The organism is Fulvivirga sedimenti (assembly GCF_020328055.1).
Genome location: NZ_JAIXNE010000001.1, coordinates 1,150,699 through 1,208,369 on the forward strand (window position 1 = coordinate 1,150,699; position 57,671 = coordinate 1,208,369).

Here is a 57,671-nt window from a genome sequence, read left to right on the forward strand (position 1 = left end):
TAGGGTTTGAATTATAGCCAGGGGGTAAATGCTCCAGGTATCCATTGATCGGATACCTATTAATGCTCACGATATTGTGGTGCTTGATGTCTGCATTGCTGTATAACTGAGCTTGTGCACTAAAGACAACAACACATAACAACAAAACACTCAATAGTACATTCTTCATTCTTACCTGTAATTTTATGGTTGGATAATTATTCAGCTCTTGGATCACCCTAAATATCTGAAGCTCACCCTCACTGAACGGTGCAAAACTGTACTATTGAAATGACAAAAGATTTACTTTATATGCAGGATGAAAATAGATTCGATGAATTGCAGAATATCACTATAAATGGTGAGGGCATTAGATGTGATAACATATTTTAAGATGAATTGAATATCAGTCCGTTAGAATGCGGTTACCAGGGTTCAATAACCATATTTGGACTTCCAAAGGTTCCGCAATCGTTTGCGGATTTCTTCTTCCCGTGGATTATTGCCGGGATCGTATAATTTGGAGCCCCTGATCTCACCCGGCAGGAACTCCATTTCCGCAAAATTTCCACTGAAATCATGGGCATATTTATAGCCTTGTCCATATCCCTGATCTTTCATGAGCCGAGTGGGAGCGTTCCGTATAGACATGGGAACATCCAGGTCACCCGTTTCCCGCACCACCGACCTGGCCTTTTTTATTGCCAGGTAACTGGCATTACTTTTCGGCGAAGTGGCCAGGTAAACAGCGCACTGTGACAATATGATCTCAGCTTCCGGATAACCGATCATCGTGACCGCCTGAAAAGTACTGGTAGCGATCACCAGGGCGGTCGGATTGGCCATCCCAATATCTTCTGATGCCAGGATCAGCATCCGTCGGGCAATAAATTTTACATCTTCCCCGCCCTCTATCATCCGGGCCATATAATACAGTGCCGCATTCGGATCACTGCCGCGCAATGATTTGATAAATGCCGAAATAATATCATAGTGCTGCTCACCACTCTTGTCGTAGATGGCAACCCGCTGCTGAGCCACCGATTTCACCAGCTCATTCGTAATAATGACTTCCTGATCCTGTGTATTCTGAATAACGAGTTCCAGCAAATTGAGCAACTTCCGCGCATCTCCCCCACTGATATTCAGTAATGCCTGGGTTTCTTCAAGAGTCACCGACCGTTCACTTAATTTCTGATCCCGTTTTAATGCCTGATCGATTAATTTAAGGAGATCTTCTTCCTGCAGTGATTTCAGAACGTACACCTGACACCTGCTCAGAAGTGCCGCATTTACTTCGAATGATGGGTTCTCAGTAGTCGCTCCAATCAGCGTGATGGTGCCTTTCTCAACCGCCCCCAGTAATGCATCCTGCTGTGATTTATTGAAACGGTGAATCTCATCGATAAACAAAATAGCATGTTGCTGTCGCCGTGCTTTATCGATTACCTCACGAACATCCTTTACACCTGCATTGATGGCACTTAACGTATAAAAGGGAGTCTTCAATTCATTGGCAATGATGTTTGCCATTGTCGTTTTACCTACACCCGGGGGGCCCCATAGGATCATGGAAGGTATCGATCCTGCCCGCAATGCACGATTCAGAATACTCCCTTCCCCGGTAAGATGCTCCTGACCGATCAGTTCATCCAGCCGTGAAGGCCTGATTCTTTCTGCTAATGGCTGGACTGATTCAAACATGGGATACAATAAAATTCACTCATTCAAAGGTACGATATCCGTCGAAAATAAATAGCTTTGACCATGTCGCGCATGCTCTGGGTACACCTCGCTCTTCTTTTCGTAACGTTACTGTACGGGGCAAATTATACCATTGCAAAGTACGCGCTTCCCGAATATCTCAAGCCGCTGGCTTTTATCTCGGTCCGACTTCTGTCTGGCACTATACTCTTTTGGGCCATCGATTCTCTGCAGCCAAGGGAAGCGATCTCCCGAAAAGACCACTGGCTGCTTTTTCGCTGCGGGCTTTTTGGCGCCGCATTAAATCAACTCCTGTTTTTTGAAGGGCTTAGCCGCACCACTCCCATCCATGGGTCCATCATGATGACTATGTCACCCATCGCAGTCATCCTGATTGCATCCCTGCTGGGAAGAGAATTTCTCACGCGCCGGAAAGTCATCGGAACCATCGTCGGCTTTACCGGTGCCGTCCTCCTGCTCACGCGCCATGGCATCTCCCTGGACGAAGGCACCTTCACAGGCGATCTGCTGATTCTGCTGAACGGCACTTCATATGCCATCTATTTGATCCTGGTGAAACCGCTTACCCACAGGTACCGTCCGTTTACCGTATTGAAATGGCTTTTTCTCTACGGCACACTGATTGCAGTTCCTTTTGGGATACCACAACTGGCTGAAGTATCCTGGTCAACACTTCCCCTCTCAGCCTGGCTGAGTGTTGCTTACGTGGTTTTTGCTACCACTTTTACCGTTTACCTGCTCAATGCCTGGGCCCTCCAGTATGTAAATTCGTCTATCGTTGGAATCTACATTTATCTTCAGCCCGTTTTTGCAACAATTGTGGCATTATCACTCGGTCAGGATCACCTGGAAATCCAGACAGTCCTGTTTGCTTCTATCATCATGATGGGCGTATATTTAGTGAGTAAACAGAAAAGATAATGGGAAAATTACTCTGGCTGATAGGAATTATTTGCGCCGTATGGGTCATCTACGATGTATGGACAAAAAATCAAAGGCTTTCAGAAACCAATAAAATTCTCTGGACAATTTTCGCGTTGATTTTCAACATCGTCGCCGCAATTATTTACTACGTAGTTCATAAGAGCAACACCGAGCGCTGATCAGAAATCTTTCAACTGCTTCAATGCCCGGTCAATATCGTCGTCATTTATTTCCAGACTCGTAACAAGCCTGATCAGCTGACCGCCAAAGTGAACTGCCTGTACACCGCGATCGGTAAGCACCTGTAAGTACTTCTTCGGATCAAGATCTTCATGGATCTCAAAGATCACTATATTGGTTTCTACTGGCAGCACCTCCCTGATATACCCGTAATTTTTCAGGCTCTCACCCAGACGCATTGCCCTCTGATGATCTTCTTTCAGCCGGTCAATATGATGATCAAGGGCATATAACCCTGCCGCAGCGAGATATCCCGCCTGCCGCATTCCACCCCCGAATACTTTCCGCATCCGACGTGCTTTCCGAATCAAATCTTCCGAAGAGATGAGAACAGAGCCTACCGGGGCCCCAAGACCTTTGGACAAACACAATGAGATCGTGTCAAAATATTGTCCGTATTCCACAGGATCTTCGCCCCTGGCAATGATCGCATTGAATAGCCTTGCTCCGTCCAGGTGCATTTTTAGTCCGCGACTTCTTGCTGCCAGTGAGATTTCCCTGATCTGGTTGATAGAGTAGCAGGCCCCACCCCCTTTGTTTACTGTATTTTCAAGCGCAACAATGGAGGTCTTCGGGTAATGCACATCATCAGGGTTGATCGATGTAAGAACGTCCTGTACGGTTAATATTCCCCGCGGGGCATCAATCAGACGAAACGACAGTCCACTGTTTCCGGCTATTCCGCCGCCTTCATAAAGGTAAATGTGAGAGCCCTTGTAGCAAATAACCTCCTCATAGGGATTAGAAAGAATATTGATCCCAATTTGGTTGGTCATAGTTCCCGACGGACAGAAAAGTGCCTTTTCCATCCCGAATATCCGGGCACAACGTTCTTCCAGTGCATTCACGGTGGGGTCTTCTCCAAAGACATCATCCCCAACCTTTGCTTCAAACATAGCGGCCAGCATTCCTTTAGTAGGACGTGTAACCGTATCGCTTCTTAAATCGATCATGCAGTGATATTAGAAAAATTAACTTTCACGAAGTTCGGTGATCCCAGCTTCCTTCCTGATTTGATTCACAGTCGCCTCTCCTTCTGTAACAATTTCTTCCAGTCCGAGTGCACGTGCGGCCGCGATCCGGCCAATCAGGAACTTCACCCGGAGGGGAGCGCGCTTTAAGCCGGCTTCATACATAGCAAGAGCCTCTTCATATCGCTCATTTTCCATCAGCCACCCGGCATAGATTTCATGACCGGGCTTTTGAATATGCGGCGGACCGTAGCTATAACTCATAGACACCTCGGTTTTCACAATTGCCTTCATTCGCTCCTCAACGGATTCTTCCCCTGTAAGCCATGCATGAAGGGCATGAAGCTGATTCTCCATTAACTGACTTTGACGGATATCATATTCTGAAGCATTTTCCCGGGTGAGGCCCGAGCAAACAGTGATTTCTGAAGTTGAGATTAATACTTTTTCATTTTCATAATCTGCCCTGATTTTTTCGGCAGCAGCAGCAACTCCTTCAGCATCCTTATTGAGAAAGGCCCGGTAGCCATCCTGGAAATTGTATTGCGACCTGACAGAAATATTCAGATCACCGATGTCAAGCGGCTGTTCATACAATTCGTCAGAAGGATTGTCTGTTTCCGCCAGGTAGGTCCCCCGAAGAAACACGACATGTTGTCTCGCACGGGTGCTGGGAGTTTCGGCGGCATAGCCATACATATTTCCAAGCATATTCCTTGCTTCTTCCACACGCCCCTGCTGCAGGTATCCATACTGCAGCCAATGATACGCGTGATATCCGCGGGCATCATTATTCAATGATTTTCTTTTCATTCGGCTGAGGCTGGCATGATAGGAATCCTCATTTGATGCAACTACTTTTTCCCACAAGCCCATAGCGACATAGATATGCGAAGGCATATGAAGCGCATGTGATGCTTCCGGAGCAACCCGGGCATATTGATCTGCGGCCTCAAGGGCCATTGACGCATGATCAGGATCGTCATAGGAATGAATCAGGTAATGCAGCGCTCCCGGGTGTTGGGCATTTTCAGCAAGAATCCCCTTAACAATCTTCGCCCCCATTTCATACTGCTCATCATCACGGCCTTCAGGAACACTGCCAAGTATCGACAGGGCATAAAATGCGGAAACTTCCCCATTATCAGGAAACCGTTCACTCAGTATTTCCATATGCTCCCTGTATTCCATGTCACGTTCTTGTTTGGGTTTCTCCGGAGCGTACAATGCCTGTATAGCGCCAATGAATCCTTCTTCAAGCGGTCTGTCCGTCTTACCCAATTGCTCAGCCGGAGTTTTCCCCAGCTTTTGCAGTGCAGCAACACCGGCCTCGTAATCTTGCTCACCCCATAACCCGTGGTTGTAAGTCATCGCTTCACCCCAGACGGCCATTACCATATCAGGATCGGCCTCCTGTGCCTTCAAAAAGGCTTCCCGGGCATCTGCATATTCAAAGCTGTGGAGCAGCAACATTCCTCGGTCAAAATGCGGACGTGCCTCGGAATTACCCTCAAAACGTTCGCTCAATACACCAAGACCATCCACTTCTTCCGATGAAGGTGTCGGTTTATTGCATGCAGTGATGCAAATACAAATAAATAGCAGCAGGCAGGGTATTCTCATTTCAGGATAAATTTAAGGTCAATTTACTCAGATTTCAATCTATTCCCAATTCAGGAATCAGCTGCGCATGTAGCTCAGTAAAATGTCTTTGAACTGATCCGGCGCAAAGGAATCACTTTTGGTCATATCACCGATAAATATTGCTTTATCCAGATTGTCCTCAGGAATCCGTCCATGTGACCCGCGTATCATGGACGGGTTCAGGGGAATCACATTCATCAGCGTTCGGAAACCGATTTTTTTACCCAGTACTTTTAAAAGCACCCGTGGCATAACCAGGGCCTTTTCAGGATCCATAAACATCTCGGCCGGATCATATCCGGGCTTTTTATGGATATCTACTGTCCTTGCAAAATCAGGTGCCTTCTTGTCATCCAGCCAGTAATAATACGTAAACCAGCTGTCCTTGTCGGCAACAATAACAAGATCCCCGGAACGATCATGATCAAGATGAAATGCAGATTGCTGCTTTTTATCAAGAACCTGCTCAACACCCTCCACACCTTCAAGAATCGTACGAATCGCCCCGAGATCTGAGGGGTCTTTAATGTAAACATGAGCAATCTGATGATCGGCCAGTGCAAATGCCCTGCTGGCTCCGGCATCAAGCAATTCTGTACCGCGTTCTTCGCGCACCGAAATATATCCGGCTTTACGCAAAACACGGTTCACATCAACCGGCCTTGATACATTGGTAATTCCATATTCTGAAATAATCTGAACAGACCTGCCTTTAGATTCCAGCCAGGGTATAAAATCTGAAAGCAAGCTATCCAGTTCCCTGATTTCCCTGAATGATCTCTGATCACTATTTCCGAATTTTTGCAGACAATAATCAAGGTGCGGAAGATAGACTAGTGTAAGATCCGGATCCTTCTCCTCCACAACGTATTTGGTGGCTTCCGCGATCCACTTGCTGGATTTAATGGATGCAGTAGGGCCCCAAAAGTGAAAAAGGGGAAATGTTCCGAGCCTGGACTGAAGCTCATCGCGCAGGGATGCCGGGTGTGAATAGCAGTCGGACTGTTTCCTTCCGTCTGCAAGGTATTGGGGCCTGGGTGTAACCGAATAATCAGCCGTCGAGTACATGTTATACCACCAGAACATATTGGCCACCGTAAATGACGGATCCTTCTCGCGGGCCTCATCCCAGATCTTTGGCGCCTGTACAAGCTTATTGGATTGCCTCCACAGTTTCACCTCACACTCGTCCTTAAAATACCAGCCATTTCCAACAATGCCGTGTTTCTGGGGATACTCCCCTGTAAGATAGGTGGACTGTACCGAACAGGTCACTGCGGGCAATACGGTTTCGATGAATCCTGTTGTTCGCCCGCGGCTCCATTCATTCAGAAACGGCGTATTTTCACCCAGGATTCTTCCCGACAGTCCCACAGCATTTATGACGACCGTTTTTTTCATTTTATTGAATCTGATTTATCACCCACTCCATCTCCCGGGCTATGGACCCGTCAATCTCCACCTGCATATCCTCCGGCAACACGTTCCAGGTATAGGTTTCAATCTCCAGGTGATTGGTAAAAGGTTCGTCTTTCCATTTTTTAAGCACGCGGATGATTTCATCCTGCGTAGATTCCAGCAGACCATAGTTTGAAAGAAATACCGGAACATGAAAATGCGTTCGTACCTCCTCCAGTGCAGGTCGGGCAATCAGCAGCTTATTGAGATCGCGGTATCGGATAATCAGCTCACCGGCTCGTCCAACCGCCTGATGCAGGTAGGTAGGTTCGTCAAAATCAGCCAACGCATAGTATATATCTCCATCACCGGATAAATTTCCCTTGAGGGCAGCGCTGATCTGCATTTTACCGATGACGATACCCTCCGACTGCATCCTTTCAATCACCGAAACCCCGTCTTCAAATTCTACTGCGAAGTGGCATACATCATAGCAAAGTGTGAAATGTCGCCGGATGATCGTTTCCGCATTTGTGTAGCCCCTCTTTTTTATTTCTTCAGCCCCGTCGGGAAGCAAGATGTCATTGAAGAAATGAACGAATTCATCGGTTGTCTCCATCATTCCATCGGGCTCCGGCTCCATATCGATATGAATGTATTTGCCGGTTTCATTCTCGATTTCATGCAGCCTGACCAACACGTCGACCAGCGGCTTTACCGATGCCCTTAGTGCATCTTCATAATTCTCATGCCAAAATCGATATGAAATGGGTGAGGTTGAAATTCCTCCGTCCATGCCCTCGGGCAACAGTTGACTCAGGATTTCGGCAAGCTGTATGGTATATGCTATGCGTTCCCGAGTGAACCAGTCAGGCTTATGCACATCTTCCTTCACGCGGCTGTTATGAAAGCTTCCATAGGGAAACCCGTTCATCGTGAATACATAAAGATTTTCCTTTCTCAGCCATTCCGAAAAATCCGATAAATGATCATTCATCAACAATTCATCAGCGGCCTGTGCAGAAAGCCGAAGCCCGATTCCGAATTGTTCATGGGTAGTCTGATCCCGCACAGAGGGCACATGAGTTTTCAGCGCATGAAAGGTTTCATCCCAGGATTCTCCGGGATGAATATTTGTACAGTAACTCAGATGGGACCCCTTGATTTTCATTTCAGCTCCGGTTCTTGAGTTTCTTTATGGATCGATCATATGCATCGTGGTCAACTTCGTGAACGTCAACCGCCTTTCCAACGTCTTCAATTAAAGTGATCGTTAACACTCCTCCAAGGTGTTCCTGGAATTCAACAAGTCCGTGCATAATCTCAGGATTCATGCCGTTCTCATCGCCAAGATCAGTATGATAAACAGCAAAGCCCAGTGATGAGATCAACCGAACAATACGGTCGGTAAGGGCTTGTGAAAGCATCCCGATCTCACCGGCATAGCAAACATCGAGCGCAATCCCCATAGCCACGGCCTCACCATGACGCACAGTATAATCGGTCACGTGTTCAAGCTTGTGCGCTGCCCAGTGCCCGAAGTCAAGCGGTCTTGATGAACCCGATTCAAAGGGATCTCCCTGACCAGAAATATGCTCGACATGAAGCTCTGCACACCGGTAGATCAGTTCCTCCATCACATCCGCATTTCGTGCATTCAGCGCATGCACATTTTCTTCAATCCATTCGAAGAAATCCGGATCCTTCAGCAAGGATACCTTGATTGCTTCTGAAATTCCAGATCGCCAGTCGCGGTCATTCAATGTTTCCAGGAAGGTCACATCGTTAATCACAACATTTGGCGGAGCGAATGTTCCGATGAAATTCTTCTTTCCAAAGTAATTGATTCCGTTTTTCACGCCTACACCGGAATCATTCTGAGATAGAACGGTCGTTGGAATTCTGATATGCCGTACCCCTCTGTGGGCAATCGCTGCTGCGAAACCAGCCATGTCCAGTACAGCTCCTCCACCAATGGCAATCACATACGAATGACGGTCGATATGCTGTTCGTTCACGAGCTTCAATACTGCTTCAACACCCTCCCATGAATTCTTCACTGCCTCACCACCCTGCACTTCAATGCATGCTGCGGTAAAACTGCCCTTGAAATATCGATCTATTCTGGATCTCAGATCAGGTTGTGCCTGCGCCAGACCGCCATCAATGACAACCGCGAGGCGGGATGCCCCTTCACTTTCCAACAGCTTTCTGAGAAAGTCATTCGACTCTTCAAACAGATCACGCTTGAAATAAACGTTGTACCTGAACGGTACTTCAAAGCGCTGCTTAATAAATATTTCCTTCACTATATTTTTCAGGTTACCGCAAATTTACGGGCTAAAACTACCGAAACGGGCAGTAAAAACAATATAACAACTGCGAAGTCGATTTTTCCAGCCAGCAGGGCATAGGAAGCATCCAGCACGATCAGCGACATCACACCCGTTTTAACCGCATTCTTAATGTTTTCCGGTGTATTGATGCGCCAGGCTCTGAACTTGGTGGAAAGCACCATAAATGCCCACAAAGAAACAAGAATTAACGGATACCAGGGATGAACAGCTTTTGTGAATGCGCTGTATACCAATAATCCAATGACCGATAAATCCAGCAGCATAGCAACGATAATTGCACTGCGATTCTCACCCCGGTTTTCTTCCCTGCTTGTGAGGGTAACTGAGAAAATAAAGACCAATGGAATGATGCCAAGCCAGGCATATTCAAAAAGGGCAGATTCAAGTATACTCATACCCAACAGCAGATTTGCACTTCGGGCAATACCCATGAAGAATGGGCCCATAAATGCATTATGTTTCATCCATCGGTCATACAGTAAGGCAGCCGCAATTATGATGAACGCTAATCCGAATGATTGACTCCCCACCGCCAGGGCCGAGAGAAGTGCGATGATAAACAGTGCTAAACCGAAGGAAACAGCCGCGGCACCTGAAATTTTTCCTGACGGGATTGGTCTTTCCGGTCGTTCTTCTGCATCAATGTACCGGTCGAAATAGTCATTAAAGACAATACCACCCGCGTAGAGACAGGCGGTTGCCAGAAGCAAAAGTAATGCTGGCGTAACGTCGATTTCTGATATTGACGACGCCAGGGCCAGTCCGGCCAGCACATCAGCAACAGAAGTGACCACATTGGCAGGCCGGATCAGAACCAGGTAAGGACGGATTGACCGAAACAAGTGCTTCCTAGTTTTCGATGATGTTTTTGGAATCAGTTTGGGCAGGTTGCTGTCCGCGAAGTACACTGTTTCCGTCGAACAGTTTCGACTGATCGATTTCAAAACCAGATGCCCAGTCAGACTCTTTCATATTACCGCTTTTTCCATATATATCAAGCGCATTCCTGTAACAGGTCTTATAAATATCTTCCTCGGCGATCCCGCGGATCTTCATCAGATTCGCCGTCTTCGGTACTGCCAGCGGGTCGCTTACACCCCAGTCGGCAGAACTGTCTACAATGATTCGTTCAGAACCGTACTGTTCAACAATCTTAACCATTCGTTCATTCCCCATCTTTGTCTTGGGATAAATGGTAAAGCCGGCCCAAAATCCACGATCCAGCACATCCTGTACCGTTTCTTCGTTGTTGTGATCGATGACCACCATCGATGGATCGATGCCGTGTTCAAGAATCACTTCCATGCTTCGGATCGTTCCCCGCTTCTTGTCACGATGAGGTGTATGAACCATCACCGGGAGATCCACTTTTTTTGCCAGTTCCAGCTGTTCACGAAAAAAACGGTCCTCTTCAGGGGTTTGATCATCATATCCAATTTCTCCAACTGCAACTACATTTTCCTTGAGTACGAAAAGCGGAAGAATCTCCATGACCTGCTCTGCAAGAGCTACATTATTGGCCTCCTTCGAATTCAATCCAATCGTGCAGTAATGACGGATCCCGAATTGCGAGGCCCTGAACTGCTCCCATCCCACCAGGCTGCTGAAATAGTCCTTGAAAGATCCTACTTCCGTGCGCGGTTGCCCCAGCCAGAATGCCGGTTCAATAATGGCAACTATTCCCGCTTTCCTCATTGCTTCATAATCATCGGTCGTGCGCGATGTCATATGAATATGCGGATCTATATAATTCATGCGTTCTTTAATATTAAGTATCCTAATTCATTCCAGTTTTCAGGCATATTTTTCAGTGAGTGCCCTACCAGCAGTTCCCGGCAATCATCCCGGTCGCAATCACCCAGCGCCAGTATTCCGGCTGCCTGTTCCAGGGGATCTGAACTTGCCAGCACCTTTTTCAAATCTTCAATCACTCCGTCATCCATATAACCTTTCGCCAGGCGCCATAGTTCAGGAGTTACCTTCCGGCCTGCGGCCCATCGCTCATGTGCAAAATCCTGTGCGATTCTCCGAAGTTCCTCATTCACCCGGTTGTCAAGACCCTGTATGCGGTATAGCGGCCTTTGCATAAAAATGGCCTTCAATACCATTTGATTCCACTGGCCGTCATTAAAGTATTCTGCAGGAAACGGATTATCAAGTGCAATCGCATCATAAACCCGGGTCATATTTGTTCTGATTCCCTCGGCACCGCGTTTCGTAAATCTTCCAGCATCGGGCAACAGGTATAGCGACCGGTATAAAACTTCCAGTTCACCGATATCCCCTGTAGAAAATAAATTGTCAAGCACTGCGACCTGCTCACCTGTGGGAATATTCAAAATGAGCGCCAGGCGGGCTAAGGCCTGACTGTCCCACCATTCAGGCTGAAGGCCGGGATAGATGGTGGACCATTGAGCCAGTTGATCATCACTGTAGGCGACAGGACGCTGCTGTATCTTCCGGTGAACCAGATTAAAGGACAGGTAGAAATCGGCCTTATTGAATTCATTATTCAGCTGTTTTTCCAGCCATGAAAATTCTGTGAGGTTTTCCGAAGCAACATGTGAAAAGAATTCGCGCGCATCCATACCGGGAGTTCTTGATTGTGATCAAAGATAACGAAGGTATCTCCGTTCACAAAGATGAAATCCGTATTAACACTGTGGATTATGTAAACGGTAAACTACGCACCTGCACCATATTGAATGGGTAGTTTACGTATTCGGTTTCCCGTAAGATCAAAAATAGCATTAGCCAGCGACGGAGCTAAGGTCGGAAGACCAGACTCACCTGCCCCATCCGGTGAGGCATTGCTTGACAGGATATGGGTTTCGATCTCCGGTATCTGATCGATCCTTGGCAGTGGATATGTATGAAAATTATTCTCTTCGACCGCACCGTTTTTAATGGTCAATCCATTATAAAATGCGCCCAATCCCATGATAACAGATCCCTCTGTTTGTGCTTTTACAGTATCCGGGTTTATACATACGCCAAGATCCAGTACGGTAGTTATCTTTATCGGGATGATCTTCCCATCCCGTTTCGTCACTTTCGTGATCATGGCAAAATAGGCACCCGATCGTTCCACCGTTGCCAGTCCACGGCCAATTCCCGGTTCTGGCTGCCCAAACCAGTCGGTCCTTTTACCTATCTCTTCCAACACTCTGCGATACCTGGGATGATTAAGCATCTCAAGCCGAAAGGTTAGGGGATCCTTGCCTGCAACTCTTGACAGCTCATCAATAAAACATTCATGAGCAAACGGATTTGTTGAGTGATAGACTGCCCGCCAGTAGGATATAGGAATATGGCGTTTTTTCAGAACCCCCTTCACAGAAAAGTTTGGAATGGTGTATTCGGTATTGATTCCTCCCATAAGCTGCCTTCCGGCCGTCATATCTTTCCCTGTCTGATTTCTGATTTCCTGGGCAATTACCTTGTGCTCGAATGCCAGTATCTTTCCTCCCGGCTCCATGACTGCTTTACAAATATTCACACTGCATGCCCTGAACGGACCCTGAGTCTGATCGTCCTCCCGTGTCCAGATAACCTTAACAGGTTTGCCGGATTTTTTCGAGAGATCTGCAGCTTCTTCCACCACATCGGTCATAGACCTGCGACCAAACCCACCTCCCATAAAGGTGTAATTGATCTTTACCTTTGCCGGATCAATGCCATAGGTCTGTGCGATGAACGACTTGACACCGTTCGGATTTTGGGTTGAGCCCCAGAATTCGGCGCGATCCGCCTGAATGTGAACCGTCGCGTTCATGGGTTCCATCGGAACATGCGCCTGGTACGGGGTTTCGTAGGATGCTTCGATGATTTGATCAGAATTCCTGAAAATCTCTGCTGTATTGCCACGCCCAAACAGCTCATCCCCATTGCCTTCAGCAGATTCATACGAATCAGCAACAATATCCGCTCCTGAAATAGTGTCCAGTCCCTGGTTATCCCACTCTACCTTCAGCACTTTCCTTCCTTTCAGTGCCGCCCAGTAATTGTCTGCCAGCACTGCCACACCCTCGCGCGTTTGTCCGTAAACATTCCTGGAAGTTGGTATCACATGACGTACGCCCGGTACTTTCAATACTTCGGAATCATTGAAGCCCATTACCTTTCCCAGGAATACAGGCGATCGCTCTACGCTTGCATACAGCATACCCGGTACATTCACATCCAGACCGTACTGTGCCTGTCCGTTTACTTTCCCCGGGATGTCCTGTCGGGAAATGGGCTGACCAATAATTTTAAAATCTGCGGGGTCTTTGAGCGGAGGATTTTTTGGAGGAGTAATTTTAGCAGCATCTGCGATCAGTTCACCATAGGTTAACGATTTACCGCCCGGCCCGAATATCTTTCCGTTTTCTGCCTTACAGGAATCGGAATTGGTATTGAAGCGTTTGGCAGCGGCCGACTTCAGCATCTCACGAGCTGATGCGCCCATAATCCGTAACGTATCATATTCGGTCTGAATGCTGCGGCTGCCAACCACCATCTGGCTGCCATAGAGATCGGAGTCGGCTTCGGACTGCCGGATTTCCACCGAATGAATATCCACTTCAAGTTCCTCTGCCAGGATCATGGGTATCGACTGATACGTTCCCTGGCCCATTTCAGGTCGGTGATTAAAGAGGACAATTTTATTATCGCTGCTGATCGCGATGAATTGATTAAGGTTAACCGAGCCGGGATCCTGTATAAGTGATGCCATCAGCCCATTTTCGGCAGTTGATCCCAGGACGAAGAAGAGGCCTGTGAGGGATGATTGTTTAAGAAATGTACGGCGTGAAAGAGATTCCATGATGTTAAGATTTTGAGGCTCGTTTGATCGCATTCTTTATCCTCGGATAGGTGCCGCAACGGCATAGTATTGGTCGCATCTGTGTTTCTATTTCTTCATCGGAAGGATTCGGATTTTTATCCAGCAGTGCGATAGCATTCATGATCTGTCCCGACTGGCAATAACCGCATTGGGGCACCTGTTCCTGAATCCAGGCTTGTTGCACACGGTGATCATTTTCTTTTGAGATCCCTTCAATTGTTACGATATCCTTGTCGGCAGCGGCGGAAACCGGAATCAGGCAGGAACGAACGGGTTCCCCGTTCATAAATACGGTACAGGCTCCGCACTGGCCGATTCCGCAACTGAACTTGGTACCGGTTAACCCGGCAAAATCACGAATCGCCCAAAGCAATGGCATATCTGAATCCAGATCATAGACTGCTGAGCTGCCATTGATAGTCAACTTTATTTCTGGCATTTCTGGGAAAGTTTAGTGGCTGTTTAATTTACAGATTTACAGGCGTTAAAACAATGGGTAGCAGGGAATGGGGAATTGGAAAACAAATCATTCAGCTTCGGAATCAAAACCTGTTCCATTTCAAAGAATTCATTTTAAAATAATCGCTGAAATTCTTGCGGCGAAATTCGATTATTTTACCGAAGAAGAACGATCGTATATTCTTTCCCAGCTGAATTTTGAATAACTTATAGGTCTAAGTCTTAACAATGGACCGCAGAGAATTCACATTCGGAATTACCCGGTTCTTCAGCGCATATCTGTTGCTGGACGCCGCCAGCCTGACGAGGTCTTTTTCGGCATCAGTACACCAGGATATGGAGCGATGGGCAAGGCAACTTGAAGAAATCTGTTCCGATCTCAAACTGGAGTATATTCCGCAGTACCTGTGGCAGGAAAAGATCGGTGAACTCTTCGAAGCCGTACCACTGGAAGATCTTCTCAACTTTATCGACTTCGAAAACCTGAGGAAGGGATTCAGCTTTCCTGATCTGGGGGTTGCAACCCGGATGGTGAAATTTCCGGCCATTGAAGGACTTGAACGGACAACTTTTGTGAAAAAGATATTCGGACTACGGAAAGATCGGGCGATCATCCCGCATGGTCACAGCAATATGGTTTCCAGCCACCTGATCCTTGACGGAAAATTTCGGCTACGGCAATACGATAAAATTGCGGAGGAAAACGCTTCACTTCTCATAACGCCTACGCTCGACATTCAGACCATCGCAGGAAACCACTCATCCATATCCGATGCCCATAATAATATTCACTGGTTTATTGCAGAATCAGACAATGCCTTCACATTCGATGTGATCGTACTTGACCTCAACGAGCAATCCTATGATATTCATAATCTGGATATGGAAAAGGCAGTGAAGAATGGCAATGGAGAACTGCGGGTACCTGTTCTTGATGTGGAATCAGCATTAAAAAAGTATGGAAAGAACCACCACGGATAATTCGACCCGATTACTTAACCTAATCTGGATTTTCGTCGGACTAAAACTCCTGATGCACCTTGCTGCGATCTGGCTTGAAGGATATGGCGTTTTCAGGGATGAACTGTACTATTTTGCCTGTGCAGACCACCTTGCAACCGGATATGTGGATCAACCACCGTTGTCGATCTGGATCCTAAGCGCATTTACCGCCATTTTTGGTGATCACTGGCAAGTAGTACGAATAATTCCGGCGGTATTTGGAGGGCTAACCATGCTTGTTCTGTTAAAATGGGTTCGTTTGCTGGGAGGCTCATTACTCGCCATAGCCGTAGCTGGTACCGCATTCATGTTCGCTCCTATCAATATAGGATTCGCTTCTGTTTTTTCCATGAACAGCATAGATCTCTTCTTTTGGTCTGTTTGTTTTTACCAGATCACCAAAACCTTGCGGAAACCAGAAAACACCTGGCACTGGATCACCCTTGGAATCTTTGTCGGGCTCGGTATGATGAACAAAATCAGTATATCATGGTTCGCGATCGGACTGATCGTCTACCTGATCACAACCCCGCAGCGAAAACTGCTTCTTAGCCAAGGGCCCTATGTGGCAGGCATTATCGCCCTGATCATTTTCATTCCTTTTATAATCTGGAATATCAGCCATGACATGGCACATATCGAATTTGCAAAAAACGCTTCCCGTTTCAAGTATGCAGGAATTACAAGGGCCGACTTTTTGCAGGGAATCATTCTTCTTGAGAATCCGCTGTCACTCGTACTTTTAATTGCTTCCTTCTTTTTCTTTCTGAACAGAAAGTATTCATTTCCTGATCGCGCGGCCATTATCATTTTCTTTACGACTTTTCTTATTCTGATTATCAAGGGTCAGGTAAAATCTGAATACCTGGCAGGTGCCTATCTTGCTGTTTTTGCCACCGGATCCGTTCAACTGGCTGAAATCCAAAAACCCATCATCCGTAAGGCCGTTATAATCTCCCTGCTAACTGCCTATTTTTTATTTGGCTCATTAATGGTCCCCCTTGCACTGCCCATCCTGGAAGAGGAGCATTTTATCCGTTACAACAAATGGCTGGGGATCGACAACCGGAATAATGAGGGCAAGGAGGAGTCTGAACTTCCCCAGTTTTATGCAGATATGCACGGTTGGGAAGAATTGGCTAAGAATGTTTCTGATGCCTGGATGAGTTTGCCGGAAACGGAAAGATCACATGCCGTAGTATGGGCCAACAACTATGGTGAAGCCGGTGCGATTGACTATTACCGTGACAAGTATCCACTTCCCCCGGTACTTTCCAGGCATAATAATTACTACCTGTGGGGACAGGAGTACATTAAAAAGTCCGATATAAAAACGTTCATTATCCTGGGAGGTTCGGAAGAGACACACAAGAAAAGCCTGAGGGACGTAACACTTTTCACCATTCACACCTGCCAATACTGTATGCCCTATGAAAATGATATGCCTGTGTTTATCGGCAGTGATCCCGATCCGTCTCTGGAATTGCTCGAATTATTTTCAAGCGACCGAAACTATAACTAACGGCTCTTGACATTTTCCCTTTCGTCGGCCAGCAATAAAATCACAGCTGGCAATAAGGGAGTGAAGAGAAAGGCGAGAAAGGCATACTCAAATGGTGACTTTCCTTTGTGTCTGGCCCAAAGTCCGATTAACGGACAACTAAGGATTGTAAAAAGACAAAAAATCAAAAAAGGATCCATAAAAAAATGTTTGGCCACCAATATATTAATATTTATTCGTGGATCAAATATATTTTGAGGCTTCCCTGTGGCTTAACGGTTGAAGGTCAGTATTTTCGATAAACGACCGTACCCAGTCAGGGTTATATTTTGAATACTGCCGCAACGCCCACCCAATCGCTTTGTTGATAAAGAACTCCCTGCTTTCCAAATTCGTATGGATCGCTTCGGAAAGAATTTCCGTATCGGTTTCTTCCCGGTATTTTAACTGATAGATGAGAGAAGTCCGCCGCAGCCACATATTTTCATGACGCATCCAGACTGGAATGGCAGTTCGCTTTAACTCCGGATACTCACTAACCATCCATCCTACAATATTTGCGGCAATAAAGTCGACCGTATCCCACCAGGAGTTATTCACGAGCAGTTCCTCCGCCAGCTGAATATCTGCTGCAACCAGGTCCTTCCTTTTTCGGAATACGTATTCCATGGCCAGGTAATGATATTCCCGCTGCGGTTTGCGGTAACATTCCCGAACAAATCCCACATCCAAGGGCTCCTTGCGCACAGAAGCCATAAAAGACCGGGTAAGTCTTCTGCGTGTAGGCGCATCAATTCCGTAAAACTCAAACTGATCGCGGAGATAGGCTTTCATCTGCATTGCCTTAACCGGATCCCTGTGGTTTTTATAAACCTGTGTTATAGTCTCTAAATCCGGCATTAATCGGGTCTTTGAAGTTTTCTCCAAAAGAGTGAAACCAGCAGCAACCCATAAACCGACGCCCCCATTGTAATCACTGCTATATGACCAATTTTAACAATTTCACTGTTGGAGATCTCATATAACCGCCAACATGAGATAATACTTACAATTACAATAAGAACCACCCAAAACCAGGTTTTACGGTTGGTCGTCACCACACCATCTGCCGGTAATTTTCGAAAATAAAGCAGGATGAAAATAAGTCCGACCACAGTACTTACCTGCTGAAGAATGTGCCACAGGGGATAATCCTGAAACCCAAGGTCAACCTGCCGCTGCAGGATCAGCCAGTGCGTTGAAATATAGGTGTTATTATGGGTAAACGAATCCCAGAGAATATGTCCGGCAGCACCGAAAAGAATCGAGAGGATGACAATCAACGGATATGTCCTAACATATGCATGCCATTGAGAGCCAATCATGCCCGGGAATCGCCGCTGCATAAAACCAGGCAGGTTGTTCATAAGAACCGGTCCCATCAGGTAATGAAATAGGTACGCCATCAGCAAAGCAAGGGGAAGGTCAAACCAAAACAATCCGTCCCACGTATGGCCATATATTCCATACACACGAAGACGCAGGAAGTATTCGAAATCCGGAATCATACTTCCGATCACCAAACCCGTTACCGACACCCGTTTCCAACGAAGGAAGGGCAGTACAATCGCCGGATGACTGAGGGTGAACGGCACCTTTTATTTATTCAGCTCTGCCAAAATAATTTCAATGGCCTTGTCAAGCTGCGGCTGATTTCCTTTAAGGCGATCCTTGAAATTTTCCTCCACGCGTATATCCGGACTAACCCCTTCCTTTTCTATATCCTTCCCATCAAGCGTATAACAGCCCCATGAAGGAAGCCTGTAAAATGACCCATCAACAAGACCTTTGCCAGAAGTAAAGATGATCCAGCGATAGGTTTCGGTGCCGACGATCGTCCCAAGACCCAGGGCCTTGAATCCGGCAGCTGTCATTTCGGCATCCGACAACGACTGTTCATTGATCAGCAGGACGATGGGTTTGTCGGCCGGGTGAAAGTTGGGCTGGGAGGTTTTCTTGCCTTCCCGGTACTTCCACTCGAGGTATTTCTTCCTGCTCAGAAAATTCAAAACATCGTCATGAACGTTACCTCCGGTATTATAGCGAAGATCCAGGATCAGTCCGTCGCGATAGGCACCTTCGCGTACCATGTCTTCCACAAAACGGTTATACTCTCCTCTTCCCATATTCTTCATGTGCACATAGGCGATGCGTTTGCCGCCCTTTTCATCTACATAAGCCTGGTTCGTATTTTGCCATTCATCATACAAGAGGCCGTTCAGTAAAGAAGCCGATACAGGATGCAATTTCTGTGTCACCTGCCTGCCTCCACGGTCAAGTGTAAGGGTTATTTCATCCATTTGGGAAGGGAGATAGAAGTAAGACTCCCGGTTCATAGTCTCATCGATGGCGCGCCCATTCACTGCCACAAGTTTGTCGCCCGGCTGTATATCTACGCCATCCATGTCTGCCGGTCCGTCAGTTGCAATATGCTCAACCACATAAGGCTGATCATTCCGGAAAAGAAGACCAGCGGAGGTTGACTGAAATTCAAAATATGTATCCTCTTCTTTCCCGAATGAATTGAATCCAAAATGGGACGTATTCAACTCACCCAGCATATCATTGAAGATGAGCCTCAGCTCTGCACGGCTATTGATATAGGGAATGTATTTGGCATAGGTATCACGAAGTGCGGCCCAGTCCTCTCCGTGAAATGTCTCATCATAGAAGTTTTCTTCCATTCCCGCCCAGGCCTCATAATACATCTGTACAAATTCATCCTTCAGGTTTTTGCGGAAAGTAAAGTCGATTTCAATTTTATCCAATTTACCATCTGCGGGTTTGAACGTATGAATATCTCCTCCGGAAAGCAGGTAATAATTTCCATCCGCCACGTGAATTTCAAACCCAAACATTGGTCCGGATTCGATCTTTTCAGTCTTATTGGATTCAAATGGTTCCATGGTGGTTTTCCAAAGGCTCGTTTTCCCCTCATCATGATTAGATAAGTACAGAACAATAAGCTTATCCTTATCCTGTATAACAAATGGGGAACGCTGTTGTCCAAACCCCGGGCTTATCGCTTCCATCCGTTCCATGATCTTAGTCCTGTCGATCTCAACAGAAACCTTCTTCTCCTCCGACTTTTTCTCTTCCTCCTTGTCCTTTTTATCCTTCTTGTTTTTGCCGTTATCTTCTTCCACTTTCTTTTCTTCCTCTTTGAAAAGCTCCTCCAGTTCATCTGATTTGAAAGGATCTGTGAACTTCTTCAGCGGTATTTTAAAAATTCTGGCGTTCTGCGTTCCATAGGGATAGCCCGGATTCATCGGGTCTGAACTTATGAAAATATATTTTCCATCAGGAGACCAAACCGGATTATCCTCAGATACCCTTGTCATTGTGAGGTTGAAGGTTTCACCTGAATTCAGATCATGAATAAATACATCCGTTTCGAAATCCCGAAAGGCATTAAATGCCACATAACGGTCATCCGGGGAGAATTGGGGCGGGGCATTTCTGAAGCCCCAGAGTTCATCATTGGCAATGGTTTTCGAAGTAAAAGAGGCCAGGTCCATTACACGTACTTCATTGCGGCCGCTGATATAGGCTGCTTTCGTGCGGTCGCTGTTCATCGACAGGGACCGGTTGGTCTGATCATCGTTTGTATGTTTCGACATTTCACCCTTACCATCGGCACGAAGGGTATACCAGTTGTAGTAACCACCGTCACTCATTGAAAAGAGTATCGTCATATTATCCTTCAACCAGTAAACCTCACCAACTGCCTCTGCCGACGGGGTCTCCATCGCCTTGACAAATTTTCCCTTCACATCGGAAATGAACATTCTTCCACGCGAGACGAATACAAGTTTCTTGTTATCAGGAGCAACATCGAATGCGGTAATGTTGGAGCTTACCTTGAACTCCTGGGGTTTTTCCAGCAATGCGTTTTTGAAAATCCGGATTACCGGCGTAGTGGTTTGGCCCGAAGCCACATCATATACCTGGATCTGGTAATCCCGTCTGAATACGATCTTACCACCGTTTGCATTGACCTTTGGCCAGTAAAGGGAAGATGTAAAATTCGTGAGCGCCTGTTTTGTTCCATTGTTGAACGTGTACAGGTTGTATTCGCCATTGGCCTCATCCGACATAAAGTAAATATTCCCGTTCCTGTCGATCGTTACTCCGAAATCCTTGCCGTTGTACGAAGTATATTCCTTGTATTCTTCGGTCGTAGGATTATATGATTTGATATCAGGGTTGTAGTCGCCCTTATATCTTTTCCGATGAGCAAATATCTTGCTTTCCCAGCTTTCATTAAAGAACAGTTCGCCGCTGCTGGGATGTTCTGCCAGGTTGTGCGTTGTATTGAAATAGTTTTCGAATAACCGTTCGGGGGTTCCACCGGAGGCACTGATACGAAAACCAGAAAATCTTCCAATCCGGTTGGACGTGAAATAAATTGATTTGCTGTCCCAGCTCCAGCTGTCGACATCATCATTGGCATCATGATAGGTAAGCTGACGAAGCTCCCCACCTTCCAGGGGCATCACAAAAATATCCTTATTACCATTCTGGGTGCTGCTGAATGCCAGCCATTTGCCATCAGGAGATACGGCAGGACGGGTTTCCTCGCCATCCATGGCGGTAAGACGTACCGCTTCTCCCCCGTTAACAGCAACTTTCCAGAGATCACTTTCATATGAAAATATGATCGTACTACCATCAGGGGTCAGGGTCGGATCCAGGGTGAAATAAAGTGGTGACTGCTGTGCATGCAGTGCTGGAGAAAACAGGATTACAATGAGAGATAGGAGCGAGATTTTAAATAAATTCTTCATACATGCATGGGTAAATTGACAGATCATCTAATTTATTGGAATTAAGATTCTTATCCATCCCCGAAATAAGGTATAATTCCCCGCTGATGTAAAAAATTTGATTTGAAAAGTTATCGCTTTTAGTAAATTCGGGGAAATATGGCAACCCTCAAATTTGTAAGCACCACCTACACAGTACTGCATCTGATTCTGCTCGTACTGCTCCTGGTCGTCCTGATCTGGCGTCTCAGGTCCTGGGCAAATCGAGATCGCAGGATAAAATCAAGGAACACCGATCAGCTATACTGGATCCGTGGAATGAAATTCTTTCTGATTCTGGCGCTATTTCTTTGCGCGATCGCACTCCCGGTGAATCTGTTCATCGTGTCGCCCTTTGCATCGTTGGTCCCGTCATGGGTTCTGCTGGCCATTTCATTAACGGTCTTACTGCTCGCGATTACAGAAGTTTTATTATTCAGCAGCTATTCTAAGAAATTACTGAATTCAAAATCACAACGGTTTCTGCTGATGCTGAGTACCATTCTGGTAGGTCTGCCCGGACTGGTATTACTCAGCAACATTCCGGCCGTGTATTCCTACCCGGAGAAACACAGGAGCCTCATCGTAGACATGCCCGTTAAAGGAACGTGGTCGGCCGGTCATGCCGGAGGTACGACTACCGTGAATTACCACTGTGCCTACGCCAGTCAGAAATATGCCATGGACATCGTAAAGGTGGATGAAGGGGGTCGTTTCTTCAGCGGCGACGGAACGCAGATCGAAGACTTCTTCACCCTGGGAGAACCAATTTATGCACCTGTTTCGGGAACGGTTGTGCAGGTTCAGGACAGCCTGCCAAATGAAGCTGTTTCTTTTGAACCCAACAATCCGTCTAATCCGGCAGGCAATCATGTGGTGATCCGAATGGAGGAAGGCGTTTATGTTTTCCTGGCCCATATGATGCCCGGATCCATTGTCGTGAAGGTTGGTGACCGCGTAAAGTCAGGGGATATGCTGGGAAAAGCCGGAAATTCCGGAAATACATCCTGGCCCCACCTGCATATGCATATTCAAAATTCAGGTGATCTCAACGCTCCCGGATCACAGGGCCTTCCCTATCGGTTTTCTACTATCAACCGTAAAAGGATCATGTTCTGGCACAAAGCCGAGGATGCCTACCTGGTACGTAACGACCTGTTTTCAGACGTTCAGTAATAGTCTTTGAAGCATACACCGTTGGTGTAAATTCCCCGATGCGCATTGGTATATACGATGAAAATTGAGGAAATTTCCATCCTGTTGAAACTATAAAATATGAATTCACTACTTCGCATACTGTTTCTTTTCTTCATCTCGCTCAACCTTGCAGCGCAACCATTCTCACCTGAAGAGGTTGCCGCATGGAAAAAACAGGCACAAAAGGTTACAATCATCCGTGACAACTGGGGCGTACCTCACATATACGGGAAGACCGATGCTGATGTCATTTTCGGACTGATGTATGCCCAATGCGAAGACGATTTTCAACGTATAGAATACAACTATATCCGCGGACTGGGAAGGCTGGCCGAGCTGGAAGGTGAAGGCCAGGTTTTTAATGACCTCTGGGCCAGGGCTTACGGCGATCCTTCGGTTCTGAAGGAAAAACTTTCCAAAATGGATCCGGCCATGAAGAAGATTATGCAGGCTTTTGCCGATGGCATGAATTATTTCCTGGCCACTCATCCCGAAGTGGAGCCTAGGCTGCTAACGCGTTTTGAACCCTGGTATCCGCTGGCTTACAGTGAGGGATCTTCAGAAGGAAATGTGAGCAACCAGACTGATATTTCGCGACGGGAGATCGCTGAATTTTTTGCTACACAAATACCTGAGCTATCCAACGAGCCCGAAGGAGAGTCGAAAGGATCCAACGGCATGGCACTGGGCCCGTCACGGACAAAGAGTGGAAAAGCCATGTTGCTCATTAATCCGCATGTGAGCGTTTATCACCGACTTGAAGCACACCTCAACAGCGAGGAAGGACTCGATGTGTATGGCGCGGTTAGCAAAGGCCAGTTCTTTGTTTATCATGGATTCAACAATTACTGCGGATGGATGCATACCTCCAGCGGAACCGATACACACGATGCATTCCTGATGAAGGTGAAGGAAGAGAAGGGTAAAAAATACTATTCATACGGGGATAAATGGAGAGAGATTGAAACCAAATCTATCACCGTACCTTACAAGAACCGGGATGGACAGCTGAATAAGCGAACGTTTCAGGTAGACTACACGCATTACGGTCCGATCGTTACCAAACGCGATGAATATTATGTCGCCATCACGCCGCTGCACATGCCGGAAAAAGAACTGGAGCAGGAGTTCATGACAATGAAGGCAGACGGCCTGGAAGGATTCAAAAAAGTAATGAGCATTCGTTCCAATGCAACTAACAATACCGTTTATGCCGATGTGGATGGGAACATCGCATATTGGAATGGCAATTTCGTACCACGCAGAAATCCGGAGGCTAACTACCGCAAGCCGGTACTCAGCACGCCGGAAAATGACTGGAAAGGATTGCACGAGCTGGATGAAATCATCCAGGTAATCAATCCGGTAAACGGATGGATCCAGAACTGTAACTCCACCCCCTACCTGGCATCGGGAGAATACAGTCCGAAAAAAGGTGATTACCCGGCCTACATGACAGGGCATCATCAAAATCCACGGGCAGCAAATGCTATGCGACTCCTGGATGCGGCGAAGGATTTTACCGCCGATGATTTTCGACAGCTCGCTTACGACAATTATCTTCAGCTTTTTGATATTGTGCTACCACCGTTATTTGCCGCATATGATGGCCTTGAGAGCGGCGATGACAGAAAGGAATCTCTTTCCGGACCAGTCTCGATGTTGAGAAACTGGGACCGCCGTGCCACCATCGAAGCAGAAGCGGTATTGCTGGGTGAAGCCTTCGCCCGTCGTATGTCAGGTATGTCGGGCAAGTATATCCCTGCCGATACAGTTATGGATATGAACCTGGAGTCGTTTCCACAAGTGATCGTTGCCAGGGACAGGCTTAGTGCTGATGAGGTGCTCGAGGCACTGCGCGGATCCGTTGAGTATATGAATGAAACTTTCGGCTCATACAACGTGCCATTGGGCGATGTATTACGGTTTCAGCGGATCAGTGATCACCCGACCTTCTACGACGATGCAAAGCCTTCGATTCCCTCACGGTTTTTATCGGGCTTTCTCGGATCTATTCCGGCAGCGTTTTATAACCGGCAGGAAGATTCAAACAAAGAATACTATGCCGGTGGAAACAGTTTCATAGCGGTCATTGAATTCGGGGAAACGGTGAAAGCGCGAACAATCATTGGCGGCGGACAAAGTGCGGATCCGGACTCGCCGCATTACAATGACCAGTCGGAAATGTTTATGAAGGGCGAACTTAAGGAAGTGAATTTCACCCGGGAGGAAGTCGAGGCCAACGCCGAAAAAACATATCATCCCGGGGAGAAATGATCCGGAGAAACTGGTGATCATTTCATCAGATTCTATAAATTTTAAGATTAACTTATTACCCCATGACCTCCCGACGAACCTTCATCCGAAAAGCGGCAGCCGGATCGATCCTGGCTCCTTTCCTTACCGTCCATGAGTCCCGGGCGAACGACATTTCATTCCTTGCGACCGACAGAACCGACGACGATTACTGGAAAGCCGTACGTTCCCAGTTTTCCCTGAAAAAGGATCAGACCTATTTCAATAACGGGACGATGGGCCCTGTACCGGATTATACCACAAACCGGATGATCGACGAGATGCGTTACAATGCCATCCATGGTGCCGAAACGGATTATAAGGGTGAAGGTCCACAACTGCTCTCCGGTTATTTTCCTGAAGAGGAACTGCGCAAAAAAGTTGGGGCGCTCATCAATGCTGATTTTAAGGAGATTACACTGGTGCAGAATGCTACTTTCGGAATGAATTATGTAGCGCACGGACTGGAATTAAATGAAGGGGATGAATTATTGAACACAGACCAGGAGCATGGAGGCGGGTTTGCAGCCTGGCAGCTACTTGCCAAACGTAAGGGCTGCGTCTACAAACAGGCAAAAATGCCGGTTCCGGCAAATGACCCGCAGGAAATTTTTGACGCGATTTTCAAAGAGGTTACACCTAAAACAAAAGTCATTGCGATACCGCATATTGTTTCGGTTTATGGGGTGGTAATGCCTGTGAAAGCCATTTGTACAGAAGCCAGAAAGCGGGGGATTTTCACGATTCTCGACGGGGCACAAACCGTAGGCCAGATCAAGGTTGATGTGAAGGATATCGGCTGCGATGCCTATTATTCAAGCCTGCATAAATGGCTGCTGGCTCCGGGCGGAAACGGGTTGCTATACATCAGTGCCGACCGGCAGCCGGAAATATGGACTACGGTGGCAAGCTATAACTGGGACCTTCAGGATGATCACGGATTTCGCCTTATGCAAACGGGCACGGGTAATACAGCACTGTACGTCGGCCTGAATGCAGCCATCGATTTTTATCACACCATCGGGGAAGAACGGTGGCTGGGAAGGATCAAACAGCTGGGGGATTACCTCCGGGCAGGACTTGGTGAAATTGACAAGGTCACCATCTATTCCTCCACCCATCCCGGTATGTGTGCCGGTATTACCACCTATGCCGTTGAGGGGCTCACCGGGCCGGAATTACAGAAGAAACTATGGGAAGCAGAGCGTCTGCAACCCCGATCGGTAGGCCGTGAATACCTACGGCACTCCGTGCACATTTACAATAACGAAGATGAGATCGACCGGACGATCAGGGTAATTAAAACGCTCTAATTGAGGTTTTCCACGGGTTCCACCAAAGTTCCTGACAGGTAATACAGGTTTACTTCAGACACCTTGGTCTGAATACGAAGCTGTATCACATTGAACCGTGCACTTAACAGGTTCAGCTGTGCTTCGCGCAATTGCAGGCCTGTGATTTCCCCGGTGGTGAAGGCTTCCTGACTCCGCTGATAGTTCGCTTCTGCAAGCTCCAGGTTCCGGATCGTCAGAGCAAGAAGTTCTTTGTTGGTCTCGAAATTATTGAAATTGGTAAGCAAATCCGTTTTGAGCTGATTTTCAGTTTTCTCGATCATCACCTGGCTGGTTTCAGTACGTATTTTCGCATTCCTTTCCGCTCTTCGCGTATTACCCCCATTGAAAATATTATAGCTCAGGGTTAATCCGGTCGTCCATCCATTATTTCGGGAGGTTGTGATAAAACTGGCTTCGTTGTCGGATTTGCTGTAGATATAACCCCCTGAAAAATCCAGTGTAGGAAAGTAATTTGCCCGTGCAATCTTCACATCCAGTTCACTTAGATCCATATTGGCTCGTGAGATCAGATAATTGGAATTCTGCATGAGGGCCTCATCCAGCATCAAACCCAAATCAAGGTTTTCGTTGTACGAGATCTCATCGGCCACATAGAGTACGGAATCGGGCGATATACCCATCACATTATTCAGATTCTTCAGTGAATTCTCGAAGCGCAGCCGGGCATCGATCAGACTGGTGCTGTCGTTACGGAGATCCACTTCAGCATTCAGGAATTCCACTTTCGAAAAAGCTCCGAAAGCGTAGTTCTCTTTTGCCCGTTGATATCGATCAAGGGAAATGATTACAGATTCTTCCCTCAAATTTAATTCCGCCAGGCGCGCAACGGAAGTCAGATACTGATCCATTACATTGAGTATAGTTAATTCCATGCTCGCGCGCAGCTGAAGCTGGCCGATATAATTAAGATTCTCCAGCTGACGCAATGTATTCAACCGTGACCCTCCGCTGTAGAGGTTATAACGGACAATTGCAGTACCCGCCAGTGCTTTCGTAACTGCACCGGAAGCCTCGATCGGCGGTTGTTCCGGATTTGCAAAGGTTAGTTTAGCGTCGTTGGAAGAATAGTCATAGCCGCCATTCAGATCAACTCTCGGCAGGAGTCCCGCATTGCCGACCACATTATTGTTTTGAGCAATTTGGAGATCATTCCTGGCAATCTGGATATCAAAATTATTTTCCAGCGCGATATTGATGGCCTCCTCCAGCGAAAGAACGCGGGCTAATGAATCAGGATCCTGGGCGTTGAGACGGGCCAGACTGATCAGGGAAATCAGGAGGATTAATTTAAATACTTTCATACTCTTCTTCTTTAAGCTGGCGTATTACCGCCTTTTCAACAGATTCATGGGTGGGCTTTTCACCTGTTACCAGCCAGCCTATCCATACTTTCGCCCTGTTAAAGGTTGAAAGGAAAACGGGCAGGATCAGGATGAGCAGGAAGGAACCCACTAATAATCCATACGCAATTGTGATGGCCATCGGAACAAGGAATTGAGCCTGAAAACTCCTTTCCAGGATCAGTGGCGCCAATCCGGCTGCCGTCGTGATAGTTGTCAGGAAAATGGGGCGGAACCTTGAAAGTGCCGTCTCCATCAGCGCATCGTCATACTTCTTTCCTTCCCTGAGGTAGCTGTTAAAGGCGCCGACGAATACAAGTCCGTCGTTCACGATTACCCCTATGAGTGCGATGAATCCCAGGAATGAAAGGAGACTCATGGGCAGGCCGTGTATATAATGCCCCCAGCCGGCACCGATCAGACCAAAAGGCACGATCAGAAGCAGCGCCACAGACTGACTTACCGATCGGAATGTAAGAATCAGCAATGCTGCCATAAGCACCAGGATGATCGGACCTACCTTAGCCACTGATGCAGCCAGTTTTGCCGTCTCCCGTTGCTGTCCGTCGAGGGCAATGGAAAGGTCGGGATATCGCTCTGAGATCACCGGAATAACATCCGCGGAAATTTTGTTGATCATTTCAGTTGAAGAAACATCGAACGATGAAACCTCACCCTGCATGGTGATCTGCTGCTTGCCATCCAGGTGACTGATCGCGATCAATCCGTTTACTGGTGTGAGGGTGGCAATTTCACGAATCGGAACCAGTGCACCGGTTGACGTACGGATACGCATATCCATCAGGGATTCCACATTCTGCCGGTTTTTGATGTCGTAACGCACCCATACCTTTACCTCATCATCACCCCGTTGTAAGCGCTGCGCTTCAAAACCAAAAAATCCATATCTGATTTTCTGGATCACTTCCTGCGTACTAAATCCAAGAGCACGGCCGGCCTCATTAAGGGTCACCTTGATTTCAGGCTGATCTGCCTGATCATTGGTCACCAGGTCTTTTACCAGCCCGGTCTTCAGGGCTTCCTGTTTAAAATCTTCTACAGCCAGTCGTAACCTGGAAAAATCACTTCCGGAGAAGGAGATATTTAACGGTTTTCCGAATGGCGTTGCTGTTTCAAAGCTTAACTGCGTGGCATTGGGTATGGGGCCCACAGCATTCCGCAAATCGGCAGCAATCTGAAAACTTCTCAGATCACGGTCTTCGGAAGAAACCAGGTAACATGTCACCAGGCCTTTGTTACTCCCGGGACCAACCGACCATTCGATGTCGGTGATGATTTCGGCACCAAATTCCTCCTCATATCTGCTCCCCAGTTCCTTCACCGCAGATTCAATCTGCCGTATCGTATTCTCGGTAGTACTTTCGGAAGTACCCGAAGGGTATTCCAGCGTTACCTGAACCTTATTCTGTTCAATGTTGGGGAAAAATGTTGTTTTGATAATGCCTCCCCTGATGGCGCCGATAGTAACTATCAATCCGGCAACGACCAGCATAAAAGCAAAAACCTTATACCGTAGTACAAAAATCAGAATAGGCTTGAACACATAATCGCGAAATTTGATGAGCAGATTTTCAACCTTCACCTTCAGCTTGTTCGGATGCGATTCACCGGTGAGATCCTTTATGTGTGCAAGGTGTGCCGGAAGAAACAAGAGTACTTCAACCAGTGAAAAACCAAGCGCAAAGATGACCACAGCAGCGACATCTGAAAAGAACTCACCAAGCTGTCCGTCGATAAAATAGAAGAAAGAAAACGCCAGGCATGTGGTGGCAATAGCCGAGCTGATGGCCGGAATTACTTCCAGCGTACCGTCCAGTACCGCTCTGAATTTGGTCTTTCCTTTTTCATATTGCTGGAAAATATTTTCCCCAACCACAATACCATCATCCACCAGGATACCCACCACCAGGATCATTCCGAAGAGTGAAAGCACGTTGATGGTGATGCCGGTGAGGTTCAGGAATATGAACATTCCAAGGAAGGAGATCGGAATACCGATGGCCACCCAGAATGCCAGGCGGATTCGCAGGAACATCGCAAGCAATACAAAAACCAGGAATGCTCCCAGAACGCCATTCTCCGTAAGCAGACTGATGCGTTCCTGCAATACCACTGTTCCGTCCTCAATGAGGTGGGCCTTTACAACTGTATTCTGTTGATTGAATGTATCGATATACCCTACAACACTGGCCGCTGCATCCAGAATATTTTCCTCATTCAATGTACTTATGGTGATGATGATAGCACGCTCACCGTTGTAGTATGCCATGTTGGTGTCCTCCGACCAGTCTTCGCTTATGGTGGCCACATCGCTCAGGCGCACAACACTCCCGTCATCGAGGGTCTTCACCACAATGTCTCCCAGCTGATCAGCATAATATTCCCGTTGGTCTGCACGAATGATCACCTCAGTGTCTGATTTAATGCGTCCTCCGGTTGTTTTAATATTCTCGCTCTGAATTGCCCTTGCGACATCTTCGAAGGCCAGTCCGAAAGCCCGTAACTTTGCTTCGGTGAGCGCAATTTCTATCTCCTCACTGGTAAATCCGGATAAGGAAATTTTGGACAGGTTGGGAAACGTTCGGAGATTGTCCTCAAAATTCTCAGCACTCTCTTTTAACGTGCGCAGCGGAACGTCGCCTGTAATGGCGACGCGGGCGGTGGGATTCTGACTTTCCAGTACATATACCACGAGCTGTTCCATATCCGCCGGGAAATTCGAGATCTGATCGACGGCGTTCTTCACATCCTGTAAAACAAGGTCGGCATTCTGACCGTAATCAAGCTCCACAGTGATACGGGCTGTATTTTCCTGCGAGGTAGAGGTTACACGGTCGATTCCGGAAACTCCTTTGAGATTATCCTCGATCTTGAGGGTGATTCCCTCTTCCACCTCGCGGGGCGAGGCACCGGGATAGATGGCTTCGATGATGATGAAGCGTTCCGGTGCCTTCGGAAAAAATGAAGAATTCATGTTGCTAAGGCCTAAAATCCCTAACAATACCACGATGGCAATAAACAGGTTGACGAGCAGCTCGTTCTTTATAAAGAATTTGATAAAGTCTTTCATTTCAGAAGATTAAATGGCTTCAACAGATGTACCCTCGAATGCGCCGTTTTTCTTATCGACAATAATCTCAGCCCCATCCGGCAAACCGCCCGCGATAAATTGATTTGAGCCCCTGGAGAGCACTTCCACAGGAGTCTTCACAGCCTTCCCATCCTGCACAACAAAGACATATGCACCATCCACCAGTGCGCTCACAGGAAGAACAGTAGCACTGGGGAATGTACCGGTAGTCAGGTTGCCTTCAAGGTAAACGCCACTTTTAAGTGCGGGGTCCTTCAGAGAAAAATAGACCTTTATGAGCTGGGTTTCCGCATCCACCTTTTCGTTGATCCGAACGAGCTTACCGACATAGGAGAATGCACCGTTCACTTCGTTAAAGGAAATTTCATCACCGATCTTCATACCGGCGAGACGATCGAACGTTACTGATGCCTCCAGTTCATAGTTCCCCTCCCGGATGAATTCGCCAAGCTGCTGACCAGTTCGCACCAGTGACGCCTGGTTGATATAGCTTTCTGTAATAGTACCATCGAAGGGTGCACGGATCACGTATTTCGCAAGCCGGGTTTCAGATTCCAGGAGGTTGTAGTAGGTGGAATAGATGTTCCGACCCGTAAGGAAAAATTTCAACTGCTCATCCTGCACCTCCGGAAGTTTCTGAAGGGATTTGTTGACATCCATATTTTTCAGGTAATCCCTCCAGGCAGGATAGTCTTCAGGAAAGTCGATCTTGAGGTCGGCCAGCACGGTGGCGATGAGGCTCATGAACTGACTTTTTGCGGAAGCCATTGACCTGCTGAATTCCTCCGCATCAATTTTCAATAGTACCTCACCTTTGCGGAACCGGTTTCCGGCTTTAAAGGGTCTTGCTCCGTAGGTGGAAACACCGGATACTTCGGCATAGAGATCGAGCTTGTCGGCTGCTACAACGCGTCCGGTGATGGGCACGGTGGCAATCTGTTCGGAATTTTCGATCTTGCGCGTATGGACGACCACTTTGTCGCCGCGTTCCTCCTCTTTTGGAGCTTCCTGTGGGGTATTGGCCAATCTGCCGGCAATGAATATTGCGGCCACTACGATGAGGACACCCAGGATACCGATTATTAGTTTTCTGTTTTTCATTTCTTACTGATGCTTGATATAAAACGCCTGATGGCGTCTGTGTATAGTTTATGAAGTTCGTCTTCGTCAGCCGGAAAATGCCGGGACATTTTTGTAGATGTATTCAGCAGGTGATTCGTAAAGAATGTATAACCTTTTATCAGGCAAATCATGTTGAATATATAATCCATTCGTTTTTCAGGCTGACCGCTGATCTCATCGACCAGCTTATCAACCATCTGCATGATGCTGACCATTGACTTGGCCAACTCGATTTTCTGCCAATCCGGATTTTCAGCATCGAACATCATATGATGCAGTGTAGGATTGCGCACAGCAAACCAAAACCGCACTTCGGCGATTGCGAGGAATTTTTCTTCCGGACTTCCCTTACCCTCTACTTCGCTGAATGTTTCCTCTTTAAGACGCGTAAATCCTTCATGGACCAGGTGGAAATAAAGGTCATCCTTATTCCTGAAGTGCTCATAAACGATAGGCGCCGTGTAGTCGATCCTGCCGGCGATCTTCCGAATCGTTACCCCGTTCCATCCCTCCTTACGAGCAATTTCGAGCGCCGCCTTCTTGATGGCTTCCTTTGTGCGTTCCTTTCGGATGGTTCGCTTATCAGGAGTTTTCGTCTTCGTCATATACTATTTTCTAACAGAATTAGATTTTCTAACAATGTTAGATTTCTTAACGCAGATAAAAAATATTTGTTCAGAAAGTTTTAAAAAATTAATCTGGCAAAAGAAATCCCTCTCAGAACCCGGGTGGATTTCTGACGGTAGGTACAGTTGCAATGTTTACGACCTGCTCAGCGAAAAATATAGTCCTGTGCAGAGTCACCGGCGTGCGGATCATCATAATCATCCGCGGGAAAAGCTTCTTCCACTTCTTTTTTCAGCAGCCAACCTTTTTCGTCAAACTTCAGGTGATAGATATGTTCGTCCTTGGCTACATCGATGCTGTAGCGGACGTGTTCACCAATTCTTCGTACCGACTGAACCTTGAACAAAAAGTCTTCCCTGAAATGCCGATGAATGTATTCATTGATCTTCGGGGGCAATTTGTTACCAGCAGAAGTCATTGTTTAGTTGGTTTTACTACAAAATACAGAATTGAATAACCCTGTACTATGATAACGGTCAGGATGAAAAATTAATTTCATCCATGCCGGCTACGTCAAGCAATTTCTGTATTCTTCCGGTCAAGTATTGGATTGTCAACGATACCATCATTTTTCAGGGTCATTTCAGCTGGTTCAAAATTGGCCATCTGATACCGGATGATGTCCATCCAGTCCCGGACATATTCCACTTCAAAAATGAATTCCTTAGTCTTCACAATTAAGCTGAATCCTTTTTTGAATAAATGCTCAAAATGATAAACACGGACAGCAGAAATATCTTTCAGACTTAATTGCACATATTCATGATCAAGTCCCCGGAAGCTCAGATGATCTGTGGTCAGAATCAGCCGACCAAGGCTATATACTCCATTCTCATAATGACAAGCTTCGGTCTCAATTATAATTTCATCTCCTTCTTTTTCTTCTGTACTCAACCCGATGTGTTGATTGACGTTCCGGGAATCTTTCGATGTAAACAGCGTCATCAGCAGGAAGGAAATGAATCCAGCCAATAGAGCAATAACAACATCTGCAGGTTTAAATCCATCCAATATGACCGTAAGAATCAGGTATACAACTGGTATCCCCAGGCTGATGATCGTTCGGAGTTGTAAGAAATTAAGCTTCATAAGGATTTCATGATTTAAAGTCACCGATCATCACCGAATAATTAGCTTGAAGGTCTGGCTTACAGATTCATTGACCCATAGTGTACACAGTATCATACCACGAGGCACCTTAGACAAATTCAGCAGGGTGCTATGAGATCCTTCATGAAGGTCACTTTGATCTATAGTTTCATAAACTCTGCCCTGCAGATCGGAAATAATGATTTTTACATTGGATGTATTTTCGAGGTAGTAAACGAGTTTCGCCTGACCATTGGTGACGGGATTTGGTTGAACGGAGAAAACATATTCACCCTTGATGTCAGTTTTTAAACCATTATCAGACGTTTCGCCTTCAGCTGCATCGGGATCATCAATTACCTGAACAAAGGATTCATTGAGCACATAGCCATTCTCTTTTCCATCATCCGCCGCAAAAACTAACTGCGCGGTCCCGATTTCCCGGGGTATCAGGCTTATATACCTGCTGCCCAATGCCATATCCAATATTTGTGGTGTATAGTTTCCTGCATAAATCTGAAGGTCATCACCATCCGGATCGTAAAACAGTTCGAATGGATCAATAGTAAGACTTCCATCTCCAGCCAGATTCAGCTGAAACTCAGAAAACTCTTCATTGAAAACTGGTGGACGGTTTTTATCGATCACATTTATGATGACCGCATCATAAACCTCATTTCCCTTATCATCCATGATCACTACCGGGATGACATATTCTCCAGCGTCTTCATAGCCTGTACTGATTGTAAGCTGGGCAGAAATGTCACCGGTTTGCTGCAACGTTATTTCAGGAGTATTAGCAGCAATATCCCCCAGCTTCAGGGTCATTACATCATTTTCCGGATCACTGAACAAATAGTTTAATGTTCGTTTCTCTGTCTCTTGAATTTCAATCTGCTCTTCATACATATTGGGATAGAACTCAAAGCGCGGCGCTCCATTCACATTGATGGTAACACTAAATTGGTCAGATGACCGGTTTACGTCATTTGATTTCACCAGCAACTTTGCTGAATGTACACCACTACCCGCTTTTAAAGGATCGATGAGTGCATTAACAATAGCAGATCTTCCGGGTAAAAGATCTCCGTTGAACGCATCAAGTTCTAACCATTGGTTTTCACCCGCAGCCGTTAGAGGACGTATCTTCCAGACCCATTTTTCACTTTGTTCACTGCTGGGGTACCAATAGTAGGAATCATTGCCCGTGTAAACTCCTGAAAATGTATATTTTAATTTCTCTTCGTCTGTAGAAACATCATAGCCCATATATTTAGATGAAACCGGCTGAGCCACAGCAATGAAGAATTTCTTTCCGGCAGGAATTACAAAGGGTTCCTTCAATGGGAAATAAATCCATTCTTCATCAACCACACGATCAATAACAAATTTTTCATCATATACCAGCTGGCCCTCTTCCGGCAGATCACCGTCAACATATATGCTGATCCGGACATACTCATTTATTTTGTCCAGGTAATTATACGTCTTAATATGAGTGATATAAAAGCCATTTTCAGGTGCAACATAGCTATTTGCAAACGAAAGATTCGGACCAACAACCCAGGGTGTAAACACTGCATCAGCTTTTTCATTCCAATCGCGGGCAAGAGAGTCGATGGTTATTGGACTACTTCCGCTAAAGTGACCAATTTCATCAATAATTCGAAGTGAGTCTGACTCTTCGTTATCCGGGACTACTGCCGGTACAAGTTGATAGCGGAGCCGTGATAAACCTTCATTTTGGATCGAAAACGAAAAAGACTGGGTTTCGGTCTCCAACAAATCAAATACCTGATCAGACGCATCCCAGTTAAAAACAGGGGACGGTACAATATCTGCTTTCAGATGTACACTTTGATTGCCAAAATTACCTGCCAGCAAGATGCTTCCCTGTAAATCGGATTGTTGAGGTACGGGCAGACTAACAGTGATTTTTACCTGTTCCCATGGATTGATCCGAATTGGATTCAGCAGGTTGCCACTACCGTTTCGAATGATCCTGTTTCCATCCTGGTCAAGGAACTCAACTCCGCCAAGGTTGTCACTTTTCAAATTCTCCAGCAGTAAAATATCATGTCCGCTGTTCGAAAGAACCATTTCCTGGCTGATTTTCAATCCATCCCGAAATACAACTTCTTCCCACGCCAGAGTATCAGGTCTAGTAAGTACGGGCGATCCGATGACATGCAGTTCAACAGGTACAATCAGATCCTCCTGTACTTTACTGTTGGTACGCAGTACCAGGGAATCCCGGTAAACCCCCGGAACAAATATGTTTTCAGCAGAAATGACCAGGTTAAGATCAAGAGTTTCTGCCACATCCAGTGTACCCTTCAGGGGGGGAATCAGGGAATAAGTTGTCTCATCTGTAAATGGTGCATATGAAACGATAATCGCGAGGGGATCTTCCACGACTTCCGATTCGTCCGGACTTTCCAGACCATATTTAACAAGACCACCCCAGTCATCAACACGCTTGTAATGAAAATATATAAAGCCCTCATCTGTAATTTCCAGCTGAAAGGTGACATCTCCACCTGATATATTTGAATTCCTTCCCTTGTAATTCTCCCACTGCAGATATATCCGATCCTCAAACTTTTCGATAAAAAGACCTCCGTTATCACTTGGGGGCACAATATCCGACCAGAAAGGTGCGATCATACCGCGCACTCCGTCATTCATTTCAAAAGATGCATTTTCAGGATCAGCAAGGGGCTCTATGACAGTTACATACCCTTTATTGGAAACCCAAATGGTATTATAACTATCCCCGTAATACGGGAAACTGAATGGCAAATCAATCTTGTAATGAGTTCCATCCGGCGGTGTGACAACTTCTCCGACAATCCGGATATCATTCCACTTGTAATCGGCGCCTAATTTTTCAGATACATGAGTGGTGTATCCATAAATGCCCTCGAAATCAGGTGACTTATTACTTCCGAGCGCAAGACCGGAAGGAGTTGAATCCGCCGCCACAAACCTGCTGTTCTCAAATTTGTAATCGAGAGCAACAAGCGGGTTGGTGTTTTCCAGGTTAAATGGAATGCGGACTTTACTGCCACCAGTTACCTCAACCTGAATATTGTCAGGAATTGTATGAGCATAGGAAGGATCGGGACTTACGTTTCCTTTTAGTGCAACCTGGGAACTTGAATTATCGCTAAAAGCGAAAGAAGCTGCTAAATCAAATTCACCCGTCCTTTCTGGTTGGAAATTAATGGGGAACATGTATGTTGACTTCGCTTCGATGGTTTGGGGCAATTCTACTCCCTCCATAAATGCAGGATCTGCAACGCTGAATGACTGTATTTCAATTTTGTCAAGACCCTCATTGGTAAATTGGACATACCCTGTCACTTCTTGTCCGACATTAATCGTCTCGAAATTAACAGAATCGGAGTTGGACAAATCGGGATTTCCTGAAATATGTACTGTTACCGGCAGACTGTGAATACCTGAAAATGAATTGGTCTTGATTTGCACTTCATTTATATATGTTCCAGCAACAACTCCAAAGAAGTCAGGATCAACTTGCAAAATTACAGACTCCTCTCCTCCTGGCAGCAGTGATCCTGAAGCAGGTGTGGCATCCCCCAGCATATTTATAATCTGTGAGGGTTCAAAACGAATAACCTTACCATTGTACATTGGTTTTCCTGGCTCCCCAAATTCGCGGTATGCGTATTTATCCGGGAATTCCACACCTTCAATCCATACCGAATAATCCATATCGGAAATCAGGTCAACATTGGAATACCGAAACTCAATACTCCCATCCCTGTAAAGGACAACCTGGTATTCGACCTCACCGATAGGGAGATTGCCGGTCCTTATTTCACAGAGGAAATTTATAATTGTTCTGTCCCCGAATCCATAATAGGTTATTTCCTTATTGCTAACAGCATAACCTTGCAGGCGAAGGGGAACAATCAGAGAATTCCCGTAGGCATACAGATTACCAAAGTTTGCCAATTCAATGGCCTCAATGGACTGGTCGAAGTAAGGCAATTTTAATTCAAGTGGGATGAAGTCTGAAGCTTGGCGTCCGTATGCGGATATATCGTTCCACATACCGACAGGCGGACCATCCGGATTTTCAGAATCCGTGATCGTATACGAGAATTTTTCCGGGAGAATGCCTGCATTTTTAGTTGCTGTACTGTATGCATTCAGATCGTAGTTCAATACAGCTCCTGAACTGGTATTTCTGAGGATAAGTTTGAGTTCAGCCGTTGTTCCTTCAGTTAGATTGAACACTGATTCATTTGCGGTAATCATCAATAAAGGCTCCTCAACAGACATAATCTGAATGGATGCCGGCAGTAGTCCTATATTTGTTTGAAGAATAAACTCAGGATTAAATGTGCCTTCCGAAGACGGGGTGTAGAGGAATGGAACGGTTCCTGTGTCCCCTGCCCCAATGAGAATTGTATCAGAGAAATTTTTGACCAGAACGGGATCTGACGAGTTAATGCCATAAATCTCAAGTGATCCAAGGCCTTTATTTTCAACGGAAAATTCCAGTTCATTCGTCCTGTTTACATATGCCTCCAATTGAACTCTTTCGGTAAGATCAGGTTCAGGATGATGTCCTGTAATCTGCACCTTCACCTCAATATTCATAATGGGCTTATGGATGTCATTCGTACGAATTCCAAGCGAGGCGAGGTGTGGCCCGTTGGTCAGATTATTGGCATCGATGATCACATCCACCTCAGCGGACTCAGCTGCGCTTAGTGTACCACTGGCAGGGTCCAGGAATACATAGGATCCGTCATTTCCGGTACTCATGGCACTCACCATAGGTATCACAGGCCTGAACAAGAGCGCAGAAGCATCCTGATAATTTCGGCCATTGTCCCGCGATATGATGAATTTCCCCCAGTAATCCTCAAACCCTAATTGCATGGCCTGCGGCTGACTGTTTTCCTTGGGATAATGGAGTACGACCCAAAATGATTCGCCGTCTTCAAACCACTGTGGGCGGTAAATCGGTATTCTGTAATACTTAAGTTGTTTAACGGTGTCAGGATAATATTCATGAAAGTAAACCGACTCTGACTCTTCAAAATTATTTCTTCCTCCTTTCCTGATCTCAACCAAAATCGGTTTATCATTCACATCGGGATACATCACTGCCTCCACGTGGGTCACGTTTATTCCATAGTCCCTCGGTAAATCGAAACGGGTGGCGACAATGAATCCGGAATTGGGGTTGCCGCTACCCGCTAATATGGCAGGATCAGTGCCATTGTCGTGCGTCATGCCCGCCACAAATTCGGTCACATCATTCTTCCAGTAACTATTGGGAGTTGAGTGATCTGTGATCCCAAGTGATTCAATGTATACAAAAGTATCCGCGGCTCCTGAGCTGAGTGATGTGGAATCCTCTGTTTGAGGCTGATCGATTGTAATAACATTATTTATGGTACTACTTTCTGAAAAATTCACGTATTGCTCATTGAATACGGTTGATTCCCATGAAAGTCTGCCTTCACCGATATTTGAAAATGATAGTGACTGTGTTGCGACAGCGGATTCGGTAACGTCAATCATGACTTCAACCGTACGGGTTGAACTCATAAAGTTTGGCTCACTAGCAGTAGTAACCATCAGGACATTGGAAATGTCTGAAAGGTTCTCAAACTGATCAGCAGATTTGATGGCAAACCAGTAACTCTTTTCTTTACGCAGACCGTTTATTTTAAGAGAGTACGTTTGGCCCGCGGTAACCGTATTGGGAAACGTATAAATCGCTTCGCCATTGAATGACGTACTGGTTATTACGTTTTCACTGATGGCAAGGAAGTAATCCGATGGTTCATTTCCATCAGGATCTTCGGGTACGGTCCAGTTTAGCTGTACCTGATTATGGAAAATATCGGTTGCGGAGAGGTCACTGATGGCGTTCGGAGGAATTCGGTTGTCATCGAGCATGGCTCTCTGCGCATTAACGTATCCCCTGCCGTACAGTTCATATCCCTCTTGTCCAAAGGGCAGGGAGCTACTCAAAATGATCCTTCTGAGGTCATCAGCAGTAAAACCGAATCCGCCAAACTGCGAAACCACCAAAGCGGCAACCCCGCTTACATGCGGACAGGCCATAGATGTGCCCTCAAGATATCCATACGCATTGCCTGGCAGGGTACTCAGAACACCACCTTCATCTCCAAATGATTGCATATCTCCCCCGGGCCCCGCAATATCGGTCCAGGGACCATAGGTTGAATAATTGGTGGGTAGCCCTGTCGGTCCTACAGAAGTAACGGCAATCACATTATCAAAAGCACCTGGATAACGGGTCGACTGTGTCCCGGTGTTACCGCTGGCAAAAAACAGAATTCCGCCTTTCATTGGGCTTCCGGGAAATTGCCCTGCTTCTTCTATAAAATACGCAATGGCATCAATGATCTCAGGCTCATAATAATCCGGAATGTTATATCCCCATGAATTTTGCGAGATAACGGCACCATTGTCAGCACTGTATACAATGGCCTCCGCAAAATTTCCTGCATCACCATTGCTGTCAAAAACCTGGCAAGACATCAAACGAATTCCGTTTCCTGTTCCGTCTCCACCTGCTACACCTGAGAGACCAACACCATTGTTGGAGGTGGCACCCACGGTTCCGGCAACATGTGTTCCATGCGGGCCGGGGGTAATGGCTCCATCTGCAAGGAAATTATACCCGTAAATATCATCCACATAGCCGTTCTTATCATCATCCACACCTGGAAGGCCATTCAGTTCCGCCTCATTCTTCCACATATTGCCCTTCAAATCCTCATGATTGAAGTCAACCCCCTGGTCAACAACAGCTACAATAACTTCGGCATTACCTGTATTCTTCTGCCAGGCGCTGAACAGATCGATATCAAACGCAGGTTGTCCGAGACTTCCATCATTTTCATAATGCCACTGTTCGGGTAGTAATGGATCATTAAAAAAAGCGGGTTCCAACACTGAAGAATTCGATTCTGCCCGTGTGTTTCCCCTGAATAACACAGGTTTTCTGTCTGCATCGATCCGGGCCTTTTTATATACCGGTTTCACTATCTCAATTTCCGGCAGCCCTTCGTATTTCTTCATCACCGTGTAAGGGTCTACAGCCGGATCAAATGTAAGTTCATACCAAAGATGCAGGTTATGTTTTCGGTGACGCTCCTCATATTTACTTGAAAACGGGAAAACACGTTTCATTCCTATCAGACCTATTTCGTTACTGATTTCATCACTTACCGCATCCACGGCTTCAATTCCAATATGTGGATCATTTTTCGTATCAGAGGAAACGCGCAGCTGACTTGTTTTGAAGAGTTCTTCTTTCAGTTTAACCCGAATTTTTCCTTTGACTATATCACTCTCCGGCGTCTGGCCCTGGGTGAATGCTGCAGAGAACAGCAGGAGACACAAAATGCCTAAATAAAGGGATAAATGCTTCTTGTAGAAAATTCTCATGTCAGGGATTGATTAAATTTTATCGCTTGATATTTAGTTTTGGGCCTCTCTTACATATCGCACGGAAAGTGCGTAATAGACTACCTGTGCCACGATTGGATCGACCTGGCCGCCAGATTGATTGATGGAATACACAATGCCATAGCCATTATTTTCATTCACCGATTGGGTCCAGAATAATCCCGACCGATCCTGTCCGCTGAAGACGTTTCGAAAAGCAGGATCCGCACCACTTGAAAATTCAAGTATTCCCGGATAGTTCAGTTCAAGACCACTGTCTCCACCTTCGACCAATTTTTCTTTTGCGTACAGAACGCCTCCCTGGGAAGTGATCAGCTGGCCAAATTCTTCTGCTGTTGGAAGTCGCCAACCTTCAGGTGCCTGATCGCGAGCGGCATAGAAACTATACAGTCTGCCATATTTCTTTCGGTCTGCCTCTGAATCGAGGGGATAACCATCATTGGTTACAGCCCGTTCTGCATACCCGTAATACCAGGATCCTTCACCCGGTTGAATGGCATTATTGTAATTCTCAGCCATCCATTCAAGCCCGTTTAATTCAACAAATCGATATGACTGTCCGTCCCGTTCATCGGTCCACATACCCCATTTTCCACGGAATCGCAGTTGTAGAGTGTCCGTAGCGGTGTATTCATCAATGGCAATCTGCCAGGCAAGTGTATAGATTGAGTCGGTCACTCCCTCAAATAATGCAGCCGGACTGGCAGCACTATGGAGTTTTCCGGTTTCACCGCTGATGATATTCCATTCACCGCTTGCCCCCGGTGGCAGGTATGCATCGAGCGTATGAAATTTGGAAAGTTTGTCGGTGTCTGTTTTGACGTCAAGCTGATCTTCGCCGGCATCAGCCCTTAATTCATCGGTGCTGAAGGCAAGATCAGTAAACTCTTTTTTACTTCCGTATGTAAGGGTCCAGCGTACCGTATATGGTTGCAATTCCTTACCTATGAAAAGAACCTCGTCTGTATCCGTGGTTTCAAGACGTGCGCCCTGTCCGTTAATTATCTCCCATTCTCCGGAAGCTCCAAACCGGGCAGGCTCCGCAAGCAGCAATGTTGAGATATTGTTATGAAGCGTGCCTGAGATTTTTGTTATAACAACCGGCTTAAGCGGTTTAAAGGACACGATAATGGTGGAATAGGCAGTATTGCCTCCGGAACTCAGTTCCCAGGCCAATTCATACTCTTCTCCGGGTTCTCCTCTGAAAAATGTTTTGGGGTCATCGATGGCATCGAAGCTTCCATTTTCTCCTGACAGGACCTTCCATATTCCCTTTTGTCCGGATGGTGCCGCCTGGGCATCCAGTCTTACGACATATCCGTCATTTTCAATATTAAGATAGTTTTGGCCAGCATCCGGGTTCAATTCAATGATCTGCTCTTCTTCTGAGCAAGAGGATGCCAATAAGATCAGGATAAACAGGACATAAAAATTGGTCAGTCCCCTTTTCCAGGTTAGAATAAGCAGATTAGAGATTATCATTCCGGAGATTATTTATGGCTGGTTTTTCCCATACCTACCGACAATTCCGTCAGTGTCGTTGTCGCCTAAGTCTGGATAATAAAAAATGATCCCGCGGTACCTGAGTCCGCGAGATCATTATGAAGATTTGATTTAAGGATTACAGGTTGACAATAACTGATCAATCGCCGTATTCCTGTCCATTTCCATATAATTGTAACGGAAGACTGCCTTTCGGTTCTCATTCCAGCTAACATCAAAGGCGCCATCCTTTATTTTGTTAAGTATGTTTGCCATTGAGCAAACTCCAACATTAGAATCAGATGGCATCCATAACTCAAGGTACGTCTGGAAATTTTGGAAGTTATCCAAAACAGGGAATGCATTGAACTCTGTTACTTCCATAAGATCCATAAACATGTTTGAAACTTCCGTCATGGAGTCAAATCCGTCTACCCTGGCTACATCGGTGATGGTAGACACACCGATACCAATTCCACCTCCGAAACCTTCCGACGGGCGCTTGATGTTGAGATAGATATATTTGGCTTTGGCAAGACTTCCAAAACCATCGAACCAGTTTGTGTTGGCATTGATATTAATGTCAATTGAAGCGAATTGATTAGCACCTGCCGTAGTAAGTGCGTCAAATACCAGGATATTCTCTATATCCATTCCATTGGAACTAATTTCAATTTTATTGCCACGTAACAGCGTCACATTGTTGAAGGCCTCTAGTGATTTAAGCTGATTGTTTCCAACGATATTTACATCACCCATAATGGTTTCAAGTGCACTGAAAGAAGGCATATTCACCATACCGGTTCTCGTTTCCTGGGTCCAGAGATAACTATTGTCATTGAATGAAATATCCACATTTCCTTCAATCTCCTTCAGGTTGTCTGCAACAACATCATTAAGTGCAGAATTGTACTGGAGTGTGAAGTTACCGCCTATTTTTTCTGAAAGGATAGAAATAGAAGTAAGTCCGGTATAGATCACGTTAAACTCTCCACCAACAGAGCCAATTTCAGCAGTACCTCCCGCTATGTAGGAAATGGTAACATCATTCTTTACATCAACTCCTGAAAGATTGATTGAAGAAAGTTTACCAACAAATATATATTCAGGGTCAGCTTCAAAATATTCGTTGATGTAGAGTTCATCAGCCATGTCGAGTTTGGCAAACGACAGAGCAAGAAGATTGTCATTTGCTGAAACCTGAAGTGCTCCGTTAACAAGCACCAACTCGTCGGCAGCGAATTCCACCAACCCAGGGTTCATTGTGACTTCGAGGTTTCCACCTACAGAGCCTAAAGCCGGAAGCTGGATTACGGCATCCCCGGTTACGCCGGTGATCAAAAGATCATTTCCAACATTTTCAAGGTTTTCAAGGGTAACGCCGGTGCCTGATGTGATAATCAAATCATCACCAACAAGTTTAAGAGAAGCCAGGGCCTCAATATGCTCAGACGTGGTAGCGGTAACTTTTCCTGTGACAATTGTCGCTCCCTGCGCTGTGAATTTGGCATATTCCTCATCTGTTAGAAGATTGCCATAATAAACGGCGGCGGCATTGTTGGCCACTTCGTCTTCGATGAGTTGCAGATTTTCGAGGAGTGCGGTATATCGGGCATCCGTGTTTGATTCAAGTTCCTGCAATGCAGCCTGCAGTTGTTGAATGGCCTGCAACAGTTGATTTTGCTGTATCTCTTCGAGATCCCCTACCTTCTGGTTCAGATCATCGATCTGATCCTGCAGATCATTAAGATCATCCTTCAAACAACCGCTGAGAGCGACTATAAAAAAGAGAAATAAGAATGTGTAAATTTTCCGTGTCATGGATTTCTTTGATTAAAGGTTTTAATAAATTGTTCGCTATACAGAATTTGACACGAAACTAATATTGGTCTCCTCTAAGGAAGAATCACTCACGGATTATGCGTCTCAATTCATGCAGTGATACAACTAAACATTGATCAAATGACCCTGAGGGAGATTTCGAAAATTATAAATATGAAGTGGGATAAGGCTTTATATCCCCGCTATTGAATGGATTTGATGAACTCTGATGGGGTGAGGCCAGTATATTTTTTAAAAGTACGGTTAAAGGTCGCTTTTGAATTGAATCCTGCTTTTTCAGCCAGGTGATTCAGTGTGTGGTTTACGTGAAAATTAGATTTAATCAATTGCTTTGCCTCCATTGTCCTGTACTCATTCATCACATCATAGAATGATTTATTGAACTGATTATTAAAAATTTCTGAAATCCTTTTGTAAGTATAGCCTGTTTCCTCCACCAGGTCCTGCATCTTCAGATCCGTCTTCAGATAGGGTTTCTCATTTTCCAAATAGTTCAGAAAAAACGTATAGTCCTCACCTGATTCATCCGCCGCAATGGAGGCAGTCTGTTTAGTCCTCGAGCGAAGCAAATCCTTTAGATCCTCAGGTTCGGAGAATAGCTGGGGACGTTGTATAGAGAAAATACTTAACAGAATTGTTAAGATGGTAATTCCCATGTAATAGACCTTAAAGAGGTCGATGAATATGCTCAATCCGAATATCTCGAGAAAAACACCTGTTGTACCAGCCACCCAGAGTATAATGTTGATGATCGTAAAGGTCTTAAGCCATTGAAATGATTCGAGCTGAAATTTTGAAAGACGCCGCTTCCGGAAATACTGAAATTTATGCAGCATCCTCAGTGAAAAAATTGAGTAAAATACCCCCTGAAGGATAATGATCAGATTGAAACCCGTCTGCAACGGGCGAAACCAACCCGGAAGACTATTCTGCTGAATCATCTCGGCCTTCTCGGATCCAGGTAGAATAAAAAATGGTATAAAACAAATTACGTATGCAACGGCCGGAAGAAAATGAAGGTATGTGCGCGGGGTCATTCTCGCATCCGTATAGAGATAAAAACGTATGTACAGGTACATCAGGGGGAAGAACAACAGTGTGCATACATCGGGTGAGGCATACAGATGCGGAAACCTGCTGAAGAATTCAGGTGACTGCAGGATAAAGGCAAAAACGGTGATCGCCCATGTGAGCGCCAAAGCACCCAGAAATCGATTGGGATAAAACCTGTTCGGATAAAACAGGAGATAAATGGAAAGCAGAAAAGACAATACTGCCCCCATCAGTAACCCAAGATTGAAATAGTTATCGATCACCATTGGCCGCTCAATTCTGACAAGCAGTATCAATTTTAATAAAACAATCGCTATCCCCGAAATTTAATATTACAATTTAGGCAAAATCTGAAGGCTCGTTGATTCCTAAAAACTGGTATTTAGGATTAAAAATACATTACATATTTTCTCCTGTAATTGAAACCGCCCAAATTCGGCATGGTTTATTCTCTGATCAGATACTTATACCTCCGTTCAATTCCTTTTCTCTCCAAATCCAAAAAAATATGTGTAATCTTTCTTTCATGAAGAATACGATACTCTCGCTCCTGCTGATCCTCCCGCTTTTGGCCGCTGGTCAGAACACTGATGACCTGTACAACACACTCCGGGCACAGGACAGCCTCCTGTTTGATGTGGGATTCAATACGTGTGATGTTGAAATATTTGAAAGGCTGGTGGCGGATGACTTTGAGTTTTATCACGATCAGTCGGGCATCACCCCTGACAAAGCCAGCTTTATCAAGGGTACGCGGGAAGGTTTGTGCAAGCTGGATTATCAGCCCATCCGCCAGCTGGACGCCGGAAGTCTGAAGGTCTTTCCGTTAAAGAACAATGGTGTCTTGTACGGTGCACTACAGACAGGTTCCCACCGGTTTTACGCCAAAAAAGGGGATGAACCATTGGTTCTCACCTCCTCGGCGCTCTTCGACCACCTCTGGATGCTGGAGGACGGCGAGTGGAAACTAAAGCGGGTGATCAGTTATGCGCATGTTCCTGCGTGGAAGTAGGATGCAGTCAATTATTGTAGTGTCATATATCAACCGTCATCCCCAACAGCTTTTGAATAATGTATGCTCAAAAAAAAACAGTTTGATTTGGCACACTGGTGCTCCAAACTCAAACTGTTTATAGTAGCGGGGACAGGACTCGAACCTGTGACCTTCGGGTTATGAGCCCGACGAGCTACCAACTGCTCCACCCCGCGATATATCTTGAATCAACCTCATTTGGCTAATATTTTTCTCAATCGGACTACAAATCTAGGTGAAGGCTGTCTATTATGCAACACCCCCTGGTTAATTTTTGAAATTTAAAACCATAAGATCAATCTGCCAAAGGTTGTTTCTCCTTTGGTCATAGTAATATGTCATTTTATCCTTCACAAATCTCCTTCAATTTGACAAGCGCCTTTGGATAGGCCTGATCCATATAGTCCAAATAATCTTCCGAGGTATCAAGTTCAACCGTAACGGTGGTTATTCCATCCTAGTCTTCGAAGACATAGTTCTCGAATGCATTAGCCCATGGTTCTACTTCTGGTCCTTCTGTAATCTCCTTTCCACCTTTTAACATTCCATAATGTTGAATCGAAATGAATTGATTTAGGTCATTTTCTACGATCCGGGAAACCATACCTCCCTTTTCTCCCTTATCATCCACTCCCACGAACAGAATTTTACTTCCCTTATCCCAGCTGCCCTCATAACTGGATGTCGGGTTGAAGATGGCAGTCCATTGCTCATAGGTCGATTTATTAGAAAGGCCAAGCATAATATCATAAACCTTGGCAGCAGGCGCATTGATGCTCACCTGGTATTTTATTTTTTTCATGACATGCATATTTCGAGGTGCGGTCATTCGCATACTAAAGTTGCGATTATTTACTTATTGAGACAAATTTTGATTTTGCCTGTCATCTGCGTAAATAGACCTGCTACACCCAAATAGTATTCATCGAACATCGACCCAACAAGTAATAAATGAATATAATCCGAAAATTGAGTTTTGTGATTTTCTTCCTCGCTTCATTCACAGTTGCGATCGCGCAACAGGATATAGAAGGGGTAGTAAAAAGTGCCTCAGGCGAACCGCTGGCAGGCGCGGCAGTCATGGAAAAAGGCACTTCAAACGGAACAATAACTGATTTGGATGGCAGATTCAACTTATCAGTTCTGAGCAATCAGGCAATGCTCGTGATAAGTTACCTTGGCTATGAAACCCTTGAAGTTCCTGCCGGCCCAAACCTGACAATTATTCTCACGACTGATATTCAGCAATTAGATGAGGTAGTTGTCATAGGTTATGGCACCGTAAAAAAGAGTGATCTGACTGGTTCTGTAGTTCCACTTAGATCTGAAGATTTCGAGGATCAGCCCATGATTCGTGCCGAGGACGCTTTAAATGGCCGAACTGCAGGTGTTCATGTCAACAGGTCCAACGGCTCCCCGGGAGCCCCGATAAGAATAAGAATTCGTGGCTCAAACTCAATTAATGGAAGCAGCGAACCACTTTATGTAATCGATGGATTTATTGGTACAGATATCCGAAATGTAGACCCGAATGACATTGCAACCCTGGAAGTCCTTAAAGATGCTTCGGCAACTGCCATTTATGGTTCAAGAGGCGCCAACGGAGTAATTATCATTACTACCAGAAGGGCTAATAAAGGAGAAGCACAGATAGATTTTGATTACTTCTACAGTGCGGATGAAGTTTCCAGGAAGATAGATTTATTGAACGCTGCTGAATACATGCAGGTGGTTAACGAAAAGCAGCTTGCACTTGGAAATACTCCATTCTTTTCCCAGGATGAAATTGATGAATTCAGGAGAAACGGCGGAACAGACTGGCAGGACGAATTATTCCAACAGGGATATACACAGAATGCAAAGCTCACCATCAGCGGCGCTGGTGAAAAAACCAATTATTATATATCAGGAAACTATTCAAATCAGAAAGGCATCATTCGAAATTCATCCTATAAAAGGTATGGATTCCGAACAAATATTGATTCTGATGTGAGGGATTTTATAAAGGTCGGCACTAACCTTTACTTCACAAGAGAGAATAATTTAAACACTAAACGATATACTGGTACCGGAGGTCCTGTTGTGGGAGCGCTTGGGTGGGCCCCTAACCTTCCTGTGAAGAATCCCCTTACAGGAGATTATTCAGAACCAAATGGCGCTTACGGCGCTGTTACCGCAAATCCCATATTCATTGTGGAAGAGCGAAACACTGAAGATTTTCGAAATAATTTTCTTGGGAATGTATACACGGAAATAAAGATTTTTGATGGTCTGACAGCCAGGATAAGTGGTGGTGTTAACCTGGTAGATGATGAAAGCAATACCTTCGACAGGAATTTCCCCGGCGCTAGCCCTTCAACATCAATCATACGCGTTGGCAACTCAAGTATTGTGAACTGGCAGAATACAAATCAGCTGACCTATCAAAAGGTAATCAAAGATGATCATTCACTGAATGCCACATTTATTTATGAGCAGCAGGCTTTTACAAGCAAATCAAATAACTCATCCACCAGCGATTTGATCAGCACATCCCTGGGATACTACAACCTGTCGCTGGGAGGTTCGCCGGTCCTGACTTCCGGTTATTCTGAGTGGGCTCTGCAGTCCTACGTCGGTCGTGTAAACTACGCGTTCCGGGGAAAGTATTTACTCACAGCGTCAGTCAGAACTGATGGATCTTCAAGATTTGCAGAAGACAACCGCTACGGCACCTTCCCATCGGTAGCTCTTGGATGGAGAGTGACTGAGGAGGCATTTCTTCGCAATTCAAACTGGCTTTCAGATCTGAAAATACGTGGAAGTTATGGACAAACCGGTAGTCAGGCAGTACCTCCTTTTGGCACTATTGAAAGGATCAGGGTTGCTGCATTCCCGCTGAATGGCACGCAATTGTCGCCCACCGTAATTCCTTCAGCCCCTTCGAACAAAGATTTGCGGTGGGAAGTAACTACACAGGTTGATCTTGGCGTGGATGCTTCATTCCTCCGGGGCAAACTGAACGCGTCATTTGATTATTATAAAAAGAATACCGAAGACCTGCATTTAAGTGTTCAGCTGCCTCTCTACGATGGCGGGGGGTCTGTACTCAGGAATATTGGCGAGGTTGAAAACAAAGGATTCGAAATGGTCCTGGGTTACACTGAAGCAATAGGCGACTTTACGGTACATGCTAATTTTAATCTATCGATGAATAGAAACAAGGTTCTGTCATTAGGAGAAGATAGTGTACTGTTTGTCAGGGATGATTTTTCTCCTTCGGTTACCGATGTTAATCCGTTTGTCCTCAGCGAAGGCGGTCCTCTGGGCCAGTTCGCCGGTTATATTTATGAAGGAGTCTGGAAATCAAGCGAAGCTGACCTCGCAGGCGTTTATGGAAGTTCTCCAGGCGATGCACGTTATGCCGACATCAATGGTGATTCCGTAATAAACTTTGAAGATGTGGCCGTTATAGGTAATGCTCAGCCTAATTTTATCTGGGGTTTTAATTCAATTTTCGAATATAAGGGCATTAGCTTAAACTTATTTCTCCAGGGTGTACATGGAAATGAGGTTTTTAATTTTAACAAATACTGGACAACTGCTGGTGGGGCAGATATAAGGAATGCCACGAACAGCGATATCCTGAACAGATGGACACCTGAAAACGAAAATTCAGAAATTCCCGGATTTACCACAACAAGCAATACCAGGCTCTCATCCAGTCAATTTATTGAGGACGGTAGTTTTGTACGCCTGAGAAATATAACCCTGGGGTATGACATACCAGCTTCCGCGCTATCCAAGATCGGTTTACGACGTGCAAATATCTATTTGAGTGGTCAAAACCTGCTGACAATGACAAATTATTCAGGCTATGATCCTGAAGTATCATCCACTGAAGAAAGTGATGACGTAGCAGTCGGCCTCGACAATGGAGCCTATCCAAACGCACGTTCTTATATCATCGGAGTTAAAATCGGACTTTAAAAAACCTGAAAGATGAAAAGATATTTATACAAAACGATTTGCCTGATCATTATAATGCCATTTGCAGGATGCCTGGATTTGAATGAGGAGCCCAGGGCTCTTCTAAGCAGTAACGGATTTTATGAGACATTGGATGCCTTGGAGGTAGGGGTAAACGGTGTTTACAGTTCATTCTTGTACGGAACAGACGAGGCTGCTCAATTCAGGTTCATCGGTAGCGCAAGAATGTATGCCGCATTGACTGGCGGTGATGATTTAACTACTCTTGCGGGAGGAAGTAAAGAGGAGTGGCGTCAATTTGACCAATTCACAAAAGATGGCAACAATAGCGCTGTTTTATGGAGTTCGTGGATGATGCCCTACGCTGTAATCCGGGCGGCGAATACTGTTCTTGAATCAGCAAATAATGTTAATGCCAGCCAGGAACAAGTAGACGAATTACTCGCAGAAGTACATTTTCTACGCGGTTGGTCCTACTTCTGGCTGGTAAGGGTATTTGGTGAAGTACCATTGGTTACATCCACAGAAATTGATCCTGAAATTGGATTGTCTCCTGTCCAGGACATTTACGATCTGATTATTGATGACTTTACTTTTGCAGAGATCAATTTACCGGAAACACAGGATCGTAATAGTAAACCCAACAAGTATGCAGCCAAGGCATTCCTGGCAAAAGTATATCTGACGATGGGCGGCTGGCCACTTAAGCAAACAGACAAGTATGCCCTGGCCAGGGACAAAGCCCTTGAGGTAATGAATTCCGGACTTTATGATCTTTATCCTGACATCAAAACCCTCTGGGATTTAGCGAATGAAGGTGATAATGAATTTATCTTTGGTTTTGAGTTTTGCTCACTTAACGATTGTGGTGATAATAGATTTACCTCAACCTTTGGTTCTGCACCCGCAAAGCCAGCGTCGTTCCTGCCAAATAGCCAGAGAAGATTCAGTGACTATTTCATCGAAATCAATTTCTTTAAAAACTTTCCTGAAGGTCCCCGAAAAGATGCCTACTTCCTGACAGAAGTCAAACAGCCAAATGGCTCAATCTTAACCTGGGAAAATTTTAATACCCGACATCCTCACCTGAGCAAGTTTTATGAAGGATCAGTTCCGGGAACACCTACCTGGGAAGGCCATCCGGTTTTAACCTCCAGAAATCGTCAGTTGATGCGATATGCTGAAGTCCTTTTGATTTATGCCGAAGCACAGGCTATGGCTGGCGCACCGGATGCATCAGCCTACGAAGCGATTAATATGGTGAAGCGCAGAGCGATGGGACTTGACCCGGATATGCCCGATGCATCGGTTGACCTTATTCCGGGTCTTAGTGCAACAGCTTTTCAGGAAGCGGTTTTGGACGAGAGGGGTTGGGAGTTAGTAGGAGAATTAAAGCGCTGGTTTGATCTTACAAGGCTGGAGAAAGTAGCAGAAGCCAATGCCAATAAAGATCCCAGGGACCTGCCAATACTTGGAAGTATGGAGCCGGATAACTATTACGCCCCAATACCTGCCGAAGAAGTCCTGCGAAATCCGAAACTGGGAGGTAATTAACAATGGAGGTATGCCTGAGCCGTTAAAGATTCAGGTAAACTCGTTGTTATGCTAATCGCTGTACTGGCTGTTTTGGTTGTTGCTTTAGCAATTTGCAACAGGGACATTGCCCCGATGCCATCCTGAATTTTTACTCCCGTAATATCTTCTCCATCTTTTTACCCTTGGCCAGTTCATCAATAAGCTTATCCAGGTACCTCACCTTTTGGACCACGGGATCCTCAATATCCTCTACCCTGTAGCCGCAGATCACCCCGGTGATTTTCGAAGCGTTGGGGTTCAGCTGCGGGGCCTCGGCGAAGAAGGCCTCGAAGTTTTTCTTGTTATCGATCTGTGCTTGCAGTCCTTGCCGGTCATAGCCGGTCAGCCAGCAAATGACTGTATCCACCTCCTCCTTCGTACGTCCTTTCTTTTCCGCCTTGGTGATGTAATGCGGGTATACGCCCGCAAATGACATCTTATAAATCCGTTCTGTAGAATTACTCATATCTATTTTCTTTTTTCGAAAAACACATTTCCCTCCTTCAGATCATAGGTGATATTGAAATCATTCAGAATACGCTGACCGATCAGGCCATCCGCCAGCGAGTTCGTCCGGTGATTGATGGGATCTACCTCAAGCGTTACAGTGACGTTTTTCCACGTACGCTCAGCGAAAGTAACGCCGTAAACCCTGCTCTTCAAATTTGATGTGATTGTTGAATCGGCCCCAAAACCCTGTCTCGATTTATATCTCCTATCCGAATCCATCAGACCATGCTCCCTGATAGTTTTGTTATGGAAGGTCAGGAAATTATCGGCCCCGGAATCAATCTGTAAAACAAGTAAGATTTCATCCGTTCCTTTTTTCGGGGTAACGTCTACGGGCAGCCCGAACAGATTTGATTCAAGCCATACCAGTTTTTCATGTGTGGATGCAGGGTTGAATTCTTCCCGATCATAAAAACGCATCTCAAGTGCATCAAGGTTGGTTTCAGTAATCACATTCTTCAGAAGGTCATATCCAATCACACCGTCGACCTCTACTTTAATATAATCACTGATATGCGAAAGATCCATGAAAATCAGAGAGACCGAATCCAGTAAAAGCGACCCGCCTATTTTCAGGGTATTACCCTCCGACTCTTTCGACAATAATGTCTTTCCTGAAGTAGCAATTTTCGATTCTGTAGTAACTTCAAGTTTGAGCTGCTCTGCCATTTTTGAATGAATCACGGTAATACCGGCACCGGTATCAAACAAAAAATTCAGGGGCTTTTCATGTTCATTAACCGAAACAGAGATGAAAATGAAATTATCAACGAGGCTGATTGGAGTTTTTTCGACAGCCGACTGGGCACAAACCTGAACAAAACTGCAGGTTATCAGCAAAATTAGGGTAGTTCGCATTGTATCTAAAATACAACATTCTCTTCACATCACAATTGATACACAAACAGACTACCTCCGTTCATTCAGAAAGGCGTTCACTTCCGACAGGATCGGAACAGAAGGCTGGGCTCCAACCCTTGTGACCGATAGGGCGGCTGCGGCATTGGCAAAAATCACCGCATCCCTGAAATGCTCACCCTGTGAAAGCCGCACTGCCAGGGCCCCGTTGAACGTATCGCCGGCGGCTGTTGTGTCCACAGCATCAACTTCAAAACCTGGAACCAGGTAGCCCTCGTTATTATGATGAACATAAGCCCCCTTCGAGCCCATAGTGATGATGACGCTTTCAATACCCTTGCCAATCAAAACCAAGGCCGCCCTGGCAGCACTTTCCTCATCTGTCACGGTAACCCCGGTAAGCAATGCCGCCTCCGTCTCATTAGGTGTGATCACAGAAATATTTGTAAGCAAGTCATCCGGCAAGGGATGCGCAGGTGCAGGATTAAGAATGACTTTTTTATCAAATGATTTCGCCAGTTCAACCGCCCTTATGATGGTTGGTATGGGCGTTTCAAGCTGAGTAAGGAGGATATCAGCTTTGCCGATGGCATTAATGGCCAGGTCAATATCCTGCGGAGACAGGTTAGAGTTCGCTCCGGAAGCTACTGCGATACAGTTTTCTCCGTCATCTGCCACCATGATCTGTGCAACTCCGGAAGGCGCTTCCGCATCTTTCACAACGTGATCTACATTGATCCCGTCTGATTTGAATCCATCAATAGCACTGTTTCCGAACATATCATCGCCTACCCTGGCTACAAATGTCACCTTACCTCCGGCACGTGCCGCAGCAACCGCCTGATTAGCCCCCTTGCCGCCTGCGGCCCGGATGAACTGACCGCCAAGGACCGTTTCTCCCGGTGCAGGCAATTGCGATACTTTAATGATCATATCGGTATTTGAACTGCCTACAACAACAATATTCATATCAAACAATTTAAACCCTGGAGGCAATAATGAGAATCAGTCCTACGATAAAAAAGAAAAACATGGTATTCAGCAGGCGGCCGGTTCCTTTTGGGGCATCTTTGAATTCTTTCCATATATAAACTCCCCAGAATGCGGCAACCATGGTCGCGCCCTGCCCAAGGCCATAGGAAATGGCTGGTCCGGCAGCACCTGAAGCCAGGATGCTGAGCGACATACCAAGACTCCAGATCATCCCTCCCAATATTCCAATTAAATGCAATCGGGCGTTCCCTTTTCTGAAGTAATCGAACGGGGCTACTTTATCACCGGCAAAAGGCCTGAACATGATAGCTGTAACGAAAATGAAATTCGAAACGAGTAGTCCTGCCGAAAAGAAAACAAGTGCGGTATAAGGCGTAAGCTTACCAGGTTCTGGATTTGCGAAATCAGTAGCCATCGAATCTACGACAAACCGATAGAAAAAGCCCATGGCAATACCGGCAATAACTGACAGAACAAGGCCTTTGAGTTTTTGAGAATTACCGTCCGCGCTCGACGGGAGTTTACCGTACGCCACCGCATCAATGATAATCGCCAGGGTTACAAAGGCTACGCCTGAAAACAGGAGCCAGGGATCACCTTCAGGCTTGCCCAGGTAGTTGGTAATGACCCCGATTACCAGCGCCAGACCGATCCCAACAGGAAAAGCCACTGCCATTCCCGCGATATCAATAGCCGCCACGAGTAATATGTTGGCCAGGTTAAAGACAATTCCGCCAAGAATTGCCGACCAGATACTTGAACTGTCAGCCATGCCAATATCCTGCAGGAAGCCTCGCCCCTCTGTGCCAGTACTGCCCAGTGTAAATGCGAGAATGAGTGTCAGGAGTAATACGCCGAATGAATAATCCCAGTAAAAGAGCTGAAATTTCCATTCCTTGCTTGCCAGTTTCTGGGTGTTTGCCCAGGAGCCCCAGCAGAGCATGGTGACCACGCATAGAAAAACCGCGAGCAGGTAAGAATTGACGATTACCATTGTATATATTTTTGGTTCCCCAACATGAAAAGATCATGTAGATCGAAGATTGAATATAATAAAGAAAGAATTCCTGAAGAAAGCTCACTCCATGAGAAGAATTTCATAACCCGAATAAACCCATGACATTGCTTATTTGAAGGATAGCAGATTTTTTTGCCGAGAACTACGGGGCAATTACGGATGAAGCTTATACAATGGCACGGTAAAAATTACTCGCCTTTCAGCGCGAATGGCAAATCGACCGGATTCGGAAGTAGCACATTTTCCCTTTCCACGATCTTCATTAGTTCGGGATATTGTCTCGCATCCATTTGAGGATACCATAGGAACGACGAGAATTGGCGTACCGTTTCCGGTGTATCCAAAGGACGGAGCACTTCTACAGCCGCTTTTTGTAATCCCATTGCATTGTAGACATGCCATTTTGTAGACATGTCAGAATTCCTTTCTTTAAACTTTGCGAATATAACTTCCGCCTCCTCCCTCTTATTTTCACCACACAATTGCCGTATCGTGGTAATATACCATTGCGAAGAATCTGTGTCCTCTTTTTCGTTCCGGTAACTCAAATAATTTTCATATGCCTGACGGGCAAGTTCGGTTTTGCCTGACCATAACAAAGCCCTTTGAACCTGATACATCAGTCGGTAATCAGTCGGTTCTTCTTTCAGCCATTGGATCGACACCCGTTCACTGTCTTTGAAATTTTTTACTTTGTAATAAAAATTTACCAGAAAGTCCCTGTTTTCAAAATTACCTCCTTGTCCAGCTTCCAGCAGTTTCAGAAAATGGTTTGCCTTTTCAAGCTTACTTTCTTTGATCAGCAGGCGGATAAAATACCTCATCATGACAAAATCATTGGGCCGTTTCTCAAAGTACTCATCATATAATTCTTCTGCTTCTTGCCAGCGAAGATTAAATTCAGCTAGTGTCAATCTGTATTTAAGTTGGTCCACCGGGCTTTTTGAACTCTGAATCGCATCCCTGATACAGGCTGTAAAATTGCTTTCGACAATTGTAAAATCCTCATTATCGGAGGCTCCCATCAGCGTAATTGAAAATTTTCCAGCCCAATACCGTGCCGCAGCATAGTGAGCTTCTGCAAATGACGGGTCCAGGGACCTGGCTTTATTCAGGTTGGCGATTTGTCGCTCTTTTGCTTCAGGAGATCGATACATTGGACTGTTTAAACCTTCAAGGTAGGCATTATACGCTTCGATCGAGGAGGTGCCAACCTTGACCATATCTGAGAGGGCTGAAGAATCCATGACTGTATTCAGTGCCTTGGCAATTGAGATGGCCAGTTCTTCCTGTATTAAAATTGCTTCATCCGGTGTTCTGTCATAGGTTTCCGACCAAACATGAAATCCATCAGAGGCGCGGATTAGCTGTGCCGTAACACGCAATCGTTCGGAAGTCCTTCGTACCGATCCTTCTAATACGTGATCTACCCCCAACGCTTTCGCAATAACCGGTATGCCCTCATTACTTCCCTTGTATTTGAAGGAAGAAGTTCGGGCGGCTACCTTCAGATCCGGCGTACGTACCAGGCTGTTGAGAATTTCTTCCGTAAGGCCGTCCGCAAACCATTCCTGGTCTTTATTCGGACTGAAATCAGCGAAAGGTAAAACGGCTACGGATTGGTCGGCTTTAATTGACGAATTATTTTCTGCGTCTTCCGCGACTTCACCCGCAGGTTTAGCATAGCTACCTGCAAAAAATATACGTTCAATCAGAAGGAACGCAATCAAAATAATCAGTGCCGTGATGATCAGACGGGTAAGTTTGCTTCCGGTTGATGCTGAAATGGATTCTGCTCTCCGGACTTCCCCTGTCTTTTTAATTCCTTCCGGGGTAAGTTC

The 57,671-nt window shown here is 45.8% G+C and carries 41 protein-coding genes and 1 tRNA gene (2 of these 42 only partly in view); 10 read left to right on the forward strand and 32 right to left on the reverse strand.

The window, feature by feature from the left end:
• Positions 1-169, reverse strand: partial view of a PKD domain-containing protein gene (locus LDX50_RS05385; protein WP_225697382.1) — the 5' end (the start) only. Its footprint begins 2,663 nt before the window's first position; only the first 169 of its 2,832 coding nucleotides appear in the window; it begins with the start codon at positions 167-169; the stop codon falls past the left edge of the window.
• A 245-nt stretch (positions 170-414) separates the two neighbouring features.
• Entirely contained in the window at positions 415-1,683 is a 1,269-nt protein-coding gene (locus tag LDX50_RS05390; protein ID WP_225697383.1) for a replication-associated recombination protein A, read from the reverse strand.
• A gap of 63 nt (positions 1,684-1,746) precedes the next feature.
• On the opposite strand from LDX50_RS05390, the gene LDX50_RS05395 reads away from it, so the two are divergent.
• Both LDX50_RS05395 and LDX50_RS05400 read left to right on the forward strand, forming a co-directional pair.
• Complete coding sequence (locus LDX50_RS05395; protein WP_225697384.1) at positions 1,747-2,625, forward strand: DMT family transporter; 879 nt, start codon at positions 1,747-1,749, stop codon at positions 2,623-2,625.
• A complete protein-coding gene (locus LDX50_RS05400) occupies positions 2,625-2,807 on the forward strand; it encodes a PLDc N-terminal domain-containing protein (protein ID WP_225697385.1) in 183 nt (60 codons plus the stop codon). Before LDX50_RS05395 ends, LDX50_RS05400 begins: the two co-directional genes overlap by 1 nt.
• Here the strand turns inward: LDX50_RS05400 and LDX50_RS05405 are convergent, their stop codons facing one another.
• The 10 genes from LDX50_RS05405 to LDX50_RS05450 form a co-directional block, all read right to left on the reverse strand.
• On the reverse strand, positions 2,808-3,821 hold the full coding sequence (locus LDX50_RS05405) for a threonine aldolase family protein (RefSeq protein ID WP_225697386.1): 1,014 nt from the start codon (positions 3,819-3,821) through the stop codon (positions 2,808-2,810).
• 18 nt (positions 3,822-3,839) lie between these two features.
• A complete protein-coding gene (locus tag LDX50_RS05410; protein WP_225697387.1) occupies positions 3,840-5,462 on the reverse strand; it encodes a hypothetical protein in 1,623 nt (540 codons plus the stop codon).
• A gap of 57 nt (positions 5,463-5,519) precedes the next feature.
• The gene (locus LDX50_RS05415; RefSeq protein ID WP_225697388.1) at positions 5,520-6,884 is read right to left on the reverse strand and encodes an alkaline phosphatase family protein; all 1,365 of its coding nucleotides are present in this window, start codon (positions 6,882-6,884) and stop codon (positions 5,520-5,522) included.
• A 1-nt stretch (position 6,885) separates the two neighbouring features.
• Positions 6,886-8,052 carry a metabolite traffic protein EboE gene (gene eboE / locus LDX50_RS05420; RefSeq protein WP_225697389.1) on the reverse strand — a complete coding sequence of 389 codons (1,167 nt, stop codon included), beginning with the start codon at positions 8,050-8,052 and terminating at the stop codon, positions 6,886-6,888.
• Between the two features lies 1 nt (position 8,053).
• Positions 8,054-9,190, reverse strand: a complete 1,137-nt coding sequence (locus tag LDX50_RS05425; RefSeq protein WP_225697390.1) for a 3-dehydroquinate synthase — start codon at positions 9,188-9,190, stop codon at positions 8,054-8,056.
• Positions 9,191-9,198: 8 nt separating this feature from the next.
• Positions 9,199-10,080 carry a UbiA-like protein EboC gene (gene eboC, locus LDX50_RS05430; protein ID WP_225697391.1) on the reverse strand — a complete coding sequence of 294 codons (882 nt, stop codon included), beginning with the start codon at positions 10,078-10,080 and terminating at the stop codon, positions 9,199-9,201.
• Positions 10,081-10,087: 7 nt separating this feature from the next.
• Positions 10,088-10,993 carry a TatD family hydrolase gene (locus tag LDX50_RS05435; RefSeq protein ID WP_225697392.1) on the reverse strand — a complete coding sequence of 302 codons (906 nt, stop codon included), beginning with the start codon at positions 10,991-10,993 and terminating at the stop codon, positions 10,088-10,090.
• The gene (locus tag LDX50_RS05440) at positions 10,990-11,826 is read right to left on the reverse strand and encodes an EboA domain-containing protein (RefSeq protein ID WP_225697393.1); all 837 of its coding nucleotides are present in this window, start codon (positions 11,824-11,826) and stop codon (positions 10,990-10,992) included. Before LDX50_RS05440 ends, LDX50_RS05435 begins: the two co-directional genes overlap by 4 nt.
• 95 nt (positions 11,827-11,921) lie before the next feature.
• Positions 11,922-14,045, reverse strand: coding sequence for a xanthine dehydrogenase family protein molybdopterin-binding subunit (locus LDX50_RS05445; protein WP_225697394.1), 2,124 nt, complete (start codon positions 14,043-14,045; stop codon positions 11,922-11,924).
• A 4-nt stretch (positions 14,046-14,049) separates the two neighbouring features.
• Complete coding sequence (locus LDX50_RS05450) at positions 14,050-14,505, reverse strand: (2Fe-2S)-binding protein (RefSeq protein WP_225697395.1); 456 nt, start codon at positions 14,503-14,505, stop codon at positions 14,050-14,052.
• A 248-nt stretch (positions 14,506-14,753) separates the two neighbouring features.
• Here LDX50_RS05450 and LDX50_RS05455 point away from each other — a divergent pair, with 248 nt between their 5' ends.
• Complete coding sequence (locus tag LDX50_RS05455) at positions 14,754-15,506, forward strand: cupin domain-containing protein (protein WP_225697396.1); 753 nt, start codon at positions 14,754-14,756, stop codon at positions 15,504-15,506.
• On the forward strand, positions 15,484-17,049 hold the full coding sequence (locus LDX50_RS05460; protein ID WP_225697397.1) for a glycosyltransferase family 39 protein: 1,566 nt from the start codon (positions 15,484-15,486) through the stop codon (positions 17,047-17,049). The genes LDX50_RS05455 and LDX50_RS05460 overlap by 23 nt, the downstream gene beginning before the upstream one ends.
• 222 nt (positions 17,050-17,271) lie before the next feature.
• On the opposite strand, the gene LDX50_RS05465 is transcribed toward LDX50_RS05460, so the two are convergent.
• The 3 genes from LDX50_RS05465 to LDX50_RS05475 are packed head-to-tail and all read right to left on the reverse strand — an operon-like array spanning position 17,272 to position 21,854.
• Positions 17,272-17,928 carry a DNA alkylation repair protein gene (locus tag LDX50_RS05465; RefSeq protein WP_225697398.1) on the reverse strand — a complete coding sequence of 219 codons (657 nt, stop codon included), beginning with the start codon at positions 17,926-17,928 and terminating at the stop codon, positions 17,272-17,274.
• The gene (locus tag LDX50_RS05470) at positions 17,928-18,662 is read right to left on the reverse strand and encodes a DUF4184 family protein (RefSeq protein WP_225697399.1); all 735 of its coding nucleotides are present in this window, start codon (positions 18,660-18,662) and stop codon (positions 17,928-17,930) included. The genes LDX50_RS05465 and LDX50_RS05470 overlap by 1 nt, the downstream gene beginning before the upstream one ends.
• Before the next feature lie 3 nt (positions 18,663-18,665).
• On the reverse strand, positions 18,666-21,854 hold the full coding sequence (locus tag LDX50_RS05475) for a S41 family peptidase (protein ID WP_225697400.1): 3,189 nt from the start codon (positions 21,852-21,854) through the stop codon (positions 18,666-18,668).
• A gap of 138 nt (positions 21,855-21,992) precedes the next feature.
• On the opposite strand from LDX50_RS05475, the gene LDX50_RS05480 reads away from it, so the two are divergent.
• From LDX50_RS05480 to LDX50_RS05490, 3 genes are all read left to right on the forward strand, one after another.
• Entirely contained in the window at positions 21,993-23,048 is a 1,056-nt protein-coding gene (locus tag LDX50_RS05480) for a M23 family metallopeptidase (RefSeq protein ID WP_225697401.1), read from the forward strand.
• 99 nt (positions 23,049-23,147) lie between these two features.
• Positions 23,148-25,346 carry a penicillin acylase family protein gene (locus LDX50_RS05485; RefSeq protein ID WP_225697402.1) on the forward strand — a complete coding sequence of 733 codons (2,199 nt, stop codon included), beginning with the start codon at positions 23,148-23,150 and terminating at the stop codon, positions 25,344-25,346.
• A 62-nt stretch (positions 25,347-25,408) separates the two neighbouring features.
• Entirely contained in the window at positions 25,409-26,677 is a 1,269-nt protein-coding gene (locus LDX50_RS05490; protein ID WP_225697403.1) for an aminotransferase class V-fold PLP-dependent enzyme, read from the forward strand.
• Here the strand turns inward: LDX50_RS05490 and LDX50_RS05495 are convergent.
• From LDX50_RS05495 to LDX50_RS05540, 10 genes are all read right to left on the reverse strand, one after another.
• On the reverse strand, positions 26,674-28,020 hold the full coding sequence (locus LDX50_RS05495; protein ID WP_225697404.1) for a TolC family protein: 1,347 nt from the start codon (positions 28,018-28,020) through the stop codon (positions 26,674-26,676). The two genes, LDX50_RS05490 and LDX50_RS05495, sit on opposite strands and share 4 nt — an antisense overlap.
• Positions 28,007-31,150, reverse strand: coding sequence for an efflux RND transporter permease subunit (locus LDX50_RS05500; RefSeq protein ID WP_225697405.1), 3,144 nt, complete (start codon positions 31,148-31,150; stop codon positions 28,007-28,009). Before LDX50_RS05500 ends, LDX50_RS05495 begins: the two co-directional genes overlap by 14 nt.
• 9 nt (positions 31,151-31,159) lie before the next feature.
• The gene (locus LDX50_RS05505; RefSeq protein WP_225697406.1) at positions 31,160-32,272 is read right to left on the reverse strand and encodes an efflux RND transporter periplasmic adaptor subunit; all 1,113 of its coding nucleotides are present in this window, start codon (positions 32,270-32,272) and stop codon (positions 31,160-31,162) included.
• Entirely contained in the window at positions 32,269-32,898 is a 630-nt protein-coding gene (locus LDX50_RS05510; RefSeq protein WP_225697407.1) for a TetR/AcrR family transcriptional regulator, read from the reverse strand. The genes LDX50_RS05505 and LDX50_RS05510 overlap by 4 nt, the downstream gene beginning before the upstream one ends.
• A 167-nt stretch (positions 32,899-33,065) precedes the next feature.
• Positions 33,066-33,338 (reverse strand): hypothetical protein, encoded by a 273-nt coding sequence (locus LDX50_RS05515; RefSeq protein WP_225697408.1) that lies wholly within the window; start codon positions 33,336-33,338, stop codon positions 33,066-33,068.
• A 95-nt stretch (positions 33,339-33,433) separates the two neighbouring features.
• Complete coding sequence (locus LDX50_RS05520; protein WP_225697409.1) at positions 33,434-34,009, reverse strand: GRAM domain-containing protein; 576 nt, start codon at positions 34,007-34,009, stop codon at positions 33,434-33,436.
• 30 nt (positions 34,010-34,039) lie between these two features.
• Complete coding sequence (locus LDX50_RS05525) at positions 34,040-41,476, reverse strand: S8 family serine peptidase (RefSeq protein ID WP_225697410.1); 7,437 nt, start codon at positions 41,474-41,476, stop codon at positions 34,040-34,042.
• Positions 41,477-41,509: 33 nt separating this feature from the next.
• A complete protein-coding gene (locus LDX50_RS05530; RefSeq protein ID WP_225697411.1) occupies positions 41,510-42,979 on the reverse strand; it encodes an FISUMP domain-containing protein in 1,470 nt (489 codons plus the stop codon).
• A gap of 132 nt (positions 42,980-43,111) precedes the next feature.
• Entirely contained in the window at positions 43,112-44,800 is a 1,689-nt protein-coding gene (locus tag LDX50_RS05535) for a hypothetical protein (protein WP_225697412.1), read from the reverse strand.
• A gap of 203 nt (positions 44,801-45,003) precedes the next feature.
• Positions 45,004-46,170 carry a helix-turn-helix domain-containing protein gene (locus LDX50_RS05540; protein ID WP_225697413.1) on the reverse strand — a complete coding sequence of 389 codons (1,167 nt, stop codon included), beginning with the start codon at positions 46,168-46,170 and terminating at the stop codon, positions 45,004-45,006.
• 230 nt (positions 46,171-46,400) lie between these two features.
• On the opposite strand from LDX50_RS05540, the gene LDX50_RS05545 reads away from it, so the two are divergent.
• Positions 46,401-46,886, forward strand: a complete 486-nt coding sequence (locus LDX50_RS05545) for a nuclear transport factor 2 family protein (RefSeq protein WP_225697414.1) — start codon at positions 46,401-46,403, stop codon at positions 46,884-46,886.
• Between the two features lie 124 nt (positions 46,887-47,010).
• Here LDX50_RS05545 and LDX50_RS05550 read toward each other — a convergent pair.
• A tRNA-Met gene (locus LDX50_RS05550) sits at positions 47,011-47,083 on the reverse strand.
• A 281-nt stretch (positions 47,084-47,364) separates the two neighbouring features.
• Complete coding sequence (locus LDX50_RS05555) at positions 47,365-47,709, reverse strand: SRPBCC family protein (protein WP_225697415.1); 345 nt, start codon at positions 47,707-47,709, stop codon at positions 47,365-47,367.
• A 149-nt stretch (positions 47,710-47,858) separates the two neighbouring features.
• Here LDX50_RS05555 and LDX50_RS05560 point away from each other — a divergent pair, with 149 nt between their 5' ends.
• Both LDX50_RS05560 and LDX50_RS05565 read left to right on the forward strand, forming a co-directional pair.
• A complete protein-coding gene (locus LDX50_RS05560) occupies positions 47,859-50,876 on the forward strand; it encodes a SusC/RagA family TonB-linked outer membrane protein (RefSeq protein WP_225697416.1) in 3,018 nt (1,005 codons plus the stop codon).
• Positions 50,877-50,888: 12 nt separating this feature from the next.
• Positions 50,889-52,430 carry a RagB/SusD family nutrient uptake outer membrane protein gene (locus tag LDX50_RS05565; RefSeq protein WP_225697417.1) on the forward strand — a complete coding sequence of 514 codons (1,542 nt, stop codon included), beginning with the start codon at positions 50,889-50,891 and terminating at the stop codon, positions 52,428-52,430.
• 130 nt (positions 52,431-52,560) lie between these two features.
• On the opposite strand, the gene LDX50_RS05570 is transcribed toward LDX50_RS05565, so the two are convergent.
• The 5 genes from LDX50_RS05570 to LDX50_RS05590 form a co-directional block, all read right to left on the reverse strand.
• Entirely contained in the window at positions 52,561-52,917 is a 357-nt protein-coding gene (locus tag LDX50_RS05570) for a DUF2200 domain-containing protein (protein WP_225697418.1), read from the reverse strand.
• 2 nt (positions 52,918-52,919) lie between these two features.
• A complete protein-coding gene (locus LDX50_RS05575; protein WP_225697419.1) occupies positions 52,920-53,819 on the reverse strand; it encodes a retropepsin-like aspartic protease in 900 nt (299 codons plus the stop codon).
• 51 nt (positions 53,820-53,870) lie between these two features.
• Entirely contained in the window at positions 53,871-54,788 is a 918-nt protein-coding gene (gene rbsK / locus LDX50_RS05580) for a ribokinase (RefSeq protein WP_225697420.1), read from the reverse strand.
• Between the two features lie 10 nt (positions 54,789-54,798).
• Positions 54,799-55,806 (reverse strand): multidrug DMT transporter permease, encoded by a 1,008-nt coding sequence (locus LDX50_RS05585; protein WP_225697421.1) that lies wholly within the window; start codon positions 55,804-55,806, stop codon positions 54,799-54,801.
• A 212-nt stretch (positions 55,807-56,018) separates the two neighbouring features.
• Positions 56,019-57,671: the 3' portion of a hypothetical protein gene (locus LDX50_RS05590; protein ID WP_225697422.1), read on the reverse strand. 204 nt of this gene lie beyond the right edge of the window; 1,653 of the gene's 1,857 nt are visible here — the last part of the coding sequence; the start codon falls outside the window, past its right edge — the gene reads right to left on this strand; the stop codon is at positions 56,019-56,021.

Excerpts from the sequence above, each read along its gene's own strand:
- LDX50_RS05390 (WP_225697383.1), bottom strand. The coding sequence starts at position 1,683 with ATGTTTGAATCAGTCCAGCCATTAGCAGAAAGAATCAGGCCTTCACGG.
- LDX50_RS05395 (WP_225697384.1), top strand. The coding sequence starts at position 1,747 with ATGTCGCGCATGCTCTGGGTACACCTCGCTCTTCTTTTCGTAACGTTA.
- LDX50_RS05400 (WP_225697385.1), top strand. The coding sequence starts at position 2,625 with ATGGGAAAATTACTCTGGCTGATAGGAATTATTTGCGCCGTATGGGTC.
- LDX50_RS05405 (WP_225697386.1), bottom strand. The coding sequence starts at position 3,821 with ATGATCGATTTAAGAAGCGATACGGTTACACGTCCTACTAAAGGAATG.
- LDX50_RS05410 (WP_225697387.1), bottom strand. The coding sequence starts at position 5,462 with ATGAGAATACCCTGCCTGCTGCTATTTATTTGTATTTGCATCACTGCA.
- LDX50_RS05415 (WP_225697388.1), bottom strand. The coding sequence starts at position 6,884 with ATGAAAAAAACGGTCGTCATAAATGCTGTGGGACTGTCGGGAAGAATC.
- eboE (WP_225697389.1), bottom strand. The coding sequence starts at position 8,052 with ATGAAAATCAAGGGGTCCCATCTGAGTTACTGTACAAATATTCATCCC.
- LDX50_RS05435 (WP_225697392.1), bottom strand. The coding sequence starts at position 10,993 with ATGAATTATATAGATCCGCATATTCATATGACATCGCGCACGACCGAT.
- LDX50_RS05440 (WP_225697393.1), bottom strand. The coding sequence starts at position 11,826 with ATGGATGCGCGCGAATTCTTTTCACATGTTGCTTCGGAAAACCTCACA.
- LDX50_RS05445 (WP_225697394.1), bottom strand. The coding sequence starts at position 14,045 with ATGGAATCTCTTTCACGCCGTACATTTCTTAAACAATCATCCCTCACA.
- LDX50_RS05450 (WP_225697395.1), bottom strand. The coding sequence starts at position 14,505 with ATGCCAGAAATAAAGTTGACTATCAATGGCAGCTCAGCAGTCTATGAT.
- LDX50_RS05455 (WP_225697396.1), top strand. The coding sequence starts at position 14,754 with ATGGACCGCAGAGAATTCACATTCGGAATTACCCGGTTCTTCAGCGCA.
- LDX50_RS05460 (WP_225697397.1), top strand. The coding sequence starts at position 15,484 with ATGGAAAGAACCACCACGGATAATTCGACCCGATTACTTAACCTAATC.
- LDX50_RS05465 (WP_225697398.1), bottom strand. The coding sequence starts at position 17,928 with ATGCCGGATTTAGAGACTATAACACAGGTTTATAAAAACCACAGGGAT.
- LDX50_RS05475 (WP_225697400.1), bottom strand. The coding sequence starts at position 21,854 with ATGAAGAATTTATTTAAAATCTCGCTCCTATCTCTCATTGTAATCCTG.
- LDX50_RS05480 (WP_225697401.1), top strand. The coding sequence starts at position 21,993 with ATGGCAACCCTCAAATTTGTAAGCACCACCTACACAGTACTGCATCTG.
- LDX50_RS05485 (WP_225697402.1), top strand. The coding sequence starts at position 23,148 with ATGAATTCACTACTTCGCATACTGTTTCTTTTCTTCATCTCGCTCAAC.
- LDX50_RS05490 (WP_225697403.1), top strand. The coding sequence starts at position 25,409 with ATGACCTCCCGACGAACCTTCATCCGAAAAGCGGCAGCCGGATCGATC.
- LDX50_RS05495 (WP_225697404.1), bottom strand. The coding sequence starts at position 28,020 with ATGAAAGTATTTAAATTAATCCTCCTGATTTCCCTGATCAGTCTGGCC.
- LDX50_RS05500 (WP_225697405.1), bottom strand. The coding sequence starts at position 31,150 with ATGAAAGACTTTATCAAATTCTTTATAAAGAACGAGCTGCTCGTCAAC.
- LDX50_RS05505 (WP_225697406.1), bottom strand. The coding sequence starts at position 32,272 with ATGAAAAACAGAAAACTAATAATCGGTATCCTGGGTGTCCTCATCGTA.
- LDX50_RS05510 (WP_225697407.1), bottom strand. The coding sequence starts at position 32,898 with ATGACGAAGACGAAAACTCCTGATAAGCGAACCATCCGAAAGGAACGC.
- LDX50_RS05515 (WP_225697408.1), bottom strand. The coding sequence starts at position 33,338 with ATGACTTCTGCTGGTAACAAATTGCCCCCGAAGATCAATGAATACATT.
- LDX50_RS05520 (WP_225697409.1), bottom strand. The coding sequence starts at position 34,009 with ATGAAGCTTAATTTCTTACAACTCCGAACGATCATCAGCCTGGGGATA.
- LDX50_RS05525 (WP_225697410.1), bottom strand. The coding sequence starts at position 41,476 with ATGAGAATTTTCTACAAGAAGCATTTATCCCTTTATTTAGGCATTTTG.
- LDX50_RS05530 (WP_225697411.1), bottom strand. The coding sequence starts at position 42,979 with ATGATAATCTCTAATCTGCTTATTCTAACCTGGAAAAGGGGACTGACC.
- LDX50_RS05535 (WP_225697412.1), bottom strand. The coding sequence starts at position 44,800 with ATGACACGGAAAATTTACACATTCTTATTTCTCTTTTTTATAGTCGCT.
- LDX50_RS05545 (WP_225697414.1), top strand. The coding sequence starts at position 46,401 with ATGAAGAATACGATACTCTCGCTCCTGCTGATCCTCCCGCTTTTGGCC.
- LDX50_RS05555 (WP_225697415.1), bottom strand. The coding sequence starts at position 47,709 with ATGAAAAAAATAAAATACCAGGTGAGCATCAATGCGCCTGCTGCCAAG.
- LDX50_RS05560 (WP_225697416.1), top strand. The coding sequence starts at position 47,859 with ATGAATATAATCCGAAAATTGAGTTTTGTGATTTTCTTCCTCGCTTCA.
- LDX50_RS05565 (WP_225697417.1), top strand. The coding sequence starts at position 50,889 with ATGAAAAGATATTTATACAAAACGATTTGCCTGATCATTATAATGCCA.
- LDX50_RS05570 (WP_225697418.1), bottom strand. The coding sequence starts at position 52,917 with ATGAGTAATTCTACAGAACGGATTTATAAGATGTCATTTGCGGGCGTA.
- LDX50_RS05575 (WP_225697419.1), bottom strand. The coding sequence starts at position 53,819 with ATGCGAACTACCCTAATTTTGCTGATAACCTGCAGTTTTGTTCAGGTT.
- rbsK (WP_225697420.1), bottom strand. The coding sequence starts at position 54,788 with ATGAATATTGTTGTTGTAGGCAGTTCAAATACCGATATGATCATTAAA.
- LDX50_RS05585 (WP_225697421.1), bottom strand. The coding sequence starts at position 55,806 with ATGGTAATCGTCAATTCTTACCTGCTCGCGGTTTTTCTATGCGTGGTC.